Origin of the sequence: Anaerococcus hydrogenalis DSM 7454 (assembly GCF_000173355.1) — a bacterium.
Classification (GTDB): domain Bacteria; phylum Bacillota; class Clostridia; order Tissierellales; family Peptoniphilaceae; genus Anaerococcus; species Anaerococcus hydrogenalis.
The window spans coordinates 1-42,864 of record NZ_ABXA01000024.1; the positions used below are offsets into that span (position 1 = coordinate 1).

Genomic DNA, 42,864 nt, shown 5'->3' on the forward strand with positions numbered 1-42,864 from the left:
ATGATGGTTAAATATCTCAGCTATTTTATTTTCCATATGCTTGTTGCTAATACTAACAACATCAACTTTTTCATTTCAAAATAGTATGTTGACCTTGGCAAATCAATAGCTATTAAAAGATATTTTAGTTTGTAGCCTTTTTCTTTGAGTTCTTTGACGATTGCTGCTTTTTCGCCTTGAGTCGCGCAGCGTAATTCTTTTCTCTCAAGGCGATTTCTTTTTTATTATTTCGTTTTCTGCCTTTTATATATTCATTTTCCGCTCTAAGTCTTATTAATTCTTCTCGTTCAGATTCATCAAGTTTTTTTGGTTTATGGATATTTGTTTTTTTCATAGTTATATTCTTAGGTTTACGACCTTTCTTTTTGTTTACAAGACCATTATATCCATAAATTTTATACTTGTTAACCCATGAATAAAGTTGTCCAGGATTAATACCGACTTCAATCGCTACAGACCCTATTGTATTTCCAGATAATACTTTGCTTACCACTTCTAGCTTATCATCAGTTGTCCACTTGATATTATTTCCATGTTTTAAAATTTCTGGACCATGAAGTTGTTCTAATTTAAACCATTTTCTGATTGTATCATGAAATATTTTTTCTTTAATTCCTTCAGGTATATCTGCCCATTTTCCTTCTCTGTACAACTGTACACATTCTTTTTTAAATTCATAACTATATTTCATAAAAATACCCTCCTTACCGGTTTGTCCAGTAAAGAGGGTACATATCAAATATTTGCACCTATTTTTTTATAAACTTTTCCCTTTTAAAATTACATTAAATAAAAACTCACTTAAATTATTTTCATATGCCTCATAAAACATTTCTTTTCCTTCTCTATTTGATTTAATAAGTCCTGCCATTTTTAAAATTTTTAGATGATGGCTTACAGCTGGAGATGACATATCCATAATAGCTGCAATATTAATGACACACTCTTTTCTGTGACACAAAAGCCAAAAAATTTGAAGTCTTTTTGGATCTCCTAAGTGCTTAAAAGCCTTAGAAATATCTATAGCCTTATTTTCTTCTATTAAAAAATCAATTTTGTTATCGTCTTGGTAATGTTTATGTGGTAGTTTCATTTTTCTCTCCTTTTTTATACTTTACCACAAAAATTTTATTTCAATTAAATATATGCTTAATTGTTGACTTTTTATTTAAATTATTGTATTATGATTTTAGAAACAATTAAATATATGTTTAATCGAAATTTAAAAGGAGAAAATTATGAGAAAAACTTACAAAATTGAAGTAGACTGCCCATCATGTGCTAACAAAATGGAAATAGAAGCACAAAATACCCAAGGAGTTAAAGATTGTAAAATTAATTTTATGATGTTAAAAATGAAGGTAAATTTTGAAGATGGCGTTGATGAGAAAGAAGTAATGGAAAATGTCTTGAAAAATTGCAGAAAAATTGAAAAAGATTGTGAGATATATTTTTAGGTAAGGTTATGAATAAGAAGCAAAAAAAATCATTAACCAAGATTTTTCTTTCTGCCCTAATTTTAATTATTTTACATTTTATTAATTTTAATAAGTATATTGACTTCATCTTGTATATGATTTCTTACCTATTAGTAGGATATGAAGTTTTACTTAATGCTTTTAATGGAATTAAAAATAAACAAGCTTTTGACGAATCACTTCTAATGTCAATTGCAACTATTGGGGCAATAATTCTTGGTATTTATAGTAAAAGTGGAGACTATGTTGAAGCAGTTGCTGTTATGCTTTTTTATCAAATTGGAGAATTTTTCCAATCTTATGCTGTAGGAAAGAGCAGAAAATCTATAGCAGATTTAATGGATATAGCTCCTGATTATGCAAATTTGGAAGATGAAAATGGAAAAATTATTGAAGTAGATCCTGATGAAGTAGAAATTGGATCTATAATTGTTATAAAACCTGGTGAAAAAGTTCCTTTGGATGGAGAAGTTATTGATGGAAGATCTTCTATTGATACTAAAGCCTTAACTGGGGAATCTATTCCTAAAGATGTAGAAAAGGGATCAATGATTTATTCAGGATCTATTAACCTAAATGGTTTGATAAGGGTTAAAACTACAAAGGAATTTGGCGAGTCAACCGTAACAAAGGTTTTGGAATTGATAGAAGATGCATCTGAAAGAAAATCCAAATCAGAAAATTTTATAACAAAATTTGCAAGAATTTATACACCAATTGTTGTATACCTTGCCTTAGCTCTTGCAATTTTACCCCCTCTTATTTCTATTTTAATGGGAAATAGTGGAAATTTTTCAACCTGGATTTATAGGGCCTTAATATTTTTAATAATATCTTGTCCATGTGCCTTAGTAATTTCTGTTCCTCTTTCTTTCTTTGCTGGAATTGGTTCGGCTAGTAGAAATGGTGTTTTAATTAAGGGATCAAATTTTATGGAGGTCTTATCAAATGTAGACCAAGTTATTTTTGATAAAACTGGAACATTAACAAAAGGAACTTTCGAAGTTACAGCTATCCATCCAGAAACCTTGTCAGAAAATGAGCTTTTGCATATAGCAAGCCATGTAGAAAGATATTCGACTCATCCTATAGCTGAATCCTTAAGAAGAGCTTATAAAGACGAAAATGATTCATGTATGGTTGATGATATAAAAGAAGTTGCCGGATGTGGAATTAGCGCAAAAGTTAATGGCGATTTAGTTTATGTTGGAAATTCAAAAATGATGGATAAGTTTGATATAGAATGGAAAAAATGCGAAAAAAAGTGGAACCATTATCCATGTTGCAATAAATAATACTTACCAAGGTCATATAGTAATTTCTGATACTATAAAAGAAAATTCTAAAAAAGCTATTAAAAGTTTAAAAGATAATCATATTAGTAAGACTATAATGCTTACAGGTGATAGTAATGATGTTGGTCAAAATGTTTCAAATATTTTAGGTCTTGACGATTATTATAGTGAACTTTTACCTCAAGATAAGGTAGAAAAATTAGAAGAAATTTTAAATAATAATTCTAACAAAAATAAAAAATTTCCTTTGTAGGAGATGGAATAAATGATGCTCCATCTCTTACAAGAGCTGATGTTGGAATTGCTATGGGAGCTATGGGATCTGATGCAGCAATTGAAGCTGCTGATGTTATATTAATGGATGATGACCCATTAAAGATTTCTACAGCTATAAAAATTTCCAAAAAATGTTTGAAAATTGTAAAAGAAAATATTTATTTTTCTATTGGTGTGAAAATTATAGTCCTAGTTCTTGGTGCTCTAGGTTTTGCATCAATGTGGGCTGCAATTTTTGCAGATGTTGGTGTAACCTTTATTGCAGTTTTAAATGCTATGAGATGTATGTATATAAAATAAATATTTAAATAATGCTGTTGCAATAATTATTTTGCAGCAGCTTTTTTTATAAGATTTGACATAAGTTATTTTAAGACTTATACTTTACAAGATTGTATCAAGGAAATAATTTATATAAACAATTATTTGACAGATGAGTCTCCGAGTAAGACTTTGGTAAGTTTTCAGATCCAATTTTTGGCATGGCTATGCTCTCATATGCTGTCTTTGATTGTAAAAAGAAAGGATTTTAAAATATTAATATGATAAAAGCAATTTTAATAGATATAGATGACACAATTCTAGATTTTAAAAAATCTTCCAAAAAAGCCTTCATTAATACTATAAAAGATTTTAATCTTACATATAAGGATGAATATTTTTCTTATTTTGAACAAATAAACTCTGATCTATGGAGAGATCAAAAGTTAGGAAAAATTAGTATAAAAAATCTTTTTAAAAAAAGATCAGCTATGATGATTGAATATTTAGGATTAGGTGAAGATAATAACTTTTTTACTGAGACTTTTAGTGAAAACCTATCACATCAAGCTATTCTTGTTGATGGCATTGAAGATTTACTGTCCTATTTAAACAATAAATATAAACTATATGCAGCCAGTAATAGCGTCTATAAAAGGCAAGTTAGTAGGCTAAAAAAAGCAAATTTATATAATTTTTTTGATGGAATATTTGTATCAGATACACTTGGTTATGAAAAACCTGATGAAAAATTTTTTGAAAAAATAATAGATCAAATAGATTTTAATAAAAATGAAGTAATTATGATAGGTGATAGTTTAAAATCTGATATAGTAGGAGCAAAAAACGCTCAAATAAAATCCATTTGGTTTAGCGAAAAAGATACTGAAAATAAAATATATAACTATAAGGTTAAAAATTTATCTGAAATTAAAAAAATTTTATAAGACAAAAAAGTGCTAGAGATCTAGCACTTTTACTTTTATAATTTAATATCTTTTCCTTCAAGTATTAAGTTCATATTTCTAGCTGAGCACATTGCCCCACACATGGTACATGTATTCTCCTCTTCTGGATTTGAAGATGCTCTGTATTTTCTACATTTTTCAGGATCAATTGCAAGTTCAAACATTCCTTCCCAATCAAGTTTTTGTCTTCTCTTACTCATTTCAAGATCCCATTTTCTTGCATCTTTTAATTTAGCAATATCACCTGCATGAGCTGCAATTTTTGCTGCAATAATTCCTTCTTTAACATCATCCACATCTGGAAGCTTTAAATGTTCTGCTGGAGTTACATAACAGAGGAAATCTGCTCCGTGGCTTGCTGCAATTGCCCCTCCTATTGCACTTGTAATATGGTCATATCCTGGAGCAATATCACAAACCAAAGGTCCCAAAACATAAAATGGTGCATTGTGGCACAATTTCTTTTCAAGTTTCATGTTCATCTCAATATCATTTATTGGAACATGTCCTGGTCCTTCTATTATTACTTGAACATCTTTCTCCCATGCTCTTTTTGTTAACTCTCCAAGAGTAATTAATTCTGCAATTTGAGCAGGGTCTGTTGCATCGTGAATTCCGCCTGGTCTTAAAGAATCTCCAAGTGATAAGGTAACATCATATTCTCTTAAAATATCTAAAAGTTCATCATAATATTCATAAAATGGATTTTCCTTATCATTCATTTTCATCCAACCAAATAAGAGCGATCCACCACGAGATACAATTTCATTTACCCTTCTATTTCTCATGAAAATTTCAGCATTTGCCCTGTTAATTCCACAGTGAATTGTAACAAAGTCAACTCCATTTTCAGCATGATTTCTAACAACATCTAAAAATTCTTGAGCTTTTATAAAGCTTAATCCCTTATCCAAAAATCCAACAGCATCATACATAGGAACGGTTCCAATCATGGCTGTAGATTTTTCAATTAATCTTTTTCTAAATTCTTGAGTCTTACCATAATTTGATAAATCCATAATTGATTCAGCGCCCATTTTTAGTGCCATATCAACTTTTTGCATTTCAAGATCAAGATCATTTAAGTCTTTTGAAATTCCCAAATTTACATTAATTTTTGTCTTTAATCCAGTTCCGATTCCTTCTGGAGAAATAGAGTTGTGATTTTTATTTCTAGGAATTACTATCTCGCCCTTTGCAATTTTTTCTAAAAGAAATTCTTCACTAACATTTTCTTTTTTGGCAACAATTTTCATCTCTTCAGTTACAAAACCATGTTTTGCAGCTTCCATTTGTGTCTTATATTTCATAAATTAAAAAAACCTCCTAAAATTACTTATAGGAGAATAAATATGCTTCATCCCTTGCAGGCATTATCCTGTCCGGTTTGATGGTCGAAGTCGAACTTCCTCTCAGCACATAGCTCCCATAGATCATTAATTTACATATATCATTATAGTAGAAAATAAAAATTAAGTAAAATAAAGCTTAAATTTTTATAAAAAAATAGAGCCATAATAATATGACCCTATCTATTTATTTAAATAATTTATTCACCCAAAACCTCTTGAGCTAATTTATAATTTTCTTCAAGAGCCTTACATGAACTATCAAACATTTCTTGTTCTTTTTTTGATATATCCATCTCTAAGATTTTTTCACATCCATTTGTTCCAATAACTGTAGGAACTCCTGTATAAAGACCCTTATTATTATATTCTCCATCTAGATAAGCAGATGCCATTATAATTCTTTTTTCATCAAGTAATATTGCTCTAGTAAAATCGACCAAGCAATTTGCAATCCCAAAATGGGTTGCGCCCTTGCCCTTAATAATCTTAAAAGCCTTATCTCTTATTTTCTCAAGAACATCTTCTTTGAATTTTTCTTCATCCCCAACATTTTTTAAAAACTTATCAATAGAAATTCCTTTTATTCTTGCATTTGACCAAAGGGCAACTGAAGAATTTCCATGCTCTCCCAAAACATAGGCCTCAACATCTTTTGGATTACAAGAAACTTCTTGAGCTAAGTATTGGATAAATCTTGCAGTATCTAAATTTGTTCCACTTCCTACAATTTTATTATGATCAAGACCAGAAACTTCTTGAACAACTTTAGAAATTACATCAACAGGATTTGTAGCAAGTAAAATAATGCCATCATATCCATTTTCCATAACTTTTGGAATTGTATCCAAAACCATTCTTGTAGCAATTTTTATATCATCGAGCCTATTTGTAAGATTTTTTTGACTATTTCCATAACATAAAACAACTAAATCTGCATCTTTACAATCTTTATAAGATCCTTCTTTAACCAAAGTAGGGCATTCAGTTTTACAACTTGCATCCATCAAATCATTTACATCAGCTATTGACTTATCTTCATCTATATCAATAATTGAAAGTTTAGTTGCAAGGCCTGAATTTACCAAGGCATAAGCATAGGATGACCCTACAAATCCACTACCAATTAAAACAACATTTCTACCTAACTTATTCATAAATACCTCCTAAATACATAATTATATTATACTTTTATTTTGTAAAATTTTTAAATTTTTTCAAATAAAAAACTGTTGCGAAATTTTGCAACAGTTCTTATCTTATATATCAAAATTATTATATTCACCTTGGTCTGTGTAAAGAGAATTATTTGTTTTATCCCACACCGGTTTTTTTCCTTTTTGTTTTTGACTTTCATAATCATCAAGTACAACTTTTACAGATTTAAATAAAAACAATAGAGTTATTACATTTATAAATACCAATATACCAACAAATACATCTATCAATCCCCAAACTACATCAAGGGACATTTTTGTTGATACTATAAACATAACAGCTGCAAAAATTCTATAAATCCAAAGAGGAATTTTAAATTTATCTTTAAAAATATGAATAATATTTGCCTCTCCATAAAAAAGATCTGCGATTAAAGTTGTAAATCCGAAAAATGCCATGGCTAGTGCGACAACCCACCTTCCAATTAAACCAATTTCATATGAGAAGGCATCTTGAACAAGATTAATTCCATCAGATCCATTTCCCAAAACTCCAGTCAATAAAATTGCAAAAGCTGTAAGAGTACAAATTATACAAGTTGTAACAAATGTACCAAACATTCCCAAAAATCCTTGTTCGGCTGGATGATCAACGTCTGCTGATGAGTGCATAATTCCTGCTATACCATTACCAGCATCATTTGAAAATAGTCCTCTTGCGACACCATTTCTAAAAGCATCCATTACACTATGACCAATTATTCCACCGACTGCTGCTTGTGGGCTAAAAGCTGATTTAAAGATCAAAGCAAAAACTGCAGGGATTTTTGTAATATTTGTTATTATAATTATAAAAACAATGAGAACATAAAATGCTGCCATAATTGGAACTAAAAATCCTGTAACTTTAGTAAGTCTTTTTACTCCACCAATTGTTATAATTCCAGCTAAAATTGTAACTACTACTCCAACAATTATAGGATTAAATTCTATTACCCCTTGAAAACCCTTGGCGATAGAATTTGTTTGCATAAAGGCTATACAAAGTCCAACTCCAATTATATATAAAAATGCCGTAATAATTCCTAAAACTTTTTTGCCTAAACCATTTCTAATATAATATGCTGGACCTCCCCTATAGGTTCCGTCTGACAATTTAACCCTGTAAACCTGTCCTAAAACTGTCTCAGCAAAAGTAATTACCATTCCTAAAATTGAAGTAACCCACATCCAAAAAATTGCACCTGGTCCACCAGCAACAAGAGCTGATGCTACTCCTACTAAAGATCCGGTTCCAACTTGACCACCAACGGCAGCTGCCAAAGCGCCGAATCCTGAAACATTATCATCACTTTTTAAATTCTTTTTTAAAACATCTTTTATATCTTTCGCATATCTTATTTGAGGAAAACCTAATCTTATGGTATAGAAAAGTCCTACCCCCAATAAAACATAACCTATTATATTGCTCCATAAAAAATCAGCAATATTAATTATGTTATCTAATAAAAACATAAATCCTCTCTTTCTTACAAATGTGTATTTTTGTGTCTTTACATCACTTTTTAAATGACAATTATAGATTATACTCGTGTTTTTAAAAAAGTAAACTTTTTTAGTTAATTTTTTATCATTAAAATATAAGAATAAAAAAAAGAAAGCAAAATGTTTTCTTTTAAATATTTTAATATAAACACATGCTTTCTTTCTTTTATTTATTTTTATTTTTTAATATTATCATAAATATGAAAATCACAATCACGCCAAAAATTAATGGTATAAGAGCAGACTTGGTTAAACCTGCAATTATAAATGAAAATGTTGAAATAATTGCAACTGTAATTCCATATGGAAGCTGGGTTCTTACATGGTCAACATGGACACAACCTGCTCCTGCTGATGACATTATAGTTGTATCAGAAATTGGTGAGATATGATCACCACAAACAGCTCCTGAAAGACAAGCTGAAATTCCGATAAAAAATATTGGATCTGTTGGTGCAAACATAGATGCTACTATAGGAATTAAAATTCCAAATGTTCCCCAACTTGTACCTGTAGCAAAGGCCAATAATATTGCCACAACAAAAATAACTGCTGGCAAAAATGTATTTAGACCACTAGCTGCATTTTTCATAAAGTTTCCAACAAATTCTGTTGAACCCAGTAAATCATTTGAAATATTTTTAAGGCTAGTTGCCATTGTTAAAATCAAAATAGCAGGGACCATTGATTGAAAACCTTCAGGTATAGCTTCCATTGATTTTTCAAAAGAAATTACTCCACGTCCTACAAAATAAATAATTGTAATAATCAAAGTTACAATCGCCCCCATAGGAAGAGCTACAGTTGAGTCTGTATTGGCAAAAGAATTTACGAAATCCATATAAAATTCACTAGACTTATCAAAAAAACCACCCACATGAATAAGACAAACCACAGAACTTATTATTAGAACCAAAATTGGTAAGACCAAGTCCCTAACTTTTCCATCAGGATGACCATCCTCTGCACTTACCTTTGCCTTTGCAATATTTCCCAAATCTCCATGTTTAATCGCCTTATTTTCAAATTCTTTCATTGGACCATAATCATTTCCAAACAAAATAAGAGAAACAACAAAAAACAAAGTCAAAAGTGAATAAAAATTATAAGGGATAGCTCTTATAAATAATTCTATACCAGAAAGACCGGTTCCTTGGGCATAGCCTGAAACTGCAGCTGCCCATGAAGAAATTGGTGCTATCATACAAATTGGTGCAGCAGTTGCATCTATTAGATAGGCAAGCTTTGCTCTAGAAATTTTATGAGAATCTGTAATTGGTTTCATCACAGATCCTGATGTTAGACAATTAAAGTAATCATCAATAAAAAGCATCAAGCACAAGCAATATGTTGCAAGTTGTGATCCCTTTCTTGATTTTATCCTTTTATCTGCCCACTCACCAAAGGCCTTTGATCCTCCAGAATGATTTATCAAAACTACCATGATTCCCAAAACTATTAGAAATATAAAAATTCCTGAAGTTTGAGAAATTGAATTTGTAAGACCTTTTACAACAATATTATCTAAAACTTTTGCAAAAGATCTTTTTGAAGCAAGTATAGCCCCTATTATAATTCCCAAAAAAAAGTGAAGAATATACTTCCTTTGTAATAAGTGCCATTACTATAGCAACTACAGGTGGAAGCAGGGCCCATAAGCTTGCATATGTTTCAACACCACTTTCTACAATAAATATTGAAACTAATATAGGTATTAAAGAAATCACCAAAGCAAGTGGTAATTTTCTTTTTTCTTTCATTATAAAACTCCTCTCAAATTATTTTACAAAAAAAAGTCATGACCTATGCCATGACTTAAATATTAAATTATATAAAATATATAATAATTATAAACCACGACAGCTCTCCATTAAAAATGGCAGTACGACAGATATTCTCCAATCGTCCCGGTAACCTTAAATCTCGGGCAGATTTAAAATCCCTCGGTAGATCACCCTTTCAAATATTTCCAATTCCCGAAAAAAATATTTTACTAATGTTCTCTGCACCTCTATCACGCTTTTCAGTTGCAATGAAAATTCTAACATTACTGTGGTTTTTTGTCAAATTATATATTTTTTAAATATTTTTATTAAGACCAATAATCAAGATTTTCCTTTATACCTATATCTTTTGCTTTAAAAATAGGATTTTTTCCTTCACGCTTTTGTTTTTCGTAATCTTTTAAACAATCTAAAGCTTTTTTAGATAAAATTAAAATTGAAGGTAAGTTTATTAAAGCCATTATTCCCATTAATAAATCTGAAATATCCCAAGCAACTTTTACCTCACTCATAGCTCCAAGAAGAATAACTACTACTGCAAATATCCTAAATACCAACATAAATCTTTTTGATGGAGTTTTTTTATGAATGTATGATAGGTTACTATCAGCGTAAAATAAATTTCCAATTAAAGTTGTAAAGGTAAATAAGGCAAGTGAAAATGAAATAAAATAATTTCCAAATCCACCCAAAAATGTCGATAAACTTTCTTGTACATAAGGAGCTCCACTTAGGGCTTCACTAGGTTCTATACCTGAAGATAAACACATAAATGCTGTTGCTGTACAAATTAATAGAGTATCAATAAATACTGATAGCATTTGAACCAAACCTTGCTTTACTGGGTGAGATATATTTGCACTTGCAGCTGCATTTGGAGCAGATCCAATACCAGCTTCATTTGAATATAAACCTCTTTTAATTCCATACATCATTGATGATGAGGCAAGTCCCGCAAATATTGCTCTGAAGTTAAAAGCATCTTCAAAAATATTTACGAAAACTGTAGGTATATATTTTATATTTATAACAATCATAACAAGAGCAACTAAAATATAAATTACTCCCATGAAAGGAACAATTGTTGATGTGAATTTTATTATCCTATCTCCTCCACCAAATACACAAATTGCTGTAATTATTGCAAGAATTAATCCAATAATAAAAGGAGTTCTTTTAGGATCATAAAAACTATAAGTCATAAAAGATGTTTGTAGGTTAAAAGATGCAAGCATATTAAATCCAACTGCATAAGTTAAAATTAAACTTATGGCAAAAACAATACCAAGCTTTCTAGATTTTAAACCTTGTTCTATATAATATGCTGGTCCACCATATGATTTATTATTTTCATCTCTTTTTTTATAAATTTGGGCAAGGGTTGATTCTATAAAGGCACTTGCTCCTCCAATTAATGCTACAATCCACATCCAAAAGACTGAACCATATCCTCCAAGACAAATTGCTGTAGATATTCCTACAATATTTCCAGAACCAACCCTTGAAGCTGTTGAAACCATCAAAGCTTGAAAGGATGAAACCGCTCCATCTTCATGAGGTTTTTCCATAACAACATTGATAGATTCCTTTAATAGTCTTATTTGTAAAAAGTTAGTTCTAAATGTGAAATAAATTCCTATTGCTAAAAGTAAGATTATTAAAATTGGGTAATATAAAACTTCATTAATTGGTCCTAAAAAATCACTTATTTTTTCTAACATAAACACTCCTTTGATTTAGTACAATAATACTAAGTTGTATTAAAGTTTGATAATTTAGTAAAATTATATCATAAATATTTTTTTTAGTAAATTTTCTTTAGTATTTACACAAAAAAATAATCGAGTTTATTCTCGATTATTTTTAAAAATATTAATATCTTTCTTGAACTTTTTCACTTTCTTTAAATGTACCTAATAATTTGAATACTGCTGTTACTATTACTAAAACAAAAAATGTTGGTAGTAACCATGATAATCCTTCCTTATATAAAGGTAGAGATTCAACCAATCTTGTAAGAAATCCTAAACTTATCCCAAAAGATTTGTTTAAAACTTCTACTAAAGGAAGAAATACAGAAACAACGGCAGCAAACATATAAGATTCTTTTGAATAATTTACAAAATCATGGCTTATACCCATCACTATTAAAACTAAGGCAACTGGATATATCACTGTTAGTAATGGCACTGAAAATTCTAACAATCTATTAAGTCCAAAGTTTGCCATTAAAAATGAGAATAAAGTCCAAACTAAAACCCATTTTCTATAAGATAATTTGTGATTAAATAAGCTTTCAAAATATTCTCCACCACTTGTTATAAGTCCAACACAGGTTGTAAGACAAGCAAGGGTAAATATTGCTGCAAGTAAAACTATTCCAAAATTTCCAAATACACTTTTTACAGCATATGTTAATATTACTGCCCCATTTTCAGCACCAGCAAGTTTTGATGATCCTATCATTCCAACACTTGCAAGCATAGCATAAACTAAAAATAAAACTGCTCCTGCAACAAATCCTGCCTTTATTGTATAATTTGTAACTTCATTTTTATCTTTTATTCCAAATCTTTTTATTGCTTGGGCTATAACAAAACCAAAATTTAATGCTGCTACAGCATCCATTGTGTTATAACCTTCTAAAAATCCCTTAACTACAGGAGAATTATTATATTCTCCTGTAGGAGCTGCTATGTTTTTATCCATTGTCATTACTCTTAAAAACATGAACACTATCATAAGTAAAAGAGAAGGTGTTAAATATTTTCCAACCCTTTTAACTAGTTTATTAGGTTTTAAACAAATAACCAATGCTAAGCTAAAAAATACTAAGGTATATAAAAATCTTGCTAGATTCATATTAAAACCTTCTGGTACATAAGGAGCTATTGCCATTTCAAAGGGAACAGATCCTGCTCTTGGTATACCAAGTCCTGGTCCTATTGATAAATATATTGCTGTTGTAAATACTACAGAAAATAAAGGAGAAACCCTATTTGAAAGATTAGTCAAACCTTCAGTTTTTCCTACAACTATAGCTCCCATTACCGGAAATAAAACAGCAGTAACGCAAAATGCTAATAAAGAAATAAATGTGAAAGTTCCTGCTTGGTTACCTAAAAGTGGAGGGAAAATTAAGTTTCCAGCTCCAAAAAACAAACCAAATAGCATTACACTAACTTGTAAAAATTGACTTCTTGATAATTTTTTCATTCTATCCTCCAAAAAATTTATTACAATATTTATTCATTAAAAAAGTCCCTTGTCTAAAAATTAGACAAAGGACGAAAATTCCGCGTTACCACCTTTATTCTTATATAAATATAAGCTCTTCAAGCATCAAACAATGCCGGGTTTTGATAACGCCAACCATGGCGACACATCTTACTATAATTCAGACATGCAAAAGAAAAATGATTTTCGAACTTATTTCAAAGGATGGATCTCACCAAACTCCAACTCTCTGTGCTTTTCCACAAGCCTACTCTTTTTTTCGTAATTTTTATAAATAAATTATTGTTATGATTATTATAAGACCTGTTTTTAATATTGTCAAATATTTTTTTATAAATTATCATTTTTTTAAATAAAAATTGTTTAATTGCCTTGTCAAACAATACTTTTCACATAAATTTGGCAAGGATTATCTTTCGACCAAATCTCATCAATTACTTCAAATTTTCTAAATCCCAAAGCTTGATAAAATTTATTTGTTTTATCATAACCATAATCTATTCCTTCTTTTAAAGTTTTTACTTGAACAAATTCATATTCATAATTTTTTAAAATTTCAATAGACTCTTTAAATAAATTTCTTCCTATATGATTTCTATGATATTTTTTTAAAACACCCATTACAAATATTTCAATCGTATATACTGATGTTTTTTTTATATACAATAAATGCAATATTTTTACCATTTTTACTTGCTTTGAAAAAAATATAATCTTTAGATTTTTCTACATAATTTTTTACGGCAGCCTCATCTTCAAACCATGGTTTTAAATCATTTAATATGTAAGACGAGATACTTTCTTTTTCTAATTTATTTTCAACTAACTCTACTTTCATAATTTCTCCCTTATTTATTATATAATATTTTAAATTTATTTAATATAAAAAATCTGTTAAAATTAGTAAGAAAGGATGTTTTATGTATATAGTTAGAAATATTAAAATTCCATATGAATTGGATAACAATGAAAATTTAAAAAAAGCTATTGAAGAAAAAATAAAAAGAAAAATTGATACTTTTAAAATTTATAAAAAATCAATTGATGCAAGACGTGGTATATTTTATGTTTACCAAGTTTTGGTCGACTGCGATATTGATAAAAAAACTAGTAAAAAATTAAAAAATGATATTGGTGAATTTGTTGAAGATGATTTAGATTTATCAAATAAAAATAAAATAAATTCTGCTGTAATTGTAGGTTCTGGACCAGCTGGGCTTTTTTGTGCCTATGCACTTTGTAAAAATGGTGTTAAAGTTACTCTTATTGAAAGAGGAGAAAAAATTGAAGACAGGGTAAAAACTATAGACAATTTTATTAAAAATTTAAAATTAAATCCAGAATCAAATATTCAATTTGGTGAAGGAGGAGCTGGAACTTTTTCTGATGGAAAATTAACCTCAAGGTCAAAGGATAAAAGATCTAGGGAAGTTTTTAGAATATTGGTTGAAAACGGCGCTCCTGAAGATATTTTATACACCCAAATGCCTCATGTAGGAACAGATCTTTTAAGAAAAGTTATTATTAATATAAGAAAAAAAATTATTAAAATGGGCGGATCTTTTCATTTCAATGAAATTTTTAAGGATTTAAATATTGAAAATGGAGAGATAAAATCTCTTATTACAAATAAAAGTGAATACCAAGCAGATGAATACATACTCGCCTTGGGAAATTCTTCTCGTGATACTTTTATAATGCTTGATAAGTATATAGATATTAGTCAAAAGAATTTTGCAGTTGGTTTTAGGATTGAGCACTTGCAAAAAGATATTAATTTTAGCCAATATAAAATAAATGACGATAGACTTCCACAAGCTTCCTATGCCCTTAAGTATTTTGATAGAAGTAAAAATATTTCTGTTTATACTTTCTGTATGTGTCCAGGAGGCTATGTTGTTCCTGCATCAAGTGAAGAAAATAGGCTTTGTGTAAATGGTATGAGTTATCATGATAGGGGAAATTATAATTCAAATTCTGCTGTAGTTTGTGCTATTGATTCTGAAATTTTGGGTCATGATAATCTTGCTGGTATAAAATTTCAAAGAGAAATAGAAGAGAAAGCATACAAGCTTGGTGGAGGAAATTATACAGCTCCTGTTCAAAAAGTTGGTGATTATATAAATGGTGAAGTTTCAAAAGATTTGGGTAATATTAAGCCAACTTACAAACCAGGCTATAAATTTGCTGATTTAAATGAGATTTATCCAGAAAAAATCAACGAATCCATAAAACTTGCCATAATTGATTTTTCAAAAAAAATTAAGGCTTTTTCTCATGATGATGCAATTTTAACTGGAGTTGAAACAAGAACTTCTTGCCCAATTAGAATTGAAAGAAATAAAAATTATTCTACATTAAAATTTAAAAATTTAAGACCGATTGGTGAAGGAGCAGGATACGCCGGTGGAATAATATCCTCAGCTCTTGATGGTTTAAAATGTGCTATTGAAATATTAGAAAATTAAGATGGTTCTTACCATCTTTTTTTGACTTCATTGAATTAAATTGCTAATATTAAATTAGCTTTAAAGAAAGGAGAAGAAAAATGAACAATAATATTAATAATAAAGAGGAAATTTGTAACTTGTAAGTGAGGAAAAGCTCCTTGACTTACTACAACAAGGAGGATGCCGTTTAGGCTTTTTATGAAAGAATTAAAATATATTTTTAGATCAATGGCTAAGTATGAGCCAAGCATGTATTTATTAATCATACTTTACTCCATATTTATAGGATTAAAACCATTTATATGGATTATTTCGCCTGCCTACATATTGAAAAATTATCAAAATGGACTTGATTTTATGTTAGGCTTTTTCATTTTATTATTAGTCCTATCAACGATTATAAGTTTTTTTGAATCTTATATCATGGGTAATTACCGTATGAAAATGAATAATATTAGATATAAATATATGAATATGGTAACAAAATACGCCCTCTACCTTCCCTATGAAGAAAAAACGAAAAAATCTGAATCCGAAAAAATAAATAGTGCAAATAAGGCTGTAGACAGTCCATTTTTAGGAGCAGGTGCTGTAATGATGACTTTGCCAGAATTTTTAGCATCCCTAACTTCTATCGCAGGATTTTTGTGGATTTTTTTAAAAATTGGTGGAATAATTTTATCTTTGATAATTACTTTGACAATAATTTCAACTTATATTGCAAATAAAATTCCTAGAGAATTTTCTAAATTTTGGAATGATCAAAACGAAAACTACAATAAATTTACAAAATTAAACAATGAGCTAAGGTCTCCTTTATCAAAACAAGATATACTTATTTTTGATTTTATAAATGTCTTTAAAAGTTTTTACAAAAAGACCAACCATGATAGGATAGCATACCTAGTTAGAACAGATAAAAAAACATTTAAAATTTATAGCCTTGTAAGACTTATAAATTTTATTAGAGATGCTCTTATTATGTATTGGCTTATTTCAAATCTTATGAGTGAAAAGCTTGACATTGGCGATTTTTATGTTTATTTTACAGCAATTTTAGCCTTTGTAAATTTTAACAATTTGTTTATGTGGATTTTTAATGATTTTTTTGATAATCTTACAAGATTTAAACCGTTTTTTAAAATTATAAACCCTTATCAAAAATCTTTTGAAAATAAGGATTTACCAAAAAATTTAAAAATCGATTTAGTAAATTTATCATTTAAATATCCAAACTCTGATAAATATGTCCTAAAAAATATAAATCTAACCATAAACAATAATGAATCAATAGCCTTAGTAGGAGAAAATGGGGCTGGAAAATCTACTCTCGCTCTTATTCTTGCAGGTTTTTATAAGTCTTATGAAGGGGAAATTTTTATTAATGGTAAAAATTTTAAAAATCTGAATTATGATTATAATAAATTAGTTTCAGCTGTATTCCAAGATTCTCAAATTTTTCCATTTTCTATTAAAGAAAATATTTTGTTAAATGATTCTAATAAAAATCTAGAAAAAACTTATGAGCTTACTCATTTGAATAAAATTATAGAATCTTATTACAAAAAAGATAAGCAAACTTTGCTTAGAATTTTAGATGATGATGGTGTTGATCTTTCTGGTGGACAAAAGCAAAAATTATATTTGGCAAGAAGTATTGAAAAAAATTCTTCAAAACTTTTAATTTTAGACGAACCAACTGCCCAACTTGACGCTCTTGCAGAAAGAGAATTATATAGCTTGTATAATGATTTAACCAAGAACAAATCTTCAATTTTTATATCTCATCGTCTAGCATCAACAAAATTTTGCAATAGAATAGTCTATCTAAAAGATGGGAAAATAAAATCTACAGGAAGTCATGAAGAACTTATGATAAGCGATTATGATTACAAAGATTTGTACAATCTTCAAGCAAAAAATTATAAGGAGAAAGTATGAAAAATATTTTAAAATTATTAAAAAAAATAAATGAAATACACAAAAATTTCATTAAAAAATTTGTAATATTTTCCCTTCTTATGGGAATACTTCCTGTTTTTTCTATAATTGCACCAAAATTAATAATTGATGAAATATATGGACAAAAAAGATTAAAAATAATTTTTATAATCGCTTTTCTAGTTTTAATTTTCGATTTAATTAGGGGACTAATCAACAGATTAAATGCAAACTTACTCACAGAATCTTTTGAATCCTTTTTTGATGTTTATACCTTTAAATTAAGTGAAAAGGCTATTAAGCTTCCAGTAGAAAAATCGGATAGTAAAACAGTTCAAGATGAAATGGAAAAAGCCCATTATGCTATTTTCGAAATTTTTAAAATATATGATTTATTTGCAATAACAATAAACTCAACAATTACAGGTATTTTTTCTTTAATAGTTCTTATGAACTTGTCTGTATTTGTTGTACTTGTAGTACTTATTTTAATACTTTTAAATAAAAAAATTGTAGAGCTAATTAAGAAAAATGAATTAGATTATCAAAAAAATGATATACCTGATTTAAGAGCTTATAGATTTTTTGTAAATTTTTCTCAAGACCATAGATATTTTAAAGATATAAAAATTTATAATGGAGAAGATTTTATTTTAAAAAAAATCTGAAATTTTTCATCAAAAATTAGTCAAAAATTCCAGCGCATATTATACAAAAAATGGAATTTATGTTGGGCTTATGAATGTATTTTCTAATTTTTCTATACTTGGATCTTTGTTTTTTCTTGTAGTTAAGCTTATAGAAAAAGTCATAAGCCTCGCTGATTTTACTTTATATTTCAACTCATTAATAAGCTTAATCAACGCAAGTAAGGAAATACAAAAAAACTATGCCCAAGTAATTGCCTTTAATGCTCAACTTCAAAGCTTATTTGATTTTTTAAATCAAAAAGAAGAAAATTTTGATGTAGGTAAAATTAAAAAAATAGACACAGAAAAAATCACTATTAAATTTGATAATGTTAGCTTTAAATATCCAAAATCAAATGAAAATATTTTGGAAAATTGCTCTTTTGAAATTAGAAATGGAGAAACCGTAGCTCTTGTGGGGAAAAATGGTGCTGGAAAATCTACAATTGTAAAACTCTTGTGTAAATTTTATAAGCCTACAAGCGGAAATATTTATATAAATGGGGTTAATATAAATGATATTGATACAAAAACATATTACAAAATCCTCTCCCCAACTTTTCAAGATTTTAGATTATTTCCTTTTAGAATTTCTGAAAATATTTCAGCAAATTTGTTGGGTGAGATTACAAATTATCAAAGAGAAAAAATGGATGAATCTTTTTATCTTTTAAATTTGAAATCTTGGATAGACAAGCTAGTAAATAAAGAAGACACATTCTTAACTTTCCTTTTTTCAAAAAATTCTGTCGAACCTTCTGGTGGAATTGGACAAAAACTTGCCCTATCAAGATCAATGGTCCATGAAGGAAAATTTTTTATAATGGATGAGCCAACAAGTGCTCTTGATCCTAGAAGTGAACAAGAAATTTTTGAAAAAATGCTAGATATTTCAAAAGGACAAACTTCTCTTTTTATTTCTCACAGACTCTCTTCTACAAAATACGCTGATAGGATTATTGTTTGTGATAATAAAAAAATTACAGAAAATGGGGATCATGAAAAGCTGATGAAAGATGATGGACTTTATAAAAAAATGTATTTAAGCCAAGCAAAACTTTATGAATAATTATATAATTTTTTATTTATATGCTGATTAGTGAATATATATTGTATTTTTGTTAAAAAAATGTAGAATATTAATAAAATAAACGAAAGAGGTATAAAAAATGAAAAAGAAGAGCTTTTTCAATTCATTAGTTTTTAAGCTAGTGATGGGAATAATTGCTGGTATACTAATTGGAAATATTTCAAATGAGCCGGCAATTTTAGTAGTTAGTTCTATAAAAACCATTCTTGGTGATTTGATTGGATATATTGTTCCTTTAATTATTCTTGGTTTTGTAACCCCTGCAATTGTATCACTTAAAGAAAATGCTGGAAAAATCCTTACAGTAACTCTTTTGATTTGCTATATTTCATCAGTAGGTGCAGGTGCATTTTCTTTTTTAGCAGGAAAAGCTATAATTCCCCACTTAAATATAGCATCAAACGTTGCAGGAGCAAAGGAGATTCCAGAATCAATTTTTAAATTAACAATTGATCCAATAATGCCAGTTATGACTGCCCTTGTAACATCAATTATTTTTGGGATTGCTGTAATTCTTACAAAATCACAAACTTGGGAAAATTTATTATTGGAACTTAATAAGATAGTTTTAAAAATAGTAGATGTTGTTGTGATTAATATGCTTCCTTTTTATATAGCTTCAACTTTTGCAGTCTTAGCTTATGAAGGAGTAGTTTTACAAGAATTACCAGTATTTTTAAAAATTATTTTAATTGTTATTGTAGGACACTTTATTTGGATGACACTGTTGTACACCTTGGGAGGAATTTTTTCAAAAACAAATCCAAAAGAAGTTTTTGGACATTATTTGCCTGCTTATCTTACGGCTTTAGGAACAATGTCATCAGCAGCAACCCTTTCAGTTTCACTTAAATGTGCTGGAAAATCAAAAACTTTAGATCCAAAAATTAGAGATTTTGTAATTCCACTTTGCTCAAACACCCATCTTTGTGGATCAGTTTTAACAGAAGTATTTTTTGTAATGACGGTTTCACAAATTTTAACAGGAAAATTACCAACAACTTTAAATATGATTGTCTTTATTGCTCTACTTGGAATATTTGCAATAGCAGCACCAGGAGTTCCAGGAGGAACAGTTGTTGCAAGTTTGGGATTAATCATTTCAGTTCTAGGCTTTAACGATACAGGGACAGCCCTAATGTTATCAATCTTTGCCCTCCAAGATTCATTTGGAACAGCTTGTAATGTAACAGGTGATGGGGCTATTGCCTTAATGGTAACAGGAATTTTTGATAGTGTTCCAAAAAATAAAAATATTAAAAATTAATACTAAATATAACATAAGAAAAAGCAAACATAAAGTAAAAATTACTCTTTGTTTGCTTTTTCTTATTTAATATTATGCTTTTTCATCTTTTCTTCAAAAATATCTGTAATTATTTTCTTAAGCTCTTTTTCTTCTTTTTCTGGTAAATCTCCGGGTTTTTTTGCTATTTGATAAAGATCCGGATATTCATTTGCTATTTTTTCAATTGTTTTTGTAGTAGAGTGTTTTCTTACAAAAAATGGAATTTTTTTGATCCATTCTTCTGGAACAAGAGCAAGTATTTTATCCCCTGCTTCCTTGTCGCTAATCTCAGCTGTAGAAAGGCCCTCTTTTATTTGGCTTTGTTCTTTATTTGTAAAATCTTTTAAATCCATCTTAACCTCCAAAATATTTTAGGATAATTTATATAAAATATTTTCTTTTAAACTATACCGTAAGTATTTACTTATAAATATACCCTAAAAAAATAATATTAATATATTATTAAAAAATAAAAATCAAAACCTAAAAAATAGATTTTGATTTTTCAATTTATGAAATATTTGGAACTTTTCCTTCTTTTCTTAATTTATATAGTTGAGCATTTGCATACTCTTCTACTTCTTTTGGAGCATATGCTTTCTTTTTCATTCTTGTTTTTCCAAAAATATTTGTATAAGATCCATCTGCCCAAAATATATTTCTTTTTAAATAAGCCGTTGTAAGAGCATAAATTGGACTTAATAAGTTTACAAAAGCAAATGGGAAATAATAGAGTGGATTTACTCCTAAAGTTTTCATTTGATACGCCCCACAAGCTGTCCACGGAAACATTACTGCCCATAAAGTTCCTGCATCTTCTAAGGTTCTTGATAGGAAATTTCTTGAAAGACCCATCTCATCATATTTATCTTCATATAAAGGAGCTGGAACTCCAATTCCTAAAAATTGATCACACATTGTAGCATCACAGAAAATTGATGTAGCCATAGTTGTTAGAACTAGTCCACCTACTGAATTTATTTTTTCTTTTAAGTGAGCGAATAATTTTTCAACAACTCCAGATTTTTCCAAAGCACCACCAAATGATACTGCAAGTAAAATTAAATTTACAGTCCACATTTGATTATTCATCCCCCCCTTTGCAAGGGCTGCATCTACAAAGGCATTTCCTGTTTCAATTTCAGGACCATAGTGTAAAACTTCAAAAATTTCAGCAAGAGACTTAGTCTCTTGAAATATTTGTGAAAAAACAATTCCAACAACAACAGAAATCATAACACCGGCAAGACCTTCAATTCTTAAAACGCAAACTAAAACAATAATAAGTATTGGAAGTAAAACTAAAGGGTTTAAGTTAAAATTATTTGCAAGTGAAGTTTTTATTCCCTCAGCAATTGTAGGGTCATAATTTACAACATTCGCCCTAAGTCCCAAAATTGTGTATAAAATCAAGGAAATTATAAATATAGGTCCAGTTGTAGAAATCATAGCTGTTACGTGATCAAATAATCCAGTTTTTGAAACTCCAGCTGCAAGATTTGTTGTATCTGATAAAGGAGAAAATTTATCACCTATGTAGGCTCCTGAAATTACCATTCCTGCAGTTATTGCCGGATTTATTCCAAGCCCTTGTCCAATTGTCATAAAAGCTATACCAATTGTAGCTGTTGCCGTCCAAGAAGAACCACAAGCCATACCTACAAGAGCAGTGATAATACAGCCAATAGGCAAAAATAACTTTGGATTTAATAATTCCAATCCATAATAAATTAAAGCAGGAATTGTTCCACTCATCATAAATGATGAAATCAACAAACCCACAGTAAGTAAAATTAAAATAGCATCTAAGGTTGTATTAATCCTAGCAATCATTCCTGAAAGCATGTCTTTAAAAGAATGACCACAAATAATTCCAACAATACAAGCTACTACAATTCCACAAATAAGTGGCATGTGTGCCCCATCATAAACAGCTTCAAGTTTTCCATCTACTTCTTTTTTTGCAAAAACAAAAACGTATACCATTAATAAAACCATTGTTATAATTGGTAAAATTGCTTCAAAAAAAGAAGGTAATCTAATCGACTTTTTCTTTTCCATAATTGTCTCCTTTTTTAAATTATCTAATTAAAATTATATGTTAATTTTTATCATGAATCTATTCTACAATATTCGAAAACTTTTGTCAATTTTAATCTCATTTAATTTATTTTATTATCTTATTAAAGTATAGCTTTAAAAAAAATCACTCTGAATATTAAATCCAGGTGATTTTTCTGATTTTAAATCTTATCTAAAATTTTTTCAAATAATATAAACCTTATCCATTAATAACTTTTAATTCCTCTACCATATTAATTTTTGAAAGTTTTATTTTTTGGATAAATTGAACTAAAATAAATAACGATATGCTAATTATTATAGCTATGATATAAATTTTTAAAGGTATTTGTGCTTTAATATAAGCATCTAATTTTGACATAGATACGAACATAAAAAATTGTACTATTTTATTTATTAGTGGAATCATTAATACTTGAAAAATTATTACAAAAATAAAGATTGGATCTATATATATATTTGTTATTTCTTTATTTTTGAACCCAAATATTTTAATGTAGGAAATATTTGTTCTCGACTTTTCTATTATAACATTAGAAATAAGTACCGTAATTATAAAAAAGAAAAATATTCCTATAACAATCATAGTATCAAAAAACACACCAAAATTATTCAAAAAATGTTCGGTAAACTTTGTAATTTCTTTTTTATCAATTTTACTTATTTCTATATCTTTTGATATTTTTAATTTTTTATCTGCCATATAAGTATTAAAAAATTCCTTATCCATGCCAATTACTTTATTTAAAGATTTTCTTTTCATAAAAATTTTAAAAACATTTATTGACTTATCTATATCTTTAATTTTTAAACTTTTTTCTTTATTTTTATAGGGTTCTCTTATTTTAAATTCATCTCCCTTTTTTAAGCCATATTTATCAACAAAGCCCTGTGAAACTATTGCCTCATTTTCTTTTAAAGTATCGTAAGAATTAATTTTATATTTTGATGTTCTATCAATCCCATAGACTTGAATTTTTTTATCATTTAGTTCTACTAATTCTGCTTCTATTATACAAGCCTTCTCCTCTTTAATATTTTTATCTTCTCCCTTAACAAAATATGTGTAATCATATTTCATTGATTCTTTCATGTTCTCTGTATATTTTGTAAAAACAGGTCTTATTGATAAACTAATTACTAATAGTAAATTTGCTAAGAAAATCCCGAAAAATAAGGCAATCAAATTAAGTTTATTGGCTGATAATACCCTGATTCTAAATTTATTAATAAAATCAAATTTTTCTAGTTTAAATTTATTTTTTTTCTTTTCTTTTTTTAAATTTTTCCTTAGAAAATCTAAGGGCTTATAATTCAAACTTTTAGAAATTATAAGCGAATTTACTAATATATAGATTAGTATTGGTATAAGGCTTGTAATAATAAAGGATCTTGGACTTAGTTTTAGTTCAAATTTTGCTAAATCAAATGAATTGTAATATAAGTTAACATATTTTTTATAAACAAATAAATATGACAATAAATTTCCCACTAAAGCTCCAGTTACAGTTATAAATAAAGGCATAGCCATATAATTTGTAAAAACTTCTATTTTCTTATATCCCAAGGAAAGTAGTGTACCAATTAGTGAGGCCTCTTTTTCAATCAAGCTTTTCATTTCTACAGCACTTGCAAAGGCAAGGGCAATAAATAAAATAATCATAAAACTTGTCATAGTTGGTACATCTCCGTCCATATCATCCATGACATATGAAATGTTGTGATTATCTGCTCTAATAACATAATCAATAACAAAATTGTTTTTATTAATTTTATTAACTATTTTTCTAATTTTATCTCTTTGATCTTTCTTATTAATTTTATCTAAATTATGATATGCATAAGTATATTTTTTTGTTTTTTCACTAAAACTATCAAAACCTTCTTTATTAAAAAGACATACACCAAAATATCCAGTATCCATAACTAAATCTTGTCTATTTCTTAGGAGTGATGAATAGTCTGGGAGGGAAACAAGCCCAACTATTTTGAAAGTTTTTCCTTCTAATTTTATTTTATCATCTAATTTTTTATTATTGATTATAGCATAATTATTTGACAAGGCAATTTCATTTTTTGTTTTTGGAAATCTACCTTGGTGTAGTTGACCTATATTAATTTTATCTCTATTAATGAATCCTCTTAGTTTCTTATCCTTACTTTCATTTAATTCTATAGAAAAATTTTCATATAATTTTATATGGTCTTTTTTGATCTTATCCACTGTATTCTTATCTAATTTATTAATAGCAGTAAATTGACCATCTTCTACCCTTCCATTTTTTAATTCTTTATAGTATACAAATTTTACAGAATCTTGAGCAGTATAAAATGAAGCCGCAAAAGTAACTACTAGGGCTATTAGTATAAAAATGGGAAAAAATCTAAATGGATAAAATCTAACTTGTCTAAAAATTCTCTTATTAATTGGATTTTTCATCACCAAGTCACACTCCTAGCAGGAATTTTTTCCTTATTTTCTTCAAAACTTCTAACTAAACCATTGTGGATATTCATAATATAATCGCACATTTTTGAAATCTGAACATTGTGTGTAGCTATAATTACAGTTGAATTATAAATTTTATTTAGCTTTTCAATTAAAATTAATACATCCTTAGCACTTTCATAGTCTAAAGCTCCTGTAGGCTCATCACATATCAAAAGTTTTGGTCTTTTAATAATTGCTCTTGCTATAGAAGTTCTTTGTGCTTGGCCTCCAGAAATTTCATTTGGATATTTATATATTTGATCTTCAAGAGATAAATTTTTTATTAATTCATCTATATCAATAGGATTATCAGATAAATAAGCCCCAACTTCTATATTCTCTTTTACATTTAAGTCACTTATAAGATTATAAAATTGGAAAACAAATCCTAAATTCTTTCTTCTATACTTTTCCAAATCTTTTTTATTCATTTTATTTAAGTCATTTTCAAAAACCTTAACAAGTCCTTGATCAATTGTTTCAATACCACCTAAAATATTTAATAGTGTAGATTTTCCTGAACCAGATGGTCCAAGCAAACACAATATTTTTCCACTTTCTAGCTTTAAATCAATCCCATTTAGAGCGTTTATTTTCTCTTTACCAACACCATAAGATTTTTTTAAATTTTCAATATAGATCATAGTTTGCTCCTTGATAATAGTTATCTATATCATGATTATATCACTATGAAATGTAAACTTAAATAGATTTTTATATATTTTAAAAATTTTTTAAAATTTTATTTGTTCTTTATCAAATTTTTCCATATTAAAAATAAGCTAATTAAGCTTACAAGAATTTCTGAAATAGGATATGATAGCCAAACACCATTTAATTTGAAACTTTTGGCCATTAATATCGCAACAGGTACTAGGACTATTGCCCCTCTCGATAAGGAAATTATCTGAGAAAGTTTTACCTTTTCTGTTGATGCAAAAAATGTTGATGTCACAATATTTATTCCTATGAAAGGACATGCTAAAAAATATAATACCATGCCCTGGATAGCGTATCCTTGTAAAATTATATTGCCTTCTTCGTTATAAAATGATGCAAATAAATCTCGTCCAAAATAAATTGTTATATAAATTATTAAGGATAAAAATATTTCTGTTAACAAGCCATATTTTAAAATTTTTTCAAGTTTCTCTTTATCATTTTTTCCATAATAATGACTGATTATTGGTTGAATACCTTGAGATAAGCCTGTATAAATTGCAATTACAACAAGCGAGATTACTGAAATTATTCCAAAGGCAGCAACTCCTAAATTCCCGGAAATTCCTAAAATCAACAGATTAAATACAAACATAACAATCCCGGATGTTGCTTCTGTTATAAAAGCCGTAAATCCTTTTGATATAATTTCAAGAATACTTTCTAAATCCAATTTTATTTTCTCTAAATGAAATCCATTTTTTCTTTTCAAAATATACGGCATAATTATAAGCATGCTTATAATGGGTGCAAGACCTGTCGCAAATATTGCTCCAAATATTCCCATATTAAGGGGAAAAATAAAAATATAATCTAATATTACATTTGAAATACTTCCACTTATCATGGCTATCATAGAAAGTCTAGGATTTTTATCATTTCTCACGAATGCCTGCATAATATTATTTAATAAAAAAGCTGGCGCAAATAATAGCATTACTTTAAGGTAAGTATTAGTTATATCAAAAATATTATTATCGGCTCCCAAAAATATAACTAATTTCTCTGAAAATAAAATGCCAATTATAAAAAATATTATTCCTGTAACTAATGCTAATAACAAAGCAGATGTGAATATTCTATTGGCTCTTTTTTCAGAATTTCTGCTTTTACAAATTGCGTATTTTATTCCCCCGCCTATTCCATACATTAAACCAAGTCCATTTAATAAACAAAAAATAGGAAAAGCAATATTTAAGGCTGCAAGTCCATCTGCTCCAAGTTTAACAGATACAAAATATGTATCCATAAGTGTATAACAAGAAAAAGCTATTTGTCCAAAAATATTCAAAAATACATATTTGATAAAATCTCTAAAAAGATTTTTTTCTTCCATAAAATCTCCAATCTAAAAATAAAACACCCACCACAAATAGCCTTTGTGAATGGGTGCGTTTCAAACCATGATAAAATTATACCACAATTTTAATCTTTAGTTTTTAAAAAAATTTTCTTAATATTTCTTATTTTTTATTCAATAACAATAAATTTACATATTATCTTTTACTTTAACAGCTATCATTTTAGCTTTTGCACGAACTTCTCCCTTTGCTGTCATCTCCATTTCAATTATTGCTTTTCTCTCACCAAGCTCAATTAATTTTGATGATACTATAATTTCTTCATTCATTGGAGTTGGTTTTTTAAAGTCAACTTCAAGTCTTGCTGTAATAAATCTCTCTATTACCGTATTTTTATCAAGGTCCAAGCCTTTATTTTTGTGAGAAAAATAAGCTGCAGAAGCTGTTCCGTGACAATCAAAAATCATTGCAATCATTCCCCCAAATAAATTTTGAGGTACTCCTCCTGTATACATTTTATCAGGAATAATTTTAGCAATTACACTTTTCCCATCTTCACTTGGATATGATTTTAAATGAAGTCCCATATCATTTTTTGGACCACAACCCCAGCAATATTGAAATCTTTCGCCATAGGTATCTTGAATACAAATATTTTCCTTCATACATTTCTCCTATATATTAAATTAAGCTATTAGTTTTATACCCACATAGGTCCTCTTATTAAATGATTTAAAAAAGATAAATATAAAAAATTCAATATAAAAAAGTTTTGATATTAAATATACTAAAACTTTTTTAAAATCTATTTTCCTAAGACAGCTTTTCCCATAGCATCTGTTGCAATTATTGCAGCATATAATTCATCAGGGGTAACATCTCCTGCAAGATTATGAATTGTTTCTCCTTCTACACAAGCATTTCTTGCTATAGTTTTAATTTCTTCGTCTTTACTTACTCCAAGTTCTTCCAATGTTACAGGAAGTCCAACTTCTAAGCAAAATCCTTGTGCATCTTCAAATTCTTCTTTTGGAACCCCTTCCAAAACTAATTGAACCAAAGTACCAAAGGCTACACATGAACCATGATATGCTTCGTGTCCACCTAATGATGTTAAACCATTGTAAAATGAGTGTGCTGCTGCGCAGTTTACATTATCGGCCCCTACTCCAGACATATAAGTGTTTGCTTCAATAATTGCATCCAAAGCTGGTGTTACAACATTATTTTCACATGCTTTTATAGCTTGTGATCCATATGCTCTTAAAGTTTCGTAACATAATTTTGCAATTGCAAGTCCTGTTCTTGTAATTCCTGTCCCTTCCAAGCTTGGTGATTCCGTTCTTATAGATGCTCTTCCTTCAAAATAAGTTCCCAAAGCATCACCCATTCCTGCTATTAAAAATTTAACTGGTGCGTTTGCTATAACTTGGCTATCAACCAAAACTGCATCAGGATTTGTTGGATAGAATAAATAAGAATCAAAAGATCCATCATCATTATAGATTACAGAAAGTCCAGTACAAGGAGCATCTGTAGCAACTACTGTTGGAACTATTACTATATGTTTATTTGCATAATAAGCTGTAGCCTTTGCAGTATCAACTGCAGATCCACCACCAACTGCAACAACTGTATCGATTTTATCATCTTCGACGATTTTTTTCATTTTTTCAATCTCGCCCTTACTAGAAATTCCACCAAAAATTTCATAGCGTCTAAAGTCATCTAATCCTTCGAAAGATTTTTCTATCTTATCATGACAAGATTTATACCCACTATTAGAACAAATAAATAACCATCTTTTTCCCATATATTCCATTTCTTCGTGGAATTTTAACAAGGCATCCTTACCTTGTACATACTTTAGTGGTTCGCGCATGGCTCTTAATAATTTCATAAATTTCTCCTTTTAAATTTTTTATTTCCCTTTACACTTATATTATATACTTATGTGTATTTTTTAACAAGTAAATTATATTTGAAAAAGATTTTTAATAAAAATATATCATGATTCGAAAATATGAAATAATTTTAATTATAAAATTTTCCAATAAATTTTAATAAAATAATATTTGAAGACCCATTACGATTATCCATATATAAGAGCATGTTTTTGGTATCATTAGCATACCAATTTTGGGATATTTTTTACTAAATAAGGTTACTGGTAAATAACAAGCAAATGAAATAATTATTGCCCAAACCATCCTGTGCATCCTCAAACCATATATATTTCCAGATATAGTATAGAGGATTATTATTCCAAGTCCAGAAATTAAAAATATTGAGTTTCTAATTATAGAAAGAGTCTTATTTTCATTTCCACTGGTCCAATTATTTTGGGGCAATAAACAAATAAATATCCTAATAAGTGCGCTAATCCAAATTAAAATTTCTATTATAGTTGGAGCTTTTAAATTTTTAAAAGTTTCTTTCCATATATATAAGAGCAAAATATAAAATATTGTCATTGTGATAGATGAAACTTGGAGACCAAAGCCCATTTGTTTTTTGATTTTTTCATTTATGCCAAATAAGGATTTTTTTACCCTTGGAATAAGGTGAAAGGCATCCCCAAAACATAGGATAAGAGTTAAAATCCCATATAGGATAAATAATTTTTCACCCTTTGAAAATATAAAAAATAAAATCCCTCCAATTAGGTCAAAAATTAAGTATCCTATATCGAAAATCACTTCAAATATATCAAAAATTTTCATTTTATATTTTTTTTCTTCCATTTTTATCTCTCCTTTATTATTGAAAAATAATTTTTTATAAAAATAAGTCCTGCAAAATCCAAGGCAAGGCCAAGACCAGTATAGAAAAATCCAATGAAATAATCCGGTAAAAATTTCATTGACCTAAGTCCTATACCTCCTCCCATCATAAAGGCCATTATTAAATAAGATTTTTTATCAAAAAATTTCCAAAAATATATTCTTCCCTTATAAGCCAATATCCTCTTTGTATGTTTTTTAGTCATCTTATAAAACATAAATCCAAATAAAATAAATATAATAAGGGAAAAAATATATAAATTAAATTTTTTATCAATTGTAAAAAATGAAATTATCCCGAGTCTTGCAACATTAAATCCAGCTATTAACCAAACAAGACCTGCAATAATTAGTAAGCTTTTACTTTTAACCTTAAACATAGAATCTCCTAGCTTTTTAAATGAAAATCTGCATTTTTGCAAATCTTATCAAAAACTTTTTTAAAAATCACCATATCATCTTCACTTATTCCTTCAAATAAATCTTCTATAAATTGCTCTTGTATTTTCTTGCCATTTTTAATTATTATATTTGCTTTTTCTAAAAGAAAAATTTCATAGTATTTTTTGTTTTCTTTGTTTTGTTTTTTAATAATCAATTTTTTATTTTCCAAATTTTTTAATGATGTAGAAACATGTGATTTGGTAGATTTTCTAATTCTTACAATATCGCTTGCTGTATTATATTTTGGATTATTATATAAAAACATTAAAATATCATATTCCAATTGGGTTAGTTTATATTGTTGGCAAATTGAACTCGTTAATTTTTCATAATAATTTGTAATATTTTTATGCTGATCCCAAAAATGCATATAATCCTCCTTTTAGTTCTATTTAGAACTATATTACCTTCATATAAATTTTTGTCAATTAAAAAAGCGAAAGAAATTCTTTCGCTCAAATTATTTTTCTTATTTTTATTATAAACAAACCTACATTTAGGAAAATTAGAACATCCTATAAATTTTCCATATTTCCCTTCTTTTTCAACTAATTTTCCTCCACATCTTGGACATATTTTCTTTTCTACTTTTTCCTTATTTTCTTTTTTTAGCTTTTTTATATCCCTAGTGTGAGAAAAATCTGATTGGTATGACTTATTTTCTTTAATTAAGATTTCAATCTTATCCAAGTCTTCTTTTTTTAGAATTTCATCTTTGGATAAGTCTTTTATTAAATCACTCACTTTTGAAATTTTACATATTTTTGCTTTTTTCACTTCAATTGAATCTAGATTTGCCTCTGCTGAAAAGGCTATTATTGAGAAATACTTCATATTTGGATAAGAATTTTTTAAAATATTTTCAACAGCTTTTATGTGACCATAATTTTGTAAAACTGGATTCATAAAATAATTTTTCTGATTTGATAAATATTGTACCCAATCCTTGGAAAATTCTTTACCATATATTTTTCCCTTGTATCCCTTTGTCTCTATACAAAAAATTCCATAAGTTGAAATAATCAAATGATCAATTTGGCTAGTTTTTGTATGATTAGATGTATTTTTTAATTTTATGTCATGTATTTTTCTGTATTTATTTTTATCAAGATCTTTAACATTTAAGGCAAGAGCCAACTCCCCTATATCGCCTTTAAATTTCGACTTAAAAACCGTAACAAGTAAGACTGAAAAAATAAAAAATCCAAGTGAAATATTAAGTTCCATAAATTTCTCCTAAAATATTACTTTATTAAATTCTTATCCTTTAAATATTCTCTTGCCACATCTTTTGCTGACTTTCCCTCAACATCTACAAGGTAGTTCATCTTTGTCATCTCCTCTGAAGTGATTTTTCCAGAAAGTTTTTCCAAAATTTCCTTCAATTCTGGGTGATTTTTTATTGTTTCTTCTCTTAAAAGAGGAGCCGCTTGATAAGGCGGGAATAAATTTTTGTCATCTTCTAATACCCTTAATTTGTTAGTGATAATTTGACTGTCGGTTGAATATACGTCTGTTAAATTAATTGATCCATTAGAAATTGCTGTATATCTTAGGGAAGGCTCCATTGTTTTTACATCAAAATTTAAACCATACAAAGATTTTAAGCCCTTATTTCCATCTTCTCTGTCATTAAATTCTAAAGTAAAGCCAGCAATAACATTATTTTCTACCTTTTTTAAATCAGAAATTTTTTCTATATTGTTTTCTTTTGCATAATCTTCCTTTATAGCTAAGGCATAAGTGTTTTGAAATTTGCTAGGCTTTAAATATACTAATTTATCTTGGTCATATATCTTATCTCTCGCTTTTTTATAAACTTTTTCAGGATTATTGGATATTTTACCCACATCTTCTTTTAATAAAGAATTAGTGATTGTACCAGTAAATTCTGGATACATATCTATACTTCCGTTTTTCAAAGCCTCATACAAAAAGCTAGTCTTTCCAAAATTCGCCTTAACTTCTACCTTAATATCAGAATTTTCTTCAATCAATTCTTTGTACATATTAATTAAAATTTCTGGTTCAGCTCCTAATTTTCCTGCAATTGTGAGCTTATTATCTTTTTCACCAAAGGAAAACAAGCTCATTATCGTAATAATTATAGTAGCAATTAAGGACATCAAAATATTTATTGGCTTTTTATTTACTAATGATTTAATTAAAGATCCAAATAAAATTGCAAGTAAAGCTGAAGAAATAGCTCCTATTAGAATTAGGGCTGAATCATTCCTATCAATTCCTAAAAGAATAAAAGATCCAAGTCCTCCTGCTCCAACTAGGGCAGCAAGAGTAGCTGTTCCAATTATCATTATGGCAGAAGTTCTAACTCCTGACATAATTATTGGCATGGCCAAACTCAACTTGTATTTTTTTAACTTTTCCCATCTTGTCATCCCAAAGGCTGTTGCTGCTTCTTCAAGTGAAGGGTCAATTTCAGAAAACCCTGTAATTGTCGCTTGATATATTGGGAAAAGTGCATAGATTACAAGGGCTGTAATTGCAGGAACTTTTCCAATTCCCATAAATGGAATAAAAAGACCTAGTAGGGCCAAGGAAGGTATTGTTTGAAAAACTCCCGTAATTTGTAAAATCCACTCATTCAATTTTTTTCTATGAGATAAAAAAATAGCTAGAGGTACTGCAATTAAAATAGATATTATTAGGGAAATCATAGAAATTTGTAAATGTTCAAATAAGGCCTCAAGCCAGTCTGATTTTCTTTCAATAAAGGTATTAACTAAATTGTTCATCATTTATCCTTTTTTCATTATCAAAAAATTCACTAACAAAATTATTTTCTGGATTATTAATTATCTCTGATGGGCTTGCAATTTGAATAACCTTTCCATCCTTCATCACACAAATCCTATCAGCAAGTTTTAGGGCTTCATCCATATCGTGAGTTACAAAAACTGTTGTAATTTTAAAATCATCATGGATTTTTTTAATCAAATCTTGAAGACTGGTTTTGCTGATTGGATCTAAGGCAGAAAAAGGCTCATCCATTAATAATACTTTTGGACTTGCAGCAATTGCTCTTAAAATTCCTATTCTTTGTTTTTCACCACCAGATAGATCTTCTGGAAGTCTATTTTTGTAATCTTTTGGGTCTAAATCTACACTTTTCAAAAGCCTATCTACAGTTTCTTTTATTTTCTTCTTATCCATCTTTTTCATCTCTGGAATAAGAGAAATATTTTCTCCAACTGTCATATTAGGAAAAAGGGCAATTTGTTGGAGAACATAGCCCATGTCAAGCCTTAGATCTCTTAAAGGATAATCTTTTAATCTTTTTTCATTAAAGTATATATCCCCCTCATTTTGTTCTATTAACCTATTTATCAGTTTTAAAGTAGTTGTTTTCCCACTGCCACTGGGACCAACGATTACAAAAAATTCTCCTTCTTTTATTTCAAAATTTAAATTATCTAATACCTTAACATTTCCTGTATAAGACATAGATACATTTTCATATTTTATCAATTTATCACCTTTCTTTTTATTAATTTTTATAAAATATATAATTTACGATAATTAATTTATACCCATAAATAGCTTATTATAAATAAAGTTTCAATTAAAAAAACAGCCTAGATATCTCTAAGCTGTTTTCTAATCTATAGACTGTTTATAAATCCTTCAAATACATGAATGAAAATCATTGAAGAAGTAGCCACAACTAACCAGGTTAAACCACCTGTGATAATTGGTTTTAGTCCTTTAGTAAATAAATCTTTAAATTTAATTTTAAATCCTACACCTGCCAAGGCAACTGTTACAAAAAACTTGTAAGCTGGTCCAAAAATTGCGCCTTTATCTGGTAAAATTTCAAATACTCCCATTGTATTTAAAAGAGCCATAAGTAAAAATCCTACAATAAAAAGTGGGAAAGATCTTTTAAAACTTTCTCCAATAGACATATTTTCTGAATTATGTGAAGATTCTCTAACTTGTAGGGCTGTAATTACCAAAGCTAGTGGTATAAGTACAGTTGTACGAGCAAGTTTTACTGTTATAGCATTATTTAAATTTACTCCATTTAAGGCATTATAAGTTGATTCGGCTGCCGCTACTGATGAAGTATCATTGATTGCAGTTCCTGCCAAAAATGCAAATTGATTTTGTGAAAGCCCAATTGCTCCTGCAAGGTAAGGGTAAGATAGGGCAGCTATAACATCAAATAAGAAAATAGCTGTCATCGCATAGGCAATCTCTTCTTCTTTTGCCTTTAAAATTCCTGAAAGAGTAGCGATTGCTGTTCCTCCACAAATTGTAGTACCTGATCCAACCAAAATTTTTGTATTTCTTGATAATTCAAATTTTTTACCAACAAAATTTGCAACAAGAAAAGCAAGACATAAGTTTGTCAAAATTAGTGGCATAGCCTTTGCACCAAATCCTAAAACTTGGGCAAAATCTAATGTACCTCCTGCCAAAATAATACCGAAATTTAAAAATTTCTTACCCACAAAACTTGTTCCATCTTTAAATTCAGAATCTATTTTAGGCATAAGATTTACAATAAGCATTCCGATTAAAAGACCTATCATAGGTCCTCCAACAAAATTTTGTAATCCAGCTAAAAAAGTTGCAACTATTCCTATAAGAACACATACAATAATTGCACTTGTTTTTTATTCATATTTCCTCCTATTAAAATTAATCTTTTTAAAAGACATGATAGATATAGTATAACAAATAATTCAATCAAAAGATATAAATGAGTATAAATAAACTAATTGATTTAATAAGAAAAAATCTCTAGCTTATATTTAACCATTATTTATAGTTTTAAAAATTATATTAATAAATAACTTAAAATTATTTTTTTATAATATACTAACAAAGTTTATTAAAATATATAACTATTACTCAGCCTAACATAAAAATTTATTTTCTTAATTTTTCTAGCATAAATAGGCCCTGATTATTTGCCTTTTTGTTATTGTCCTTATAAAAATAGCCCAATTTTAAATAAAAAGATTTGGCAGTTATAGAAGATGGGACTATAATCTTCTTTGACTTAGTGGCATACTCATCATTTTCAAGATTTTCCACAATTAATCTTCCCACTCCCTTTTTCTGATATTCTGGCAAAACAAAAATAGTATAAAAACAAGATTCATTTTTATCTTCATCATATCCGATAGATCCACAAGCAATGATTTTTTCACCATGGCATACCACATAAAAATGTCTAATCTTAGCTTTTTCTTTTATATTTTCTGAATTTAAAATTCTTACACCCTTTTCAATATAATCTTTTGAATAATCTTTTATATTAGTAGTTCTTAAAGTTTTAATAATAAGCTCAGATACTTCTTTTGCATCTTTTTCTTGAAATCTTCTGATATAAATAGTTTTCTTCATGTATCCATTATATAGCTTTATTTGTAAATTTACATTTTTATTTTAATAGTTCTTATGGATATTATTAACTGATGGTAATTTTCTAATATTTTCATTTAGTGCCCAAAAAATTGCAACTAAAAATATAATGAAGGATCCAATAAATATTGCCATTGAACTTGATAAATATTCTCCTAAAAATCCACCAAATAAAGCCCCTAATGGTGCCATAAAAGTAGAAATTCCAACCATAGCCCCCATAGCAGAGCCAAGTTTTCCATTTGGAACTATTATTTGAACCATAGTTTGTGCATAAACATTTACAAGACCTACTACAAACCATCCAAGTCCATACAAAACTACTCCTATTTTTATATTATTTTGAAAATTAGATAGACATATCCAAGCTAATGCTACAATCATCATTCCATAAATATATAATTTTCCAAGGGGTATTTCTTTAAGTTTTGGAAATCCAGCAAATAAGGATCCCAGTAAAAGTCCTGCTCCCATTCCTGCAAGCATTAAACTATAAAATATTTCATTTTGAGTAAAGGCAGGTAAAACTGCACTTATTGATGTAGCAGCAAAGTTAATAAAAACAATTCCAAAAACTAGGGCAAAAATTTTTGAATCTTTAAATAAATTAAGTCCTTCTTTAAGAGATTTGAAGTGATTTTTTAGTATATTTTCTTCAAAATTATTTTCTCTTTTTTTAGAATGACTAAGTTTTTTTGATAATAAACAAAATAAAATCCCAGTTAATATAAAACTTATGGAATCCGCAAAAAAAGCTGTCATAAAACCAAATATTGATATAATAAAACCTGCTAAAGTATCAAAAATTGCATTTGATCCTTGATAAGCCATAGTCATCAAAGAATTACCTCTAACAAGTTCTTTTTCAGATAAAATTTTTGGAAGCAGAGATATTTGCCCCGGATAAACTAGTTGATTAATCAGAGAAATTATTGGCATTATTACCATAATATGATAGACACTTAATTTTCCAAATTTATACAAAAATGGAATAATTAAAATTAAAATTGCTTGAATAAGTTGAGATAATATTAAAAATTTTTTCATATTAATTCTATCCAAAATTGGGCTTAGTAGTAATTGTACTATAGCAGTTGATGAAGTAAGAAATAGAGTGATACCAGAATAAATTGTAGATCCAGTCATTTTATAAACTAAAAGAGTTGATGCAATAGCATATAAACTATCTCCAAAATTTGTTATTAGACGTCCTAAAAGCAGGACATAAAAGTCTTTATTTTTAATCATTTTTAACATTTTCCTTATATTTAACGTTTTGTTTATTTTGACATTTGTGTATTTTTTTACCAGTAAGAATTAACTTACTGGTTTTAAGATAATTTATAAATTTGTACTTGAAAACTTTCCTCACTACCTTCATCTTTACTATATTTTTTTATTAATTCATTTAATTCTTTTTCAAATGGTTCGTAGGATTTACTAGAAATTTTAAAAGAAAATACCTTCTCTTCTAAATTTTTATTAAATATTTCACTATTAGGAATAAAGGCCTTGGCTACTGGCAAAAAATATTTTTGTGTAATTCCATTAATAAGTTCCGTATCAACGACTTCTATAATATTATTTTTTTCTAAAATTTTTAGGTGATAGTGAATCTTTGACCTGCTTACACCAAGGGCATCTGATAAATCTTGGGCATTTTTTGGACTTGTACCTAAAGTCATAATTATTTTAAGCCTTAAAGGATCGCTTACAATATTTATCTCTTCCAACGAATTTAAAATGTGAACTTCTTTCAAAATGCACCTCCATATCCTTGTTTACTTTATTGTAACTTAAATTTACTTAACAGTCAAATATTTTTGAACGTTAAATATTTATAATCAAAAACTCTCAAGATTTTTATTCTTGAGAGTTTATGAATGAAATCAGTGTAAATTTCTAATTTAATATAAAAAAACAAATAACTACTTATTTTCAAATAAAAATATATCATTTACTGTTTTATCAAAAAATATTGATATTTTAATTGCCAATTCCAAACTTGGATCATACTTATTATTTTCAATTGCAATTATAGTTTGACGAGAAACTCCAAGCTCTTTTGCCAAATCTTCCTGCCTTAAGCCATTTTCTTTTCTAAGTTTTTTTATTATATTATTCATAAAATCTATTTAATGACTTGCATTCCTATAAAAATGATAAGCGCAAGAATTGAAAGAGTTAGAACTATAATTTCCATGAATTTATTTTTTCTACCATATTCCTCATCACCTTCAACCATTTTATTTTTTATATAGATTCTTGAAAAATTTTGTACACTTATGGTTAGACACAAAATTAATACAGGAAGTGGATTATATTTAAAATCACTAAATAAGGATTTATAAGAAGAAAAAATAACCCATAAACTCAAAACAATGACAGCAAATTTATAAGCCAAACTTTCTGACCTTAATAAAATATTCCTATCCATTTCATCCATCTTTGAAACTTTTTTCATAATCATAACTCCATTTCATTTCAAAATGTAAAACCATCTTTACATTACTATATAAAATTTAGATATATATATCAAGAGTTCTTTACATTTTTCTATAAAAAAATATCTGACCTATGGAAAAATAACATCCCTATCAGATATTTTTTAAAATTAATTTCTTAAATTTAATATTTTTTCTCATAATATCCATTTATAAAAAATGTAATCATTGGATAAAATAGAATAAAAATTGCCAAAATACCTCCTGGCAAATAGGCTTTTATCAAAAGACAAATAACAGCAACAAGGCCTATTAAGATCATTAAAATATAAGACATTGCGGCATTAACCTTGTCCATAATTTTTACATTTCTCTCATCATTTATATTTATCCTATAAGATTCATCTTTTTCAATCATTTTATTATGCATTATTTTTACGCTAGAAATAGCCGTGCTAGTGGCAAAAATAAGAGTCAATAAAATATTTCTTATTTCATTACCTTTGATAGTGAATAGTAAAATTAAGCTTAAAAATCCAACAATATATCCAAAATACCACATCTTATTATTTTTCTTAATCTTCCTCCTTATAAATAAAAATATCTTCAATAGTCAAACCAAAATACCTAGCAATTTTAAAAGCCAAGATAATTGATGGATTGTATCTCCCATTTTCTAAAGAGCCAATTGTTTGCCTAGAAACTTCAAGAATTGAAGCTAATTCTTCTTGCGTAATCTTATTTTCTTTTCTAATTAGCTCAAGTCTATTTTTCACATTAAATCACCTCTTTATATGTTAAGCTAGCTTTACATATTTTATAAGAATATTTCACTTATATGTCAAGTTTACTTTCCATATTCAAAAATAATTATTTTTGAATATGATCTAATAAAAAATACCCGACTCGTACTTTATTTTGTACTTATCGGGTAATTTGATTAAATAAATCTATCAGATCTATTAAGAATCCTTAATAGATACTAACCATTTTCTCTTTTCGCCAAAGCATTATTAACTTTATATCCAATTATGAAGTAGAATAGCATTTGCAATACAACTATTATTGTCATAGTTGTATTAGTTAGACTATTACTAAATATTATAATAATATTTAGTAATATAAAAAATATAGCATATATGCGCAAAAGTTTAGCTGCATACATATGCGCATAATTCCAGTTTTCTTTAGATTTCATACTTAATTGTGTTCTAAATCCGCTATGCTTACTGATATTTCCATTTGCTTTATACTTGTAAAAAAAAGACAAAAACAACCCTGTTATAGGTAATAAATTAATTACAATTTTCTCAAAATTCATAAATCCTCCTAAATATCCTAAAAGCTAATACTTTCAACACTTATATAAGCTATAATCTTATCTTCTTAGCAACAGACTAATTAATTCCACATAGATTGAATAGTCAATAAAGTCAGTAATTAGTATAACTTAATTTATTTAGCTTTTTTATTAGAATATAAGCTGAAAATTATAATTAAAATTCCTGACATTGTATTCTTATTTAAAAAATCATCCTTAAAAGCGAAGAAATAAAATAAATTTAAAAATAAAATTATAAATCCTATGACCATAATTATTTTAAAAATATCTTTAGATACAATTTTCATTTTAATTTATCCTTTCTATACTTACTTATTGTTAATAATCAAATAATAAGAAACTTTATTAAATACATCTTTTATTATAACTAAATCAAGATAGATTCTAAGATTTTCTTACCTAAAAATTTACTTAGCACATAAATTTTATATTTGAAAATTTATGTCACTAAAAAAATATTTATTGAAAATTTGTATAACATAAGATAGAAACATACTAAATCAATTTTAAGCCCTATCATTGATACTATTTCTAATATCTATAAATTGATTCAAGCTTCTAAAAACTTGAAAAATAGATGAACGTATGACAAAATCCTCGTGAGTTTTAGGTAGTTCCATTATTTTAAAATGTTCTTTTAAAAATTCAATTCTTTTTTTAACCTTAACCATGTCTCCATCTTTTGTAAGGTTATTTGCAGTATCAATCATTATATCAGATATCAATTTTCCATCATCATATTCTGCAGGAATTGCCTTTAAATCATGATACATCTCCATTAAAAGATCCATTTCTCTTTCCCTATGGTTAAGACCTATAAGTAATTTTTTGCTATTTTCTATGCGGTTATCATTTTCAATAATAGCAAGTTCAAGAGCCTTATCTATATCATCTTCAAGTTTTTTAATCTTTTTTTCATAAATTTTAACATCTAGGTCATTTACAAGAGTATGACCAAAAAATTTTAATATATCCTTTATATCGTCATCAATATCTTCTATCCAATCTATCAACTCATCCTGACTTTCTGGTGCGTATAAGTTGGTTAACATGGCAAATCCTGTTCCTATGGTTACAAGACCTATCTCATTAATTATTATTGAAGAATTAATTTGTCCATAGCTTAGTAAATGTGTAACTGCAACACTTGATGGACCAAGACCTAGTTCAATTTTTAATAAGAATGATATAGGCACAAACAAGAGTAAATATATGCCAAAAGCCCAAGTTCTGTAGGCAAAAATTTCAAATACCAAAATCCCTAAAACAAGGGCTATGATAGCAGATAACGCTCTTTTAACTCCACCTTTTACAGTAGCTTTTCTAGTCTCAAATATATCAAGTATGGTAATAATTGCTGCTGAAGATGCAAATTTAAGCCCAAAAGCTTTAGCTACAAGCAAGGAAAGGGTAGCTGCTATGGCTGTTTTTATAGTTGTACTGACTAATGTTTTGTTCATAATAATCCTTTTAATCTAAACTTATTAAAGATCTACCTATTTTGATTCTTCTATTGTGTATATTTTTATAATTGCTCGGATTTTAAATCAAAAAAAGATATAAAATCAATACAACTTCTTATAATAAGCTAGCGACTATATCTCCATGTCTTTTTTCATCCTTTTTTACGCTTTCAATTTCTGGGAATTTTTCAGCAACAGGTGCATAATTGTTAGCTGCCTTATATTCGCCTTTTATTATAAGCGGATATAGATGCTTTTTGCCAATAAGTCTATAAAGAATAGGCATAAAAAATGCCAAAGTTTTCTTAGGTTTTAAATTTTCTTGTGTAAGTCCATGAAAAACAGCTGAGTGATGCCCTTCTTCTGCTGCAAGCTTTTTAAAAGTTTCGGCATCATTTTTATCCTTAACTACATTAGCAAGAGCCCTATACATCAACACAGCATCTAGTTCTCCTTGCTGAGATTTTAATAAAATTTTTATATCTTTCTTACTTATAGACATTTTTTCTCCTTATCTTACTTGTTATTTTAAATTTAATATAATTGGTTTTTATTTTTTATCTCTTACCCTATTATTATATGAATTTTTATATAAACAACAATAAAAATCCCGACTTAGAATACAATAATTTTCATTTTGAGTAATCTTAGTTATATAATCAATAATTCTACATTTTTTAACTATTGTCTAAAAACATATATTTACTTTTTCAGAGAGAATCTTTGTTACTTATTTTCTAGATTTTTTCCTACTTAATATTTAACATAATTAAATTTAAGAAAATTTATAACTCGAAACATTTAAAATATGAGTATAAATAAAAATCAAAATTTTTCTTTAATTTCATAGTAAGATATTTAAAGTATCTTGTTGCTGAAAAAAAATAATTTCATTTATTTACTTTTATAGTATTATTTTATTTTTTTGACATAAATACAAGGTATTTCGCAAAAGCATCTTCTTTATCACAATTAAAGGTTTGAAGAGATTCCAAAAAAAACTAGAGGCATAACATGAATTTCATATTTCTATTTTTTCAGCAGCAGGCTGTCCTTTCCCTCCTGATTTTACTATTCTTCCACCTCTGCATGTTCCGTCTTTAGCAATAGTATCACCTCCTCGTATATTATAGTTGTAGTAATAAATACTACATTTTGTTCTCAATCCCACTTTCTTATGGGATAATAATTGTATAGATAGAGGTCGTAGTTAACCTCCTTGAAGCTAGTCTTCCTAAATTAGGGTTACGCCTCTTCTTTACGTCTTTATCAGTATGAGCTGGATAGCGCATTTCGTTGCTGTATGTCTAACGAGGTTTGATTGTCGTAAAGTTCTTGAGGGTCCTTTCTCTATCTAAATTTATATTAAAGCTAGGTGATTTTATGTTTTACATTGGTGTTGATATTGCAAAGAAAACCACGAAGCCTCAATAATTGATTCTGATGGGAAAATTGTTTCTGAGTCCTTTTCTTTTTCTAATTCTATTAGGGGTTTAGAGAAGTTTCAGAAATTTATTTCCTTCTTTTTCGATTGATTCTAACAACTGTATTATTGGTATGGAAGCTACTGGCCATTATTGGCTTTCGCTTTA

The 42,864-nt window shown here is 27.9% G+C and carries 43 protein-coding genes, 2 pseudogenes, 1 riboswitch and 1 other annotated feature; of the genes and pseudogenes, 9 read left to right on the forward strand and 36 right to left on the reverse strand.

Going from position 1 to position 42,864, the window contains the following annotated elements; genetic code table 11:
• Positions 1-124: 124 nt before the first annotated feature.
• Both ANHYDRO_RS04270 and ANHYDRO_RS04275 read right to left on the reverse strand, forming a co-directional pair.
• The gene (locus ANHYDRO_RS04270; protein ID WP_039914032.1) at positions 125-691 is read right to left on the reverse strand and encodes a helix-turn-helix domain-containing protein; all 567 of its coding nucleotides are present in this window, start codon (positions 689-691) and stop codon (positions 125-127) included.
• Between the two features lie 66 nt (positions 692-757).
• The gene (locus ANHYDRO_RS04275) at positions 758-1,093 is read right to left on the reverse strand and encodes an ArsR/SmtB family transcription factor (protein ID WP_004813909.1); all 336 of its coding nucleotides are present in this window, start codon (positions 1,091-1,093) and stop codon (positions 758-760) included.
• A gap of 145 nt (positions 1,094-1,238) precedes the next feature.
• Here ANHYDRO_RS04275 and ANHYDRO_RS04280 point away from each other — a divergent pair, with 145 nt between their 5' ends.
• The 3 genes and pseudogenes from ANHYDRO_RS04280 to ANHYDRO_RS04290 all read left to right on the forward strand — a co-directional run bounded on the left by ANHYDRO_RS04280 (position 1,239) and on the right by ANHYDRO_RS04290 (position 4,257).
• Entirely contained in the window at positions 1,239-1,457 is a 219-nt protein-coding gene (locus ANHYDRO_RS04280; protein WP_004813912.1) for a hypothetical protein, read from the forward strand.
• An 8-nt stretch (positions 1,458-1,465) separates the two neighbouring features.
• Positions 1,466-3,349 (forward strand): annotated as a pseudogene (locus tag ANHYDRO_RS04285) (heavy metal translocating P-type ATPase).
• 242 nt (positions 3,350-3,591) lie between these two features.
• Positions 3,592-4,257, forward strand: a complete 666-nt coding sequence (locus ANHYDRO_RS04290; protein WP_004813920.1) for a YjjG family noncanonical pyrimidine nucleotidase — start codon at positions 3,592-3,594, stop codon at positions 4,255-4,257.
• A 35-nt stretch (positions 4,258-4,292) separates the two neighbouring features.
• Here the strand turns inward: ANHYDRO_RS04290 and thiC are convergent, their stop codons facing one another.
• The 9 genes from thiC to ANHYDRO_RS10530 all read right to left on the reverse strand — a co-directional run bounded on the left by thiC (position 4,293) and on the right by ANHYDRO_RS10530 (position 14,188).
• On the reverse strand, positions 4,293-5,588 hold the full coding sequence (gene thiC / locus ANHYDRO_RS04295; protein ID WP_004813922.1) for a phosphomethylpyrimidine synthase ThiC: 1,296 nt from the start codon (positions 5,586-5,588) through the stop codon (positions 4,293-4,295).
• 239 nt (positions 5,589-5,827) lie between these two features.
• Positions 5,828-6,784 carry an L-lactate dehydrogenase gene (locus ANHYDRO_RS04300; RefSeq protein ID WP_004813924.1) on the reverse strand — a complete coding sequence of 319 codons (957 nt, stop codon included), beginning with the start codon at positions 6,782-6,784 and terminating at the stop codon, positions 5,828-5,830.
• Positions 6,785-6,886: 102 nt separating this feature from the next.
• Positions 6,887-8,299 (reverse strand): alanine/glycine:cation symporter family protein, encoded by a 1,413-nt coding sequence (locus ANHYDRO_RS04305; protein ID WP_004813926.1) that lies wholly within the window; start codon positions 8,297-8,299, stop codon positions 6,887-6,889.
• 196 nt (positions 8,300-8,495) lie between these two features.
• Positions 8,496-9,911, reverse strand: coding sequence for a Na+/H+ antiporter NhaC family protein (locus ANHYDRO_RS04310; RefSeq protein WP_004813927.1), 1,416 nt, complete (start codon positions 9,909-9,911; stop codon positions 8,496-8,498).
• Positions 9,850-10,089, reverse strand: coding sequence for a hypothetical protein (locus ANHYDRO_RS10520; protein WP_004813929.1), 240 nt, complete (start codon positions 10,087-10,089; stop codon positions 9,850-9,852). Before ANHYDRO_RS10520 ends, ANHYDRO_RS04310 begins: the two co-directional genes overlap by 62 nt.
• Before the next feature lie 92 nt (positions 10,090-10,181).
• Positions 10,182-10,351, reverse strand: a riboswitch (Lysine riboswitch).
• A 70-nt stretch (positions 10,352-10,421) separates the two neighbouring features.
• Positions 10,422-11,834, reverse strand: coding sequence for an alanine/glycine:cation symporter family protein (locus ANHYDRO_RS04315; protein ID WP_004813931.1), 1,413 nt, complete (start codon positions 11,832-11,834; stop codon positions 10,422-10,424).
• A 151-nt stretch (positions 11,835-11,985) separates the two neighbouring features.
• Positions 11,986-13,329: a branched-chain amino acid transport system II carrier protein gene (gene brnQ, locus ANHYDRO_RS04320; RefSeq protein WP_004813932.1), complete on the reverse strand. Its 1,344-nt coding sequence runs from the start codon at positions 13,327-13,329 to the stop codon at positions 11,986-11,988.
• Positions 13,330-13,393: 64 nt separating this feature from the next.
• Positions 13,394-13,622, reverse strand: a binding site (T-box leader).
• A gap of 103 nt (positions 13,623-13,725) precedes the next feature.
• Entirely contained in the window at positions 13,726-14,016 is a 291-nt protein-coding gene (locus ANHYDRO_RS10525) for a GNAT family N-acetyltransferase (RefSeq protein WP_244261640.1), read from the reverse strand.
• Entirely contained in the window at positions 13,982-14,188 is a 207-nt protein-coding gene (locus tag ANHYDRO_RS10530) for a hypothetical protein (RefSeq protein ID WP_004813938.1), read from the reverse strand. Before ANHYDRO_RS10530 ends, ANHYDRO_RS10525 begins: the two co-directional genes overlap by 35 nt.
• Before the next feature lie 82 nt (positions 14,189-14,270).
• On the opposite strand from ANHYDRO_RS10530, the gene ANHYDRO_RS04330 reads away from it, so the two are divergent.
• Positions 14,271-15,818, forward strand: coding sequence for an NAD(P)/FAD-dependent oxidoreductase (locus ANHYDRO_RS04330; RefSeq protein WP_004813940.1), 1,548 nt, complete (start codon positions 14,271-14,273; stop codon positions 15,816-15,818).
• A 35-nt stretch (positions 15,819-15,853) separates the two neighbouring features.
• Here the strand turns inward: ANHYDRO_RS04330 and ANHYDRO_RS09975 are convergent, their stop codons facing one another.
• Positions 15,854-16,066: a hypothetical protein gene (locus ANHYDRO_RS09975; RefSeq protein ID WP_162010669.1), complete on the reverse strand. Its 213-nt coding sequence runs from the start codon at positions 16,064-16,066 to the stop codon at positions 15,854-15,856.
• Between ANHYDRO_RS09975 and ANHYDRO_RS04335 the strand changes: the two genes are divergently transcribed.
• The 4 genes from ANHYDRO_RS04335 to ANHYDRO_RS04345 all read left to right on the forward strand — a co-directional run bounded on the left by ANHYDRO_RS04335 (position 15,999) and on the right by ANHYDRO_RS04345 (position 20,787).
• Positions 15,999-17,741, forward strand: a complete 1,743-nt coding sequence (locus ANHYDRO_RS04335) for an ATP-binding cassette domain-containing protein (protein ID WP_039914036.1) — start codon at positions 15,999-16,001, stop codon at positions 17,739-17,741. The two genes, ANHYDRO_RS09975 and ANHYDRO_RS04335, sit on opposite strands and share 68 nt — an antisense overlap.
• The gene (locus ANHYDRO_RS10535; protein ID WP_004813945.1) at positions 17,738-18,409 is read left to right on the forward strand and encodes a hypothetical protein; all 672 of its coding nucleotides are present in this window, start codon (positions 17,738-17,740) and stop codon (positions 18,407-18,409) included. Before ANHYDRO_RS04335 ends, ANHYDRO_RS10535 begins: the two co-directional genes overlap by 4 nt.
• A gap of 70 nt (positions 18,410-18,479) precedes the next feature.
• Positions 18,480-19,499, forward strand: coding sequence for an ATP-binding cassette domain-containing protein (locus ANHYDRO_RS10540; protein ID WP_004813947.1), 1,020 nt, complete (start codon positions 18,480-18,482; stop codon positions 19,497-19,499).
• A gap of 100 nt (positions 19,500-19,599) precedes the next feature.
• Positions 19,600-20,787: a dicarboxylate/amino acid:cation symporter gene (locus ANHYDRO_RS04345; RefSeq protein ID WP_004813949.1), complete on the forward strand. Its 1,188-nt coding sequence runs from the start codon at positions 19,600-19,602 to the stop codon at positions 20,785-20,787.
• Between the two features lie 62 nt (positions 20,788-20,849).
• Here the strand turns inward: ANHYDRO_RS04345 and ANHYDRO_RS04350 are convergent, their stop codons facing one another.
• From ANHYDRO_RS04350 to ANHYDRO_RS04465, 24 genes are all read right to left on the reverse strand, one after another.
• On the reverse strand, positions 20,850-21,161 hold the full coding sequence (locus ANHYDRO_RS04350; RefSeq protein WP_004813950.1) for a hypothetical protein: 312 nt from the start codon (positions 21,159-21,161) through the stop codon (positions 20,850-20,852).
• A gap of 157 nt (positions 21,162-21,318) precedes the next feature.
• Positions 21,319-22,869 (reverse strand): Na+/H+ antiporter NhaC, encoded by a 1,551-nt coding sequence (gene nhaC / locus ANHYDRO_RS04355; protein ID WP_004813952.1) that lies wholly within the window; start codon positions 22,867-22,869, stop codon positions 21,319-21,321.
• 220 nt (positions 22,870-23,089) lie between these two features.
• Entirely contained in the window at positions 23,090-25,330 is a 2,241-nt protein-coding gene (locus tag ANHYDRO_RS04360) for an FtsX-like permease family protein (protein ID WP_004813955.1), read from the reverse strand.
• Complete coding sequence (locus ANHYDRO_RS04365) at positions 25,330-26,025, reverse strand: ABC transporter ATP-binding protein (protein ID WP_004813958.1); 696 nt, start codon at positions 26,023-26,025, stop codon at positions 25,330-25,332. The genes ANHYDRO_RS04360 and ANHYDRO_RS04365 overlap by 1 nt, the downstream gene beginning before the upstream one ends.
• Positions 26,026-26,123: 98 nt before the next feature.
• Positions 26,124-27,437, reverse strand: a complete 1,314-nt coding sequence (locus ANHYDRO_RS04370) for an MATE family efflux transporter (RefSeq protein WP_004813960.1) — start codon at positions 27,435-27,437, stop codon at positions 26,124-26,126.
• A 153-nt stretch (positions 27,438-27,590) separates the two neighbouring features.
• Entirely contained in the window at positions 27,591-28,067 is a 477-nt protein-coding gene (locus ANHYDRO_RS04375; RefSeq protein ID WP_004813963.1) for an acyl-CoA thioesterase, read from the reverse strand.
• A gap of 140 nt (positions 28,068-28,207) precedes the next feature.
• Positions 28,208-29,302, reverse strand: a complete 1,095-nt coding sequence (locus tag ANHYDRO_RS04380) for a glycerol dehydrogenase (protein ID WP_004813965.1) — start codon at positions 29,300-29,302, stop codon at positions 28,208-28,210.
• 160 nt (positions 29,303-29,462) lie between these two features.
• Entirely contained in the window at positions 29,463-30,146 is a 684-nt protein-coding gene (locus tag ANHYDRO_RS04385; protein ID WP_004813966.1) for a hypothetical protein, read from the reverse strand.
• Between the two features lie 2 nt (positions 30,147-30,148).
• Positions 30,149-30,565 (reverse strand): hypothetical protein, encoded by a 417-nt coding sequence (locus ANHYDRO_RS04390; RefSeq protein ID WP_039914038.1) that lies wholly within the window; start codon positions 30,563-30,565, stop codon positions 30,149-30,151.
• Between the two features lie 8 nt (positions 30,566-30,573).
• On the reverse strand, positions 30,574-30,999 hold the full coding sequence (locus tag ANHYDRO_RS04395) for a MarR family winged helix-turn-helix transcriptional regulator (RefSeq protein ID WP_004813970.1): 426 nt from the start codon (positions 30,997-30,999) through the stop codon (positions 30,574-30,576).
• The gene (locus ANHYDRO_RS04400; protein ID WP_004813973.1) at positions 30,948-31,856 is read right to left on the reverse strand and encodes an NERD domain-containing protein; all 909 of its coding nucleotides are present in this window, start codon (positions 31,854-31,856) and stop codon (positions 30,948-30,950) included. The genes ANHYDRO_RS04395 and ANHYDRO_RS04400 overlap by 52 nt, the downstream gene beginning before the upstream one ends.
• 17 nt (positions 31,857-31,873) lie before the next feature.
• Entirely contained in the window at positions 31,874-33,385 is a 1,512-nt protein-coding gene (locus ANHYDRO_RS04405) for an ABC transporter permease/substrate-binding protein (protein WP_039914039.1), read from the reverse strand.
• Positions 33,369-34,118, reverse strand: a complete 750-nt coding sequence (locus ANHYDRO_RS04410) for an ATP-binding cassette domain-containing protein (protein ID WP_039914041.1) — start codon at positions 34,116-34,118, stop codon at positions 33,369-33,371. Before ANHYDRO_RS04410 ends, ANHYDRO_RS04405 begins: the two co-directional genes overlap by 17 nt.
• Positions 34,119-34,252: 134 nt before the next feature.
• On the reverse strand, positions 34,253-35,257 hold the full coding sequence (locus ANHYDRO_RS04415; RefSeq protein ID WP_039914045.1) for a YeiH family protein: 1,005 nt from the start codon (positions 35,255-35,257) through the stop codon (positions 34,253-34,255).
• A gap of 268 nt (positions 35,258-35,525) precedes the next feature.
• Positions 35,526-36,005: a GNAT family N-acetyltransferase gene (locus ANHYDRO_RS04420; protein ID WP_004813979.1), complete on the reverse strand. Its 480-nt coding sequence runs from the start codon at positions 36,003-36,005 to the stop codon at positions 35,526-35,528.
• Positions 36,006-36,047: 42 nt separating this feature from the next.
• Positions 36,048-37,280: an MFS transporter gene (locus ANHYDRO_RS04425; protein ID WP_004813982.1), complete on the reverse strand. Its 1,233-nt coding sequence runs from the start codon at positions 37,278-37,280 to the stop codon at positions 36,048-36,050.
• A 74-nt stretch (positions 37,281-37,354) separates the two neighbouring features.
• On the reverse strand, positions 37,355-37,783 hold the full coding sequence (locus ANHYDRO_RS04430; protein WP_004813983.1) for an ArsR/SmtB family transcription factor: 429 nt from the start codon (positions 37,781-37,783) through the stop codon (positions 37,355-37,357).
• Between the two features lie 168 nt (positions 37,784-37,951).
• Positions 37,952-38,149 (reverse strand): helix-turn-helix transcriptional regulator, encoded by a 198-nt coding sequence (locus ANHYDRO_RS04435; RefSeq protein ID WP_004813985.1) that lies wholly within the window; start codon positions 38,147-38,149, stop codon positions 37,952-37,954.
• A 5-nt stretch (positions 38,150-38,154) separates the two neighbouring features.
• Positions 38,155-38,487 (reverse strand): hypothetical protein, encoded by a 333-nt coding sequence (locus tag ANHYDRO_RS04440; protein ID WP_039914048.1) that lies wholly within the window; start codon positions 38,485-38,487, stop codon positions 38,155-38,157.
• Positions 38,488-38,651: 164 nt separating this feature from the next.
• The gene (locus ANHYDRO_RS04445) at positions 38,652-39,029 is read right to left on the reverse strand and encodes a hypothetical protein (RefSeq protein WP_004813989.1); all 378 of its coding nucleotides are present in this window, start codon (positions 39,027-39,029) and stop codon (positions 38,652-38,654) included.
• Positions 39,030-39,042: 13 nt separating this feature from the next.
• Entirely contained in the window at positions 39,043-39,243 is a 201-nt protein-coding gene (locus ANHYDRO_RS04450) for a helix-turn-helix transcriptional regulator (RefSeq protein ID WP_004813990.1), read from the reverse strand.
• Between the two features lie 206 nt (positions 39,244-39,449).
• Entirely contained in the window at positions 39,450-39,788 is a 339-nt protein-coding gene (locus tag ANHYDRO_RS04455; protein ID WP_004813993.1) for an SdpI family protein, read from the reverse strand.
• Between the two features lie 527 nt (positions 39,789-40,315).
• On the reverse strand, positions 40,316-41,269 hold the full coding sequence (locus tag ANHYDRO_RS04460) for an aromatic acid exporter family protein (protein WP_004813997.1): 954 nt from the start codon (positions 41,267-41,269) through the stop codon (positions 40,316-40,318).
• 118 nt (positions 41,270-41,387) lie between these two features.
• Positions 41,388-41,774 (reverse strand): demethoxyubiquinone hydroxylase family protein, encoded by a 387-nt coding sequence (locus ANHYDRO_RS04465; RefSeq protein WP_004814000.1) that lies wholly within the window; start codon positions 41,772-41,774, stop codon positions 41,388-41,390.
• An 881-nt stretch (positions 41,775-42,655) separates the two neighbouring features.
• Here ANHYDRO_RS04465 and ANHYDRO_RS11425 point away from each other — a divergent pair.
• Positions 42,656-42,864: pseudogene (locus ANHYDRO_RS11425) on the forward strand (IS110 family transposase); the annotation flags it as partial.

Excerpts from the sequence above, each read along its gene's own strand:
- ANHYDRO_RS04440 (WP_039914048.1), bottom strand. The coding sequence starts at position 38,487 with ATGAAAAAAGTTTCAAAGATGGATGAAATGGATAGGAATATTTTATTA.
- brnQ (WP_004813932.1), bottom strand. The coding sequence starts at position 13,329 with ATGAAAAAATTATCAAGAAGTCAATTTTTACAAGTTAGTGTAATGCTA.
- nhaC (WP_004813952.1), bottom strand. The coding sequence starts at position 22,869 with ATGGAAAAGAAAAAGTCGATTAGATTACCTTCTTTTTTTGAAGCAATT.
- thiC (WP_004813922.1), bottom strand. The coding sequence starts at position 5,588 with ATGAAATATAAGACACAAATGGAAGCTGCAAAACATGGTTTTGTAACT.
- ANHYDRO_RS04370 (WP_004813960.1), bottom strand. The coding sequence starts at position 27,437 with ATGGAAGAAAAAAATCTTTTTAGAGATTTTATCAAATATGTATTTTTG.
- ANHYDRO_RS04305 (WP_004813926.1), bottom strand. The coding sequence starts at position 8,299 with ATGTTTTTATTAGATAACATAATTAATATTGCTGATTTTTTATGGAGC.
- ANHYDRO_RS04280 (WP_004813912.1), top strand. The coding sequence starts at position 1,239 with ATGAGAAAAACTTACAAAATTGAAGTAGACTGCCCATCATGTGCTAAC.
- ANHYDRO_RS04400 (WP_004813973.1), bottom strand. The coding sequence starts at position 31,856 with ATGGAACTTAATATTTCACTTGGATTTTTTATTTTTTCAGTCTTACTT.
- ANHYDRO_RS04345 (WP_004813949.1), top strand. The coding sequence starts at position 19,600 with ATGAAAAAGAAGAGCTTTTTCAATTCATTAGTTTTTAAGCTAGTGATG.
- ANHYDRO_RS10520 (WP_004813929.1), bottom strand. The coding sequence starts at position 10,089 with ATGAAAGAAAAAAGAAAATTACCACTTGCTTTGGTGATTTCTTTAATA.
- ANHYDRO_RS04290 (WP_004813920.1), top strand. The coding sequence starts at position 3,592 with ATGATAAAAGCAATTTTAATAGATATAGATGACACAATTCTAGATTTT.
- ANHYDRO_RS10530 (WP_004813938.1), bottom strand. The coding sequence starts at position 14,188 with ATGAAAGTAGAGTTAGTTGAAAATAAATTAGAAAAAGAAAGTATCTCG.
- ANHYDRO_RS10540 (WP_004813947.1), top strand. The coding sequence starts at position 18,480 with ATGAATGTATTTTCTAATTTTTCTATACTTGGATCTTTGTTTTTTCTT.
- ANHYDRO_RS10535 (WP_004813945.1), top strand. The coding sequence starts at position 17,738 with ATGAAAAATATTTTAAAATTATTAAAAAAAATAAATGAAATACACAAA.
- ANHYDRO_RS04365 (WP_004813958.1), bottom strand. The coding sequence starts at position 26,025 with ATGATCTATATTGAAAATTTAAAAAAATCTTATGGTGTTGGTAAAGAG.
- ANHYDRO_RS04335 (WP_039914036.1), top strand. The coding sequence starts at position 15,999 with ATGAAAGAATTAAAATATATTTTTAGATCAATGGCTAAGTATGAGCCA.
- ANHYDRO_RS04380 (WP_004813965.1), bottom strand. The coding sequence starts at position 29,302 with ATGAAATTATTAAGAGCCATGCGCGAACCACTAAAGTATGTACAAGGT.
- ANHYDRO_RS04300 (WP_004813924.1), bottom strand. The coding sequence starts at position 6,784 with ATGAATAAGTTAGGTAGAAATGTTGTTTTAATTGGTAGTGGATTTGTA.
- ANHYDRO_RS04390 (WP_039914038.1), bottom strand. The coding sequence starts at position 30,565 with ATGTTTAAGGTTAAAAGTAAAAGCTTACTAATTATTGCAGGTCTTGTT.
- ANHYDRO_RS04350 (WP_004813950.1), bottom strand. The coding sequence starts at position 21,161 with ATGGATTTAAAAGATTTTACAAATAAAGAACAAAGCCAAATAAAAGAG.
- ANHYDRO_RS04435 (WP_004813985.1), bottom strand. The coding sequence starts at position 38,149 with ATGAATAATATAATAAAAAAACTTAGAAAAGAAAATGGCTTAAGGCAG.
- ANHYDRO_RS04315 (WP_004813931.1), bottom strand. The coding sequence starts at position 11,834 with ATGTTAGAAAAAATAAGTGATTTTTTAGGACCAATTAATGAAGTTTTA.
- ANHYDRO_RS04455 (WP_004813993.1), bottom strand. The coding sequence starts at position 39,788 with ATGAATTTTGAGAAAATTGTAATTAATTTATTACCTATAACAGGGTTG.
- ANHYDRO_RS04395 (WP_004813970.1), bottom strand. The coding sequence starts at position 30,999 with ATGCATTTTTGGGATCAGCATAAAAATATTACAAATTATTATGAAAAA.
- ANHYDRO_RS04420 (WP_004813979.1), bottom strand. The coding sequence starts at position 36,005 with ATGAAGAAAACTATTTATATCAGAAGATTTCAAGAAAAAGATGCAAAA.
- ANHYDRO_RS04275 (WP_004813909.1), bottom strand. The coding sequence starts at position 1,093 with ATGAAACTACCACATAAACATTACCAAGACGATAACAAAATTGATTTT.
- ANHYDRO_RS04445 (WP_004813989.1), bottom strand. The coding sequence starts at position 39,029 with ATGTGGTATTTTGGATATATTGTTGGATTTTTAAGCTTAATTTTACTA.
- ANHYDRO_RS04465 (WP_004814000.1), bottom strand. The coding sequence starts at position 41,774 with ATGTCTATAAGTAAGAAAGATATAAAAATTTTATTAAAATCTCAGCAA.
- ANHYDRO_RS09975 (WP_162010669.1), bottom strand. The coding sequence starts at position 16,066 with ATGATTAATAAATACATGCTTGGCTCATACTTAGCCATTGATCTAAAA.
- ANHYDRO_RS04385 (WP_004813966.1), bottom strand. The coding sequence starts at position 30,146 with ATGGAAGAAAAAAAATATAAAATGAAAATTTTTGATATATTTGAAGTG.
- ANHYDRO_RS04460 (WP_004813997.1), bottom strand. The coding sequence starts at position 41,269 with ATGAACAAAACATTAGTCAGTACAACTATAAAAACAGCCATAGCAGCT.
- ANHYDRO_RS04330 (WP_004813940.1), top strand. The coding sequence starts at position 14,271 with ATGTATATAGTTAGAAATATTAAAATTCCATATGAATTGGATAACAAT.
- ANHYDRO_RS04375 (WP_004813963.1), bottom strand. The coding sequence starts at position 28,067 with ATGAAGGAAAATATTTGTATTCAAGATACCTATGGCGAAAGATTTCAA.
- ANHYDRO_RS04360 (WP_004813955.1), bottom strand. The coding sequence starts at position 25,330 with ATGAAAAATCCAATTAATAAGAGAATTTTTAGACAAGTTAGATTTTAT.
- ANHYDRO_RS04270 (WP_039914032.1), bottom strand. The coding sequence starts at position 691 with ATGAAATATAGTTATGAATTTAAAAAAGAATGTGTACAGTTGTACAGA.
- ANHYDRO_RS04405 (WP_039914039.1), bottom strand. The coding sequence starts at position 33,385 with ATGAACAATTTAGTTAATACCTTTATTGAAAGAAAATCAGACTGGCTT.
- ANHYDRO_RS04425 (WP_004813982.1), bottom strand. The coding sequence starts at position 37,280 with ATGTTAAAAATGATTAAAAATAAAGACTTTTATGTCCTGCTTTTAGGA.